Below are 57671 nucleotides of genomic sequence, written 5' to 3' on the forward strand. Positions count from 1 at the left end.
GTAAGACGATAAAATATGTATAGACACTCGCCTTACTTCTATATATTTTATCTCCACAATGGATTTACTTTATATAAGAAAGAACATCTTCAGTATGTCCTTTCACTTTCACTTTACGCCACTCTTTTACAAGCTCACCGTCTTTATTAATAAGGAATGTAGAACGCTCGATTCCCATATACTCTTTTCCAAAGTTCTTTTTCAATTTCCAAACGTCGTATAATTCCGCTACCTTATGATCTTCATCTACTAAAAGTACAAATGGAAGATCATGCTTCTCAATGAATTTCAGATGTCTGTTCGCTGAATCCGGACTTACACCTAGAATAACTGTATCTTTCTCTTGAAATAATCCATACGCATCGCGAAAATCACATGCTTCAGTTGTACACCCTGGAGTCATATCTTTCGGATAAAAATATAGCACTACGTTTTTACCACGAAAATCAGTTAAGCGAACTTGTTCCCCGTTACTTCCCTCTAATGTAAATTCTGGAGCCATTTCTCCTACTGTGATCATTGTTATCACTCCTACTCTTTTCTTTTACTATATCAAATGCTATCTTATTTTTCATTGTCTATTACAGACCTCATTACAAAAGCAAACGGTAATGTATATCCAATTAGCGCTTCTGCAATCGCAATCCATCTCCCTATTCCAATCGGAGCTATATCACCGTACCCAACGGACAATAAAGTAACCGCGCTAAAATATAAGCAAATTTCTACAAGTTGAAAAGATTGGGCATGCAAGCTTTCTCCATCTTCTTTCAAAACTGCAAAGCCCATTTCTTCTAATACAACATAACTTAACCCAAACGCAATCAATACCGTTGTATAAATTAAAAATAAGGAGGCTAAATTATAAAGCGAAAAGAAACGCCTAGAATCTGAATATGAACTCCATAACAATTGGACACTTCTCAAAATAGCAATTGCTGCAATTAATAGAATAAATCCCCATAACATGTCCTCCACCTCATTTTATATGTATGAGACAGCCATTGGATTTATCCCTTAGAAACAAACAAGCTTCTATAATTAATTCCCAGCACCACGGTACCTTTTTACCCCTTGATTCCAAAGAGTAATTGCAATCGTAAAACAGATAACACCAACGAATGGTGTTGCAAATGCATAGCTATTCCACTCTGTTTTTCTTAAAAAGTATGCTGCTGGATACACTCCGACAAACGCAAATGGTAAAACAAACGTTAAAATGAAGCGAATCACACGGTTATAAATGTTAACAGGATAGCGACCATAGTTACCTATGTTATACATTAGCGGCATAATTGAACTTTTCGCATCCGACCAAAAACCAAGACTCGCAAGCGTAACAAATATCCCTCCGTATACAAGTGCTCCTCCTCCTACCATCAGTAAGAATAAGAAGAAATCGTACCAGTAAAAAGATAATTGCAGCTCCACTGCTGCATATCCCATTACAATTATTCCTGTAATCGCTCCAATTAAAGATTCAAGTTCCATTCTTTCTAATATAATTTGAAATAAACTATGAATCGGTCTCGTTAATATACGATCCATTTCTCCTTTAATAATGTAACGATCATTAAAGTCCCATATGTTAAAGAAAGCTGAGAATATGGCAAACGGTACTAAAAAGAAACCATAAATAAAGATTACTTCTTCTCTACTCCAGCCCTTTAATGCTTGTGTATGTCCAAACACAACGAGAATAAAGATTAAATTAACAGCCTGTAGTGCTAAATCAGAAAGTAATCCAACGATAAAATCGCCCCGATACTCCAATTTTGTTTTTATATATTGGCTTGCATATTGCAAAAATAGGTTTATATATATCATCTCATCATCCCCCTTGTACAATTAGACGTTTTCTCGCCGTTCTCCACATGAGTACAATTGGAATAATAAGTACAATTGCCCAAATTACTTGGAATAATAATGCCTCATACAATTTACTTCCTTGTATGCCTTCTGAAAAAATCATACTCGGAATATAACTAATAGCCTGAAACGGTAAAAATACCATTGCTTTTTGGGCCCATAACGGATAAAAACTAATTGGTAATAATAGACCTGAAAATAAATCAATAACAACACGTTTTGCATACATAATTCCACTATTATTAAATAGGAAGAACGTGAGCATTCCAGTCATTAAATTAATTTGTGTATTAATAATAAAACTAAATATTAAAGATAAGAAGAAATATAACCACGTTTGAAAATTCGTTGTAATTTGCAATGAAAATAATAAGGTAACGATAACCATACCTGGAATTGAAAAGAAAGCAAAACGAAATATTCCTTCACCAAGACCTTGCATCACTTTCATGCCTAAATAGTTATATGGACGAATGAGTTCTACTGCTACACGTCCTTCTTGAATCTCCATCGCAATTTCCCTGTCTATATTATTAAAATAAAAGGCACGTGCCATCCACGCAATTGCGATATAAGTAGTCATTTGCGAAATAGATAAACTTTCAATATTCTCTTTTCCACTATAAATTGCTTGCCATAAAAAATAATACGCACCGATATTAATTGTATAAATTAAAATCCCGCTATAATAGTTTGTACGATACGCAAGCATCATTAAAAAGCGAATCCGAATCATTTCAATGTACTTACCCATGTTTAATACCTTCCTCATAAATGTTACGAATAATTTCCTCTGTAGACACTTCGTTAATTTTTAAATCTTTAATTTGAAAGGCTTGTACTACTTTAGAGATAAGCATTGAAATGATAACTTCTTCATTCGGTATTTTTGCAACCCACGCGTTTTCCTCTTTCGCTTTCGACCAAACGACATGACTATCTGGCATAACCATTGATAAAGCCTGATAGGAAACTGGTGCAATAAATTGAAAATGTATTTCCTTCTCTGCTCCCCACTGCGTACGAAGATTATTTAAAGAACCGTCATACATAATATTTCCTTCATCCAGCATGATAACGCGCTCACATAAAGCTTCAATATCAGTAATATCATGGGTTGTTAATAAAATTGTTGTTTTGTAACGTTCATTCATTTCTTTTAAAAATTCACGTATTTTTAATTTCACAAGAACATCCAATCCAATTGTTGGTTCATCTAAAAATAATAACGGTGGATTATGAATTAATGCTGCCGCTAATTCACAACGCATCCTTTGACCTAGAGATAACTTTCGAACTGGCTTATCTAATAAAGGACCAATATCTAACGTTTCAATCACGTGTTCCATATGCTCTTTATACTGAGCATCTGATACACCGTACACTTTTTTTAATAAACGAAAAGATTCTTGTACAGCAATATCCCACCAAAGTTGTGAGCGTTGACCGAAAACAACACCAATTGTTCTTACGAATTCTTCTCTCTGCTTATGGGGGTTCATCCCATTTACTAAAATTTCTCCTGATGTCGGAGTCAAAATCCCCGTAAGCATTTTAATAGTTGTTGATTTACCAGCACCGTTCTCACCGATATATCCAACCATTTCACCTTGTTTCACATTAAAAGATACATCATTTACTGCTGGTACTATTTTATAATTACGATTTAATAAATCGCGAAAAGCACCCTTTAATCCCGGACGACTTGAATAGGCTGTAAACTCTTTACGTAACCCTTGTACCTCAATTACCGATTTCATAATCGGACCCCCCTCCTAAATGTCACAACGAATAGTTTACCCAACTGCCTTCTCTATCACAAACAATACGTCTTTTCGAAAAACATGTTAGAATAATACATAGATTTTTGTAAGGAGATGAATTGTAGTGAAATTCACAAAATCAGAAGCATTACATAAAGAAGCTTTAGAACATATCGTTGGCGGCGTTAATAGTCCTTCTCGTTCTTTTAAAGCAGTTGGCGGCGGCGCTCCTGTTGCTATGGAACGTGGAAAAGGTGCTTATTTCTGGGATGTAGACGGAAATAAATATATCGATTATTTAGCAGCATACGGTCCTATTATTACTGGACATGCTCACCCGCACATTACAAAAGCAATTACAACAGCTGCTGAAAATGGTGTACTTTACGGAACACCAACAGCACTAGAAGTAAAATTTGCAAAAATGTTAAAAGAAGCAATGCCTGCATTAGATAAAGTCCGCTTCGTAAACTCTGGTACTGAATCAGTAATGACAACAATTCGTGTCGCTCGTGCTTACACAGGCCGCACAAAAATTATGAAATTTGCTGGTTGTTACCACGGTCATTCTGATTTAGTACTTGTAGCAGCTGGATCTGGCCCTTCTACGCTAGGAACTCCTGACTCAGCCGGTGTACCACAAAGTATCGCTCAAGAAGTTATTACCGTTCCATTTAATAATGTAGAAACCTTAAAAGAAGCTTTAGATAAATGGGGACACGAAGTAGCAGCTATCCTTGTAGAACCGATTGTTGGAAACTTCGGTATTGTAGAGCCAAAACCTGGCTTCCTTGAGAAAGTGAATGAACTTGTTCACGAAGCTGGTGCACTAGTAATTTATGATGAAGTTATTACTGCTTTCCGCTTCATGTACGGTGGTGCTCAAGACTTACTTGGCGTAACACCAGACTTAACAGCGCTTGGTAAAGTTATTGGCGGCGGACTTCCGATCGGTGCTTATGGTGGTAAGAAAGAAATTATGGAACAAGTTGCCCCGCTCGGACCTGCATATCAAGCTGGTACAATGGCAGGAAATCCTGCTTCTATGGCATCCGGTATCGCTTGTCTAGAAGTTCTTCAACAAGAAGGTCTTTATGAGAAATTAGATGAACTTGGTGCAATGCTTGAAAAAGGAATTTTAGAGCAAGCTACGAAACATAATATTGATATTACATTAAACCGACTAAAAGGTGCTTTAACTGTATACTTCACAACAAATACAATTGAAGATTACGATGCAGCACAAGATACAGACGGTGAAATGTTCGGTAAATTCTTCAAGCTTATGCTTCAAGAAGGAGTTAACTTAGCACCTTCTAAATACGAGGCATGGTTCTTAACGACAGAACATACAAAAGAAGATATTGAATATACAATTGAAGCTGTAGGCAGAGCATTCGCTGCTTTAGCGGATAATAAATAATCCCGCCATTAAAAGGAAAAAAGAAAGCACATCTTTCTTTTTTCCTTTTTTCTATTTCATAAATCCCTCATTAATAGTATAATTATTCATAATTATCTGTTTAATTTTCTTTTATATCCTTACTACCTTTGTATACAAGGCTGCTCACGCCTTAAATAGTAAGATTATTCAAACTTCAATAAGAGGGGGGATTGACGGATGCTCAATAAAACAAATACATGGACACCGTCTTTATTTCGAGATTATAAAAATGCAGAACATGATGCGTGTGGAATCGTTTCCGTTATGGAGAAACGAAAAGTTGCCACGAAAGAAAACATTGATCTTTGCATACAATCACTTGTCAAAATGAATCATCGAGCTGGTTTCATTAATGGTGAAGGAGATGGTATCGGAATTCACATTGATGTCCCAAAAGCACTTTGGAATGAAAAGCTGAAAAATAACGGATACAATCCAACGATTGTGGATCATCCCCACTTTATCGTTGGACATTTTTTTCTAAACAAAAACGCAAATATCGTTAATTTAAAAAATCATATTCGTACGCAATTAAATAACGAAAGTTTTACTATTATTTTTGAAAGTGATGATGTAATAAATTCCGATGCACTCGGTCCACTTGGTAAACAGGAAGAACCTTTATTTTGGCAAGTTGCTCTTATCGCAGAAAATAAAGTTGAAAATGTTGAGCAAACATTATTTTCAGTAACGATAAAAATAGAGGAAAACGAAGCGATTCATGTTGCTTCATTAAGTCGTGACCATGTTGTATATAAAGTTCTAGGCGCTGGGGATACACTTGTTGCCTATTACAATGATTTACAACATCCACTTATCGCTTCAACTATGACTCTAGGACATAACCGCTATTCTACTAATACATTATCTAATTTTTTTCGTGTACAACCATTTAGCATTCTCGGACATAATGGTGAAATTAACACAATTGCAAAATTACGTGATCAAGCTGACATGATTCATGTTCCACTTACTGCTGGGGGCAGTGACTCCCAAGATTTAAACCGCACCTTAGAAACTCTACTTGTTCAATACGACTACAGTTTATTTGAAGCAATGGATATACTATTCCCACCAATTATTAATGAAATGAAACTTTATGAACCGCATTTACAAGATTTATATACGTATATACGTGAAGCTTGGGGCCATTTTGCGCAAGGTCCAGCTGGTATTATTTCACGTTATAAAGATGAGGCTGTTTTCAGCGTTGATTCCCTTGGACTACGACCAGTATGGAAAGTAGAGACAGCGAGTTCTTATGTTTTCTCTTCTGAACCTGGAGTTGTATCACCAACTGAATATGTAGCAGAACCAAAACCACTCGCTCCTGGAGAAAAAGTCGGTCTAAAGTGGAATGAACAAGATGAACTTGTACTCTACGAATACGATGACTACCAAACTCAAGTATATAACCGTTTTAAAAAGCGAGTTGATACTAAAGATTATCATTTAAACTTATCTATCCCTGAAACGAAAGAAATCCCAGGATTATGTGATTCTATACAAGTCGAAACGAAACAATACGTTGCTTTTGGATGGGACCGAGAACATATTCAGCTTCTTGAACAGATGGCAACAAAAGGCGTTGAGCCAATTCGCTCACTGGGGCATGACTCACCACTTGCAGCACTCGATACTGATAGACGAAATATCGCTGATTTCATTAAGGAAAGTGTAGCCGTTGTTACAAATCCAGCAATCGATCGTGATCGAGAGGTCGAGCACTTCTCCACACGAACAATACTTGGAGAGCGCCCAAGTTTATTAAGCGGAGCTAAACGGCCATTTGTAGTTGAGATGCTTTCCCCCATTATTTTAGAAGGAAGTGTAGCACAATCTATTACAGAGAAATTACACACAATTACGTACGAACAACTTATACAGCTATTCAATACTCATAGCTCTATCGCTACAATCTCTGCTACATTCAGTCCGCCAGAAACTTTACAATGCGCCTTAAATCGAATTAGTTCTGAAGCGATAAAGGCCGTGAACGATGGAGCTTCCCTACTATTAATAGACGATGCCAACGCTCATCTAAATGAACAGTTATGGATTGATCCGCATTTAGTTACCGCTAAAGTACATCAAGTATTAAGCGAAAATAAATTACGCCGAAACTGCTCTCTCGTTATACGTTCTGGTGCTCTTCGCTCTTTACATGATATCGTCACACTGTATGGATTAGGAGCAGATGGTATGAATCCATATTTATTATTTGCAACCGTAAATGATGGAACAAAAACGCCAATTACGAATTTGTATAATGCTCTTAATAAAGGACTAGAAAAAGTCATTTCAACAATTGGAATTCATGAATTACGTGGTTACGGTCGCCTCTATTCTTCTATCGGATTACATGAGGAAATCGCAAATATATTACAAATTACGAATTTCTTCGGTTCAAATGATTTAGCTTTTTCGCTTAAATCACTTGCTGAAGATGCACAATTGCGAGCGGATGATTATAACAATCCTAAAGTTAGAATGCGAAAATCTTTTCATATATTCCCGCGAATTTGGAAAGCAATCGGCGATGTCGCAAAAGGAAATTCTTATGATGATTACCGTGACAAATTAAGTGAGTTAGAAGAAAATAATCCAATCGCGATTAGACATCTTGTTCAAACGAAAGAAACAAAACATGTCGTTCCGGCCGAAGAAGTATCCATCAGCATTCAAAATCATGATTTACCATTTATTATCAGTTCCATGTCATTCGGTTCTCAAAATGAAATTGCCTTTCGTGCATATGCAGAAGCGGCCGATCAGCTAAATATGATTAGCTTGAACGGTGAAGGCGGCGAAATTAAAGATATGATTGGAAAATATCCACATACACGTGGACAACAAGTTGCATCTGGGCGATTTGGTGTAAACGCCGAACTACTAAACTCATCAAACTTAATTGAAATAAAAATTGGGCAAGGCGCAAAGCCTGGTGAAGGCGGACATTTGCCTGGTTCAAAAGTAACAGCAAAAATCGCTGAAGCGCGTAATGCTACAATTGGCTCTGATTTAATTTCACCTTCTAACAACCATGATATTTATTCCATTGAAGATTTAGCTCAAATGATTACAGAAATTAAAACGGCTAATCAACTTGCGAAAGTAGCTGTAAAGGTCCCTGTCGTCCCTAACATTGGAACAATTGCTGTCGGTATCGCAAAGGCTGGTGCTGACTTTATTAACATTAGCGGATTTGATGGTGGTACAGGTGCCGCACGTATTCACGCATTGCAACATGTAGGCCTTCCTGCAGAAATTGGTGTGAAAGCCGCTCACAATGCTTTATTAGAAGCAAATATGAGACAAAAGGTAGAAATTTGGGCTGACGGTGGTATTCGAAGTGTTAATGATGCCTTGAAAATCATGCTCCTTGGGGCAAACCGTATTGGATTTGGTACATTATCCATGATTGCAATCGGCTGTACAACTTGCCGCGGATGTCATCTAGATACTTGTCACGTTGGAATTGCAACACAAATTGATTCTGAAGCTCAGGCGAAAGAACACGGATTACGCCGCTTCGTCCCGCGCGAATTAGAAAGCGCCGTTGCTGGATTATTACATTTATTCACCGCTTTTGGCGTAGAACTAAAACGATTAACAGGAAATCTTGGTTATACAAATTTACAAGAAATTGTCGGACATTCCGATTTATTAGAACAAGTTCGAGGCGAAAATTTATTAGACTTATGTAATTTACTACAAACGATAGAAAACCCATCTGTTACAAAAATAGAATACGTACCGGAAAAACAATTTGAAACAGTTCATTCCCCTCATTCAAAAGAATTAATAGGCGTTGGCGTAGAGCAACGCGTTATGGGGGGTCTAGAATCTTGCTATCGCGTTCGTAGTAAATTATATGAAGACACCAAGCTTGAACCACTTACATTAAAGTATACGAATGGCTCTATTCCTGGAAATGGATTAGGTGCTTACAATAGTGAGAACTTATTTATACACGTAAATGGCGGTGCACAAGATGGTATTGGTAAAACCTCCTTTGGTGGTGGTATTTATATAACGAAAGCAAAAGGAAAAGACGGCATATATTATAACGGTTCTGTCGGAAAAGGTTTTGGGTACGGTGCACAAAAAGGATCGCTATACGTTCAAGGTAACGCTGATGCTCGCGCTGGCATTCGCCTCTCTGGAGCAGACATGATAATTGGAGGGCGAATGACAAAGCCACTCCGTGAAAAAGAGCAAGGGAATATAGGTGTATACTCTAATATTAAAGGTTTCGCTTTTGAATATATGACAAATGGGCGAGCGCTTGTTTTAGGGGATCCTGGTCCATGGATTTGTGCTGGTATGACTGGTGGTGTTGTTTATTTACGTCATGATTCAAGCTCGGGTTTAACAGAACACGCCTTAAAAAGAAGAATCGCAAAAGGGGCAAATGTTACATTACAACCAATTAGTAAAAACGGCGTGCAAGATGTGACTGAGTTATTGGTAGATTACATTCGTGTATTAAATGAACATGAGCAATACGAGGAAGTTGCTTTATTAACACCGTTACTCGATGATATGCAGCAACAGTTTTTTGAAATTATCCCGAAAAAAGAGCAGGCTGATCCATCTATCTCAACAGAGTGATCTACCAACTTTTCATTTTCAAGAAAAAATTGACGAAGTACACTTCTCATAGTAATCTATAGTAACAATTTGAAACCTGCTGAAATTCAGCAGGTTTTTTCACTAAAAATTGATGTTTAAAAAGAATTAGGAAAAAGTATAAAATGAATCTTATTTTCTTATTAACGTCACTAAAATATCACTTGCTAACATATTGTAATGAATGTATAGTATCATGTTGTACATTCATTATGACAAGAGAAAGGATCTTATTAAGGGTATGAAACTTGGTGCTCGCATTTTAAAAACGGGTATTGCCATCACATTAGCTTTATTTGCTTGTATTTTACTTCAATTACCGAGTCCAGTATTCGCGGGAATCTCAGCTATATTCGCTGTTCAACCGTCTGTATACCGCTCGTATTTAACAGCTCTTGAGCAAATTCAAGCAAACGTCATTGGTGCGGTATTCGCTATCGTATTTGCTACTGCTTTTGGACATAATCCTTTTATTATTGGATTAACATGTATATTAGTAATTGCGCTTACGTTACAATTACGATTAGAAAACACAATATCAATTGCTTTAGTAACAGTTATCGCCATTATGGAGTATCAGGGCGACGATTTCTTTAGTTTTGCCTTACTTCGCTTTGCGACGATTATGATTGGAATTATTGCGGCTTCACTTGTAAATTTAGTGTTTATGCCGCCAAAATACGAAACAAAACTATATCATCGTATCGTTGATAATACAGAAGAAATTGTAAAATGGATTCGAATGAATAGCAGGCAAGCTTCTGATTTTACAACGCTAAAAACTGATATTGATCGTATGAAAGAAAAGATGATCAAACTAAACCATTACTATTTGCTGTATAAAGAAGAAAGAAGCTACACGAAAAAAGTAAAGTTCGCAAAAATTCGTAAGCTCGTTTTATTCAGACAAATGTTAGCGACGACAAGCCGTGCTTTAAGTACGTTAAAATCATTACATCGTACTGAAAATGAACTGCGCTATATGCCAGAAGAATTTCAGGAATCTATCCAAAACGAACTTGACTCATTAACCCATTACCATGAACAAGTTTTATTAAAATTTATTGGTAAAGCAAAAAAACAACAATCCGTTGAAATGCTTGATGAAGTTGAAACAGGTAAACAAGAATTAATTGATATCTTTATGGATTATCAAAACAAGGACGATGAGGAAGCGTATAAAACATGGCTACACCTTTTCCCTCTTATTTCTGCCATTATTAACTATAGTGAAGAAGTAGAGCATTTAGATTTACTTGTGGATAGCTTCTACACATACCATAAACCAGAAGCAGAACTCCAAATCGAAGATAAAAAAGAAGACGAATAAAGAAAACAGCTCCTTTTACGCTAAAGGAGCTGTTTCTGTTATATGTTGAAGTTGATATAAATTGTAATAAAACCCTCTTTTTTTCATTAACTCTTCATGAGAACCTGTTTCTTTAATTTCACCATCTTCAATGTAAATAATCGTATCCACATGTGTAATCGTCGCCAATCGATGTGCGATTACGATCGTCGTCCGATCAGCAGCTAACGTCTGAAGCGCCTGCTGAATATACCGTTCATTTTCTAAATCTAAAGCGGAAGTCGCCTCATCTAATATAAGCAACGATGGATTCTTTAGAAACACTCTTGCAATCGCTACACGTTGCCTTTGCCCACCAGATAACTTCACACCGCGTTCCCCAACGACAGTATCATAGCCATCAGGTAACTCTATAATAAAATCATGGATTTGCGCAGCTTTAGCAGCTGCAATCACTTCTTCCTCTGTAGCTTTCGGGTTTCCATATAAAATATTTGCCCCGATTGTATCACTAAATAACAAATTATCTTGCAGTACAATTCCAATATGACTACGTAAATTTCTCATATCATACTTTCTAACATCTATCCCATCTACATAAACTGCACCTGAAGAAACATCATAGAAACGTGGGATTAAGCTAGCAAGAGATGACTTCCCTCCCCCACTTGCTCCTACAAGTGCTACCTTCTCTCCTGGCAACATAGTTAACGAAAGGTTATGTAATATCTCTTTTTCATCCGAATTGTAACGAAAAGATACATTATCAAATATCACTTCACCATTTAATTTTGTCGTTTGTACCGCACTTGGCACATTGACAATATCGTATTTTTCATCTAACAATTCAAACACTCGATCCATCGATGCGAAAGACTGTGTTAATGTTGTAGAGGAATTGACAAGGCGGCGAAGCGGACTATACAAACTATCCATATATCCAACAAAGGCAACCATAGTCCCTAATGTTAACTGTCCCTGAATTACTTCATATGCTGCAAAACCGATCACCAGTAACGGGCCTAAATCGGTTAACGTATTCACTACCGAAAATGTCCTTGCAGTCCAACTCGTATGCGTTAATGCTTTCGTCAAAAATTCATTATTTCTTTTTTCAAATTGCTTACCCTCATACTCTTCTAATGCAAAGCTACGTGTCACTTGCATCCCTTGAATACGTTCATGTAAATACCCTTGCATCGTTGCTAAAGCTTGCGAACGCTCTTTCGTTAATTTTCGAAGACGCCCGAAAAAATATTTCACTGCCACTACATAAATAGGTAAAATTAATAACGCAACAAATGTTAATTTTATATTCATAGAAAACATAACAATAATAGCAATAGCAATCGTTGCCGTATCTAGCCAAACATTCATCAAACCAGTAATTACAAAATCCTTTGTTTGTTCTACATCATGGATTACACGTGAAATAAGCTCCCCTGTTTTTGTATTCGAATAATAGCGTAAACTCAACTTTTGTAAATGACCAAAAATATTTTTTCGTAAATCATATAGTATTGTATTTGCGATACGCTGCGCGAAATATTGACGATAATATTCAATTGGCGGTCTTACTACTGCAAAAATAAAAAAAGCAATCCCAACGGCTGTTACTAATTGGGATGTTTTATCTTGAAGTGACCCTCCGCCTTGAATTACATCATCGATAATATATTTTAATAACCACGGCATAATAAGCGGGATGCCGAATTTAACTAGACCAATCATAATTGTAATAGCAATAAGCCATCGATACGGTTTAACAAATTGCAAATATCTTTTTATACCTTGCACATAATCCCCCCTCTAATAGGACAAACCTGCCGGGAAATCCCCTGCAGGTTTGTTTTAATTTCTGTACATTAAATATCTTTCATACCACATATCTACGAAATCTGGCGCGAATGGCCCTTTTCTTTGATGAATCCATTGTGTTAATTGTGCTACATTTCGTTTTAAAATAGTATCAATAACAGGTGGATACTGCATAATTTGACTATGCTTTTCATACTCATCTTCATCTAAAAGCGTATATGTCATATCTGGATATACTTTAATATCTAAATCATAATCAATGTACTTTAATGCTTCAGAATCATATGCAAAAGGTGAGCCTAAATTACAATAATAATATACTCCCTCTTCCCTTAGCATCCCAATCACATTAAACCAATAGTTTGCATGAAAATAACAAATTGCTGGTTCACGAGTAATCCATGTTCGACCATCTGATTCTGTCACTACTGTACGATCATTTGCTCCGATCACAAGGCTCTGTGTCCCTTTTAAAATTGTTGTCTCTTCCCACATTCTATGAATGGAGCCATTATGTTTATAACTATGTATTTGTACTTTTTCTCCTTCTTTGGGAAATCCCATATATGCTCCCTTCTTTCAACTGCAAATGCCCTTTGAGCTGCATTCACTTTTTTTCTATTATAACTTTTTTGTCGAAATTTTAAAACTAAAGCGACAAGACTCTATTTTTCACACTGAATACCATATCCCTAATCTTCTTAGGAGACGGGGCCTTCGCTAAATGATTTACAAACGAGGAAATGGAAATAGAAAAAGCCCTTCCTTATTTCTATCTAAAGAAGGACCTTTCACCGGAAGGTAACAATATGCCTTATCCTAAACTCGAAATCATTTTTTCAGTTTCAAAAGATTGAATCACACTATTTGTTTGCTCTTCAAATTTCTCATGTAACAGTTTTAATGCTAATTCTGTTCTATATATTTCTTGGCGGATAAAATGTAATTCCTTTTTATCGCACGTATCCTTTTCGCTCATTTCAATTTGCTGATACTTCTCTAGATGAGCTTGTAACTTTAACAACTCATCCATCGTTTCCAATTGCTCTCCTACCAACTTATCAAAATCGTTCATTACTTACCCCCTTTTGGACTTATTTATCAGTTATTATTCCTCATTACATATTTCTCATCTTTACCTTCCTTCTCCTTTGACTACATTTGTTGACTTATTAGAAGTTATGTCGTTCACTTTATTTTCATTACATGACCCAGGCACAAAGAAAACACTTCTCCCGAATTAGAGAAGTGTTTTTCTTTCATTACTGATTTGAACTAGAAGATTGTGATTGTTTTGCAGCTGATTGTGCATTTTGTTTTTTCACAGCGTGCACATCTGTTTCAGTTGCGAATTCTGTACCATAACTAGCGTTTGCACTTTGTGCACCGGAAGCTTGTGCTTTCTTTGCTTCTGATTGTGCGTTTGCTTGTTTTACTGCTTGTGCATTTGTTTCAGTTGCGAACTCTGTACCATAACTAGCATTTGTACTTTGAATGCTAGCACCAGAAGTTGCCTTGTTATAACCTTGTTGTTTTTTACTCATCTTTCTCACCTCCACAACCAATAATGTAACCAATTTACTTAGAAGCTATCCGTAATTTTCTTTTTAAAAAATTTCGCATATATCTCTTATTACTCATTCAAACTATAGGAAATGGAGGTGGGAGTATGTATATAGGACGCGATATGACTGAACTAACGATGATTTCAAAAAATGAATGGAAAGAAGATGAATTAGCTTATTTTCATCACTCATTACAACAGATTTTGCCGTATTTAAATGCAGAAGGTCAAAGTATCTATAAAGAAATTGTAGTAGAAATTGAATCAAGAGGTGGCTTACAACAAGGTGAAGCTAATTGGACTCATGGGACAAAAATTTCTTACGATTAAAAAAGTGTTCCCAATCTAGGGAACACTTTTTTAATTTATCCCGCTTTAATGGGCAGTAAGACCCCCACCTCAAAATGCAGCGAAAGCAAAGAATTTAGGTGGGGGATCAACTGCCCATAAAAGTCCGATTAGTTCAACTAATAATCAGTGGGGGATGAAGAAAACCCCCAATGATTAAAGTTTCACTTTATTGCATTGTAATTTTCTCAACGCAATTCTCATAAATCGTACGATGCGATTTCGAGAATGGTAACTGCTCAAATGCTTCTTTCGATACAAATTTCAATGTATCTGTTTCAACAATATCACCAGTTACTTTTCCGTAAAATACGAATATATCCCAAGTGCGATGTGTAAATGTATGTTGTACATTCACTGCGTATTCTTCAATAGAAATCGAGAGCTCAAATTTTTCTTTCATATAATCTGTAAGCTGCTCTTTCTGATTCCTAATCCCTTCCCCAAGTTCAGCATTTGGAAACTCCCACATGTTAGCTAATAACCCGGTACTTGGACGTTTATTAATGACGTAACGACCATCTTCTGTTTGAAGTACCCCTGCAACAATCGGTACCATTGTAGGAGCCTTCGCTTTACTTTTTACTGGTAACTCCTTTTGAACACCTTCAGCATATCCTCGACAATGTTCACGTACAGGACAAAGTAAGCAAGATGGATTTTTTGGAATACAAATTAGTGCACCTAATTCCATCAAACCTTGATTAAAATAAGATGGATTTTCAGCCGAAATAATTTCACGTACAATCTCTTCAAACACTTTTCTAGTTTTCGGTTTTGCAATGTCATCCCATACTGATAAAATGCGAGATAATACACGCATAACATTTCCGTCAACTGCCGGCTCTGGTATACCATATGCGATACTTAAAATAGCACCTTTTGTATAGGGGCCAACTCCTTTTAATTTTTCAATTTTCTTTACATCACTTGGTACTATCCCGCCGTATACTTCTTTCACTTCTTTTACAGCCGCATGTAAATTTCGTGCTCTAGAATAATATCCTAAACCTTCCCATGCTTTTAACACTTCTTCATCACCAGCATTTGCCAAAGCTTCTAGAGTAGGAAACTTCCCCATAAAATTCGCGTAATATGGTTTTACAGCTTCTACCCTCGTTTGCTGCAACATAATTTCCGAAACCCAGACGCGGTATGGATCTTTATTTTTACGCCACGGTAAGTCGCGTTGCTCTTTTTCAAACCAACCAATTAAATCATTTTGAAACTGCTCTATGTTAAAATTATTTAATATTTCAAGTGTCAAACTTGATCCCCCTCATTTTTTTGCATATAAGTACTATTATAAAGATTTTAGGAAAAAATTTAAGTAAGATGACATAGGAAATAGAAGGCAAAGGACTTGAGGTATCGAATAAAAAGAGTTACATTAATAAAAAACGGAGGTGGATTTCTATGGACACAGCCACTCACCTTGTTATGGGCGTTACTCTAGGCAGTTTGGCAACGTTAGATCCAGCCATAGCACAAAGTGATATTGGGCCACAAGCAGTTATGCTTGCTACAATTGCCGGTTCCAATATTCCTGACATCGATACAGTTTTAAAATTGCGTAATAACGCTAAATATATAAGAAATCATCGCGGGATTACTCATTCCATTCCTGCTGTGATTCTTTGGTCATTCCTTATAAGTGGCATCTCTTTCGCCTTCTTTTCAGACGCTCCATATTTGCATCTACTACTTTGGTCATTTATTGCCGTCTTTCTTCATGTCTTTGTAGATATTTTCAACGCCTACGGTACCCAGGCATTACGGCCCTTCACAAAAAAATGGGTAGCGCTCGGCATCATTAATACATTTGATACCGTCATTTTCTTTATCAACCTACTCGCGATTGCTTGTATGCTTGTAGGTTCCCATAAAGGGTATACTGCCTTAGCAGCGTATATATTGATGATTATTTACTATATCGGACGGATTATGATGCATAGAAACATACGTAGCATCGTATATAAACGTTTCAATCATGTGGAGAAAATAATCATTTCCCCTTCTTACAGATTTTATCATTATCATTTAGCAATCGTTACAACTGATTATTACTACGTTGCTAGATGGCATCGTGGTAACATCATGATATATGATAAGTTCGACCGGGTACCGTTCCCAGATAATGCTATTATGCGCGCAGCTAAACAAGATGAAAACATCTCAGCATTTCTATCTTTCTCCCCTGTGTATCGCTGGGACATTTTCGATTATGATCATTATTACGAAGTTCGCTTCATTGATTTGCGCTATCGCAGTAAAGATTATTATCCATTCGTTGCAATCGTTCAACTCGACCACAATTTAAATATTATTAGTTCCTATACAGGATGGATTTTTAGTGAAGAAAAACTTCGAAAAAAACTGGAATTACTTCCACATTAAAAAAAGCGACTTAAGTCGCTTTTTTTAATGTTTCAAATGATCTTCTTGATTGATTAAATGGCTATATTTCGGATTATTTGTACGCATTTCATGAAGGCGACCTCCATGATTATTAATCCATGTTCGTACCACTTGTTCAGTCATTTCATCACCTTGATAACGACCTGATTTAGCATAAGTTGTTTGAAAGTCTTCCCACAATAATTCAACCCACGCACGAGCTTGTGCGTAAGAAAGTTTGTCATTTTTGTCTAATAATTCTTTTGTTAATGTTTCGTGAATATCATTCATGTTCTATTCTCCTTTTACCTATTTATTCCCTTAATTTCTAAAGGATAGTTTCCTCTATTTTGCACATTCTATAAGTGATACTTCTTAAAGAGGTATCAACTGATGATGAGGAGGGCGTTCGCAATGGGTAAACAAGCCGAATTTTGGTCTGAGTCAAAAAACAACAGCAAAATCGATGGTCAGCCGAAAGCGAAATCACGCTTCGCTTCGAAACGACCTAACGGCACAATTAACACGCACCCACAAGAACGTATGCGTGCTGCAAATCAGCAGGAAGAATAGTTCAGGTACAACCTAAAAAATTAACTTCCTACACGAGGTGATAAAGATGAGCTACCGTGATCGCTTAGATAGTCGTTCTGAATTATTTAACCATACGTGGACTCGTCCGAAACATGCAAAAGCGCAAGTTAACGGACAGACGCAACAAACCCAGTCTCTCATTATACTGGCGAATGAATGTAAAAAACGCCAATTTTAGAATCTCCTATCTCCTGTAACGCCTACCAAAGATGAAAACCAGAGAGATATTCGCTCTCTGGTTTTCATTTTTCTTGCAATAAAGAAATCGGTATTCCAATCTCTTCATTATCATTTTGCTTATGTCCCCAAGCAAATACCCCGTTGAAATACGTAATTTCAAATAATATACCAGGTTCTTCTACTAATTCATATGTCTCACCAATATGAAATTTGTTTATATCAGTCATATAAGCACGAGCCATTGCCATCTTTCGCATTAATACATCAAACTCATTTACAATACCAAGTTGCTCTGCCTTTATTGCTTGCTCTTTCAAAACCCCAATTTCTTCCCTTAGCTCATGTGGTGTCATTTCACTGTAGCGCTTTGGCATATTCATCTTATTCCCCTCATCCCTCTTCACGTTTCATCTGCAAAAATATCTCTATCTCATCAATAGAGAATCCTTTGCGATATAACGCTTGTTTCATCTTATTTTCGAATGTCCATCCATCATACTTCTTATATTTCTCATAATATTTATTCCCATGATAGTGTAACGCTTCTTGTTGCTGTTCGTCATCTTTTTCGTCTTTCAATTCTTCCAAACAAATTTGAATCACATCTCTAGAATATCCTTTACGAACAAGCATTTCGTCTAACTTAAGCTTCATTTGTAAAAAGGAATGCTTTTGATAAGACCTTTTCTTCTTTTCTATAAGAAGTAAAGCATTCTCAATTTGCTTTTCCTTCGGATATTCTTGTAAACTATGTGTAATAATTAGATCCTGAACACCTTTATTTAATAATTCTCTTTTAATAACAGTTGGACCCTTTCGATTCACATTACTTTGCGTTCGTGTATATAAAACAGCGTACTCTTTATCATTAATATATCGATCATGTAATAATTTCGAAACGACTTCAGAGATGACGGCCTGTCCCACTTCTTTTTTTCGTAAATAGTCTTCTACTTCTTTTTTTGTTCTCATTTGATAGGATAGATAGGAAATTGCTTGTAAATATGCTTTTTGTACCTCTTCATTGTATAAAATATTCCCTAACGCTATTTCATCAATTTCTAATCCTTTTTGTAATCCATGTTTCATTAAGATTACTTGATCCACACTAAATCCGTATTCTTCACCTTGACCTTTATCAATATAAATATTAAATCGTTCTTTCGATCGTTTTTGCACTTCTATTTTTGTAATGACAGCCATACTCTCACCTCTCTATTATTTTAACATAGTCAAGGAACGTTTTTGCTTTTCAAGAATATATATAATGAGGAGGAAATAATTGTGAGAATCGCAATTTCTGGTGGTACCGGCTTTATCGGTAAATACCTTTCTACTTTTTTTATTCAAAAAGGATATAATGTTTACATTCTTACTCGAAACAAAACTACTGAAACTTCCCACCCTAACCTTCAGTATGTACAATGGACACCAGATTTACAAACCTTCCCCCTCGCTTCTATCGATGTAGTTATTAATCTAGCTGGAGAGTCTATTAATAGTAGATGGACAAAGAAACAAAAGGAATCCATTTTAAACAGTCGAATTCAAACAACAAAAGGACTCATTAAACAATTGCAAACACTTGGTACAAAGCCAAATACATTTATTAACGCAAGTGCTATTGGATACTACGGAACGTCTGAAACTGAGTCTTTTACAGAACAGCATGAGATTCCTGGAAATGACTTTTTAGCAAATACAGTATATTCATGGGAACAAGAAGCATCTAAAGCACGTTCTCTTGGAATGCGAACAATCTACGCAAGACTTGGAGTTGTATTAGGCGCAGACGGAGGAGCTCTTCCCAAAATGCTACTCCCCTATCAATTCTATATTGGAGGTACAATTGGATCTGGAAACCAATGGTTATCATGGATTCATATAGACGATGTCGTTCGCCTAATTGATTTCATCATACACAAAGAAGAAATTGATGGCCCTTTTAACATCACAGCTCCCCTACCTATAAGAATGAAGGAATTTGGAGAAACCATTGCAACTATAATGAAAAAACCTCATTGGTTACCTGTCCCTTCATTTATGCTTCACACTTTATTAGGTGAGATGAGTATACTTGTACTCGAAGGACAACATGTATTACCTAGTAAAGCAATTGAACATGGGTATCAATACACATTTCCGGCAATAGACCATGCATTACAAAATATACTTTCGCATACAATGTAGTACTTCTAAAACACAGTTTTACAAGGTCCCTTTCAAAACTTTCATTTTCTAGAATCCGGAGCATTATTACACAAATAACCTTTCAGTTACTTTCCCTTAAATTCCATTAATATTGTAAAGTAACAGAAATGAGGTACCTATGAAAATATTGCTCAAACAAGCCATTGTCTATCCTATTACATCCCAAAAATTTCAAGGGGATGTACTCGTTATAGGAGAAAGAATTGCCGAGGTCAAGCCTTCCATTCAGCCTACTCAAGATATGACAGTTATAGACGCTCGTGCTCTTCATCTTTTACCTGGATTTATTGATGTCCATACTCATCTTGGTCTCTATGATGAAGGTACTGGTTGGGCTGGCAATGATGCAAATGAAACATCTGAAGTTTCAACACCACATATCCGTTCTTTGGACGGAATCCACCCTTTTGATATTGCATTTCAAGATGCTGTACAAAACGGAATCACAACTGTTCACGTTATGCCAGGAAGTCAAAACATTATCGGTGGTACGACTTGTGTAATAAAAACAGCTGGAACTTGTATTGATCATATGATTATTCAAGAACCTGCCGGCTTAAAGATTGCCTTTGGAGAAAATCCTAAAAAGGTCCATAGTAATGGAACAAAAGAATCCATAACACGTATGGGAATTATGGGATTACTTCGGGAATCATTCTATGAAGCACAGCACTACGGGCATGAAGCTGATTTTCGAATGCTTCCTATCTTAAAAGCATTACGCCGCGAAATACCCGTACGTATCCACGCTCACCGAGCAGATGATATTAGTTCTGCTCTACGCTTTGCAACAGAGTTCAATCTCGATTTACGTATTGAACATTGTACAGAAGGACACTTTATTGTTGAAGAACTTTCGAAACACAATTTGAAGGTTTCAGTTGGCCCCACTCTTACACGCCGTTCTAAAATCGAACTTAAAAACAAAACATGGGATACTTACCATATATTATCGAAAAATGGTGTAGAAGTTTCTATAACAACAGATCACCCTTATACACCAATTCAATATTTAAATATTTGTGCTGCTGTCGCAGTAAGAGAAGGATTAGACGAAAAAACTGCACTAGAAGGAATCACCATATTTCCAGCACGAAATTTACGTTTAGAGGATAGAATTGGAAGCATTGAGGTTGGAAAAGACGCTGATCTTGTGTTATGGACTCATCATCCTTTCCATTATTTAGCCAAGCCTGTACTAACCATGATTGATGGAAAAATAATTTACAAAAAAAATAAAAAAAACTAGTTTATTTTTTTGACTAGATAAAGTATTATACGATTATAAACTGAATGAAACCATAATCAATTTGTGTCGTGATTATCATTTTCAAATTGATGAATGGGGAAGGCAAATGGTGCGCCACCAGCGTTAGAAACTGGTTCTAGTGGGTTCGATTCCCACCCCGAAATTTTTTAAAGATTGATATAAAAATTTCGAGGGTGGGGTGTTTTTTCGTCATGCTACCCTCGTGTGAGGAGGAGTTAGTATGTTGAAAAAACGCGACTTACACGACAGCCACGTTCTATACGAGTTAATGGTGGACCCAGCTGTCTTCCCTTTTGTGCGTCAAAAGGCTTATTCTTATGAAGAGTATTTATTTTTAACGAAACAAACGATTGAAGCTGAAGAGCGTGGGGAATTAATTTCACGCACAATTTTAGATGAATGGGGTAACCCTATCGGAACAATTACTTTATTTGATGTGCAAGAAAAAGCCGGATTTCTCGGAACATGGCTTGGCAAACCCTATCATGGAAAAGGCTATAATAAATTGGCGAAAGATTCATTTTTTAGTGAACTTTTCTATGAATTAGATATTGAAACAATCTTTATGCGTATTCGTAAAATAAATATTCGTTCTATTAAAGCTGCCGAAAAACTACAATATGTAAATCTAGCAAACGAAACAAGAAAAGCCGTTTATGATGAAATTAACGCAAATGAAGAAGTATATAACTTATATGAAATCCCAAAAGATCAATATACACTTGCTACAATGCGAGATACAACGTTCCAAGATGCTCACCAATTAAAAGAAGCATAATCTAAATTTTTAGAAAAATTAATTAATCATTAACATTTTGCCATATACGTATATCACCCTATGTCTTTGGGAACGATAGATAGTGACTTTAGGACACGAGGTGATTTGTAATGGATAAAAAGAAACGTGACAAAACAAAAAACACATTATCTAGTACACAAGAAGTTCTTTACCAACGAGAATTTCGCAAAGCAGATCGCGCAGCGGGTTATCGCTCGAAAAGTATTTAAAGTGAGAATGAATAATTAGAAGTTTTCCCCCCTAATTATTCATTCTCATTACATATTTTTTCTACGTGATAGAATAGACAAAAAGGTTCCTTATAAATAAGGAACCTTTTTTTGTGTGGATAACGTTATCCACACAATTTATAGAATTGTGAATAAATTCAACAAATCCTTCACAATTTTATATGTTGTAACGCATAGTAAATGTTAGAATTGTGGATAATTTTCTAAAAATTGTGGACAATGTGGATATAGTTGTTAATATTTCGACTTTACTGTTTAATGAAAGCGTAAGCTTCATGTGGATAAGTTACTACTTTATCTTATAAAACAATAAAGAACCCTCTTTAAACATATAAAAGAGGGTTTCATATTAAGTAAATAATTGTGCAAGAGCAGGTGATTTAATAGGTATATGATTCGGTTCTACATGATTTTCTGTCAAAATTGTATCCACAATATGACCAGCTGGCTCCGGACGATAAATGCTTTTCATCGCTTCTTTCATTTGAAGAAGCTTCATATCATCTTGTAATAACGCCTCTGTCTTTGCAAAAACCTCACTATCATCACGAATGACAACTGCAGCTCCTTTTCTTTCAAAGTACATCGCATTTTCATTTTCTTGCCCTGGAACAGGTTTATATAAAATGACAGGTACTTGCAATGCTGCCGCTTCACTTAACGTAATACCGCCTGGCTTCGTAATCATACAAGAAGTAACACGGAATAATTCATCAATATTTTCAACATAACCAAATACTTTTAATGCATCAGGATTTTTTTCCTGTACTCCTAATAAATCCTGTTTTAACGCTTCATTCTTTCCACAAACGACAACTACTTGTAAATCAGGTAATGACATAAATGATTGGCATAGTTCTTTTACACTTCCTAATACCCCATGAGCACCTGCTACAATTAGTAAAATCTTTTTATTCTTACATAACTGATATTTATTATATATAATGTCTGGATTGATCTTCAGCTCAAAACTACTACGAATCGGAATTCCAGTTTCAACAATTTGCTCCGAGGGCACACCAATATCAACCATAATTTTTTTCACGTGATCCGTTGCTACAAAATAACGATCTACTTCCCGATGAATCCATATTTTGTGCACACAAAAATCCGTTAATACGTTATAAACAGGAATTGAAATACCTGTTTGCTTTTTTAACTCTGGTACAGCTATGATCGGAAAAGTATTAATAACAATATCCGGTTTCTCTGCTTGTAAAAGTAATTTCAAACGTTTTCTTCCAAAGTTCGCATACCAAGATGCTATTTTTTTATCATAAATTTTTTCTACGCCATAATAAAACAAACGGTATAATTCTTTTCCTATTGTATAACTTTTTAAATATAAATATTTTGTAATATCGGTTATAACTGGATGTGATTCTCCGAACAAATCGCATACAATTACATCTTTAATTCCTTTTTGGCGAAATGTTTGTTCTAATGTTTTCGCTACTTGCACATGACCATTACCGTAATGTGCAGTTAATATTAAAACCTTGGGGTTTTTTATCAAACAAATCCACTCCTAGCTTATTGTTTCTCCATATTGCATATACGACAATAGGAAAAACATTTTCCTTAAAAATTACATAAACAGATTCTAATACTTCTCTTTCAGCTATGTACCTGTCGTGGATATGCAAAGCATATAAGATTGACCCCTTAATCCTATCTGTGCTCATATCTTTACATTATACTTTCCTATAAGAGCTTTCGCAATAACTTACAAATGTTCTCTATTCCATGATACTCACTCTTTTACTTCTTAATTCTTTTTACTATTTTGATTTCCCTTTACAATTATGTAAATTTCTCCACTTAATCCTTACAAAAATATGGATATTCTATTTTTAGTATACTCTTTTCTATATACATACTCTAGGTTTTATTGTAAAGAAAGCAAAAAGCCTAATCCAATATTTGGATTAGACTACTTGTAAAATATGTCTTGCTTGCTCTACATTTTTTTCAGTAGGTGGTTCTACATTCGCGAGTGGATACTTATGCCCAAGTGCCTCCCATTTATATACACCAAGCTTATGATATGGTAGCACTTCAACCTTCTGAACATTAGACAGGCTTTGAATAAAGCTAGATAATTTTTGTAGATCCTCTTCATTATCCGTAACACCAGGAACTAATACGTGTCTTACCCAAATTGGTTTATTTTTATCCGATAAATAACGAGCAAATTGTAAAATATGTTCATTTGGTTTCCCTGTTAATTTACGGTGTTTCTTTGAATCAATATGTTTCAAATCCAATAAAACTAAATCTGTGTAATCCATTAAAATATCTAGCTTATTTTGGAATTCTGGTTCTTCAGAATAACAACCACCCGAAGAATCAATTGTTGTATGAATTCCAACTTCCTTACATTTCTTAAATAATTCAATTAAGAAATCTAGCTGTAATAATGGTTCACCACCACTAACTGTTATACCGCCTCCAGAAGCTTCAATAAAAGGAAGGTAACATGTCACATCCTGCATTACTTCTTCAACTGTTATTTCTTTTCCTTTACCGATCTCCCACGTATCAGCATTATGACAGTATTGACAACGCAATAAACACCCTTGTGTAAATATGACATAACGAATTCCTGGGCCATCAACAGTACCACAAGACTCTACAGAATGAATTCTTCCTTTTATCATGTTACTTCCTCCTTTATTGAAGCAGCCCCCCTCTGCTATTTATAAAAAGCAGAGGGACACTTTTTCACTTACATACTTTCATGCATTGTACGATTAATTACATCGATTTGTTGTTCACGAGTTAATTTAATAAAGTTTACAGCGTAACCAGATACGCGAATTGTTAATTGTGGATATTTCTCAGGATGTTCCATCGCATCCATTAATGTTTCACGATTAAATACGTTAATATTTAAGTGATGGCCTTCTTTTACTGCATAACCATCAAGCATTGATACTAAGTTACGTACTTGTACATCATCTTCTTTACCAAGTGCTTTTGGAATAATAGAGAATGTATTAGAAATACCATCTTGTGCATCTTCATATGGTAATTTAGCTACAGATAATAATGAAGCTAATGCACCTTTTGTATCACGACCATGCATTGGGTTCGCACCTGGTGCAAATGGTTCTCCAGTACGGCGACCATCTGGAGTGTTACCAGTTTTCTTACCGTATACAACGTTAGATGTGATTGTTAAGATCGACATTGTATGAACAGAATTTCTGTATGTTTTATGTTTACGAAGTTTATTCATAAATGTTTTTACAAGATTTACAGCAATTTCATCTACACGGTCATCATTGTTACCGTATTTAGGGAAATCTCCTTCGATTTCAAAGTCAACTGCAATTCCGTTTTCATCACGAATTGGTTTTACTTTTGCGTGTTTAATTGCACTTAAAGAGTCTGCTACTACAGATAGACCCGCGATACCTGTTGCCATTGTACGAAGAACATTTGTATCATGAAGTGCCATTTCAATACGTTCGTAGCTATATTTATCATGCATGTAATGAATAACATTTAATGTGTTTAAATATAGACCTGCTAACCATTCCATTGTCATATCAAACTTACGCATAACTTCTTCATAATCTAATACTTCAGAAGTAATCGGTGCGTACTCAGGACCAACTTGTGCTTTAGATTTTTCATCTTTACCACCGTTAATCGCATATAGTAATGCTTTTGCTAAGTTTGCACGTGCGCCGAAGAACTGCATTTGTTTACCAATTCTCATTGCAGATACACAACAAGCAATTCCGTAGTCATCGCCGTAGTCAGCACGCATAATGTCATCATTTTCATATTGAATTGCTGATGTTTTAATAGACATTTTCGCACAGTAGTTTTTAAAGTTCTGCGGTAATTGTTTAGACCAAAGAACTGTTAAGTTTGGTTCTGGAGCTGGTCCTAAATTATCTAATGTATGCAAGAAACGGAATGAGTTCTTTGTTACTAATGGACGACCATCTAATGCTATACCACCGATAGACTCAGTTACCCAAGTTGGGTCACCAGAGAATAATTCATTATAATCAGGTGTTCTTGCAAATTTCACAAGACGTAATTTCATAATGAAGTGATCCACAATTTCTTGTACTTCTTCTTCTGTTAAAGTACCATTTGCTAAATCTCTTTCAATATAAATATCTAAGAATGTAGAAGTACGTCCAAGACTCATTGCAGCTCCATTTTGCTCTTTAATCGCTGCTAGATATGCGAAGTATAACCATTGGAATGCTTCTTGTGTATTTGTTGCAGGCTTAGAAATATCAAAGCCATGAGAAGCAGCCATTTGTTTTAACTCTTGAAGTGCACGCATTTGCTCAGATAACTCTTCGCGTAAACGCATTGTATCTTCACTCATTACACCGCCAGTTAAATTCAAATCAGCTTTTTTCACTTCAATTAAATGATCAATACCATATAATGCTACGCGTCGGTAGTCACCGATAATACGTCCACGTCCGTATGCATCTGGAAGGCCAGTAATTACACCTGATTTACGAGCCGCTTTCATTTCTGGTGTGTATGCATCAAATACACCTTGATTATGCGTTTTTCTCCAGTCTCTGAAAATACGACTAAGTTCTTTATCCATTTCGTATCCATAAGATTCACAAGCTTGTTCCGCCATACGAATACCACCATATGGTTGTAAAGAACGTTTAAATGGTTTTTCGGTTTGGAAACCGACTACTTTTTCAATATCTTTATTTAAATATCCTGGTTCATGTGATGTAATAGAAGAAACAATTTTTGTATCCATATCAAGAACGCCACCGTTTTCACGTTCTTTCGTTGTTAAATCCATTACTTGATCCCAAAGTTGTTTCGTTGCTTCAGTTGCTCCCGCTAAGAAAGATTCGTCTCCTTCGAAAACGTTTACATTATTTAAAATGAAATCGCGAACATCAATCTCTGCTTTCCATTTTTCACCTTTAAAGTTTTCCCATGCGTTTTTAACATTTTCTAATACTTGAGTCATCCTAATCTCCTCCATTTTTGATTAGTACAGGACTAAGATTTTTTATATAACAGCTTACACACTTAGAATACTACTTTTTTGCTAAAGTGAACGAAATAGTTGTGACATGTTTGTGAAATGTTGAGCAAACTACTATATACATAGTGTTAACTTCACTTAAAACTCTTTATAATTAACCCTTTCCTTAATTGTATTTTTTTGGTACCCTTATATACGAGTCCTATTTTGTAATATAAGAACAATACCCATTGTAGAGCTGTAATACTCTTATCTCCTAATCTGTTATAGTTTTTATAACAGAACAAAAAAAGTGTACATATGTTGTACACTTTTTTTGTTACTACTCTAAAACATCTCTTTTTCTATTCCCATCATAGAATCCACCACGGCTACCTTCTAATACAATTAATTGCTCTAATCCTTCTATATGATCACCTATAATTCGCAAGACAGCTGGAGGATGACCTATTTTTGCAAAATGTTCACTGGGACGAATGCGGTTCATCTTATCGACCTCTACACGACTTACACACGCAATTTCGAATCCTGAAAGAATAGCTTTCACTTGCGCTACGCAAGGTGACAATAAAGACCTATACCCAATTGATTTCAAACACTTTTGGCTAAACGCATTAGGTACAGCGATAAGAGATCCTACTCCTAAATCTTTTCTATCACAAGCTAAATTTAATGCATATTTAAATGCAGTTACAAGATGAAGTGGTACTCTTAAATCTAAATAATGATTTAGATCATTTAATGCGACATCCATTCCATCTGCAATAGCTTTTGCAAATGGATATAGCTCACTAGCTGGAATAACAAAATCACCGTCTATAAATAATACAATTTCTCCTTTGGCGAAATAAGTTCCAAGTGAACGCCCCACATCGTTGCCAAGTGCTTCTTTATATACAATTGTTGTTGCTCCCTTGTCTTTTGCAATCGTTGCTGTTTTATCAGACGAACCATTTACAACAACGATAATTTCAAAAGGTTCAATTTTGCGAAGCTCTTCTATAACATTTCCAATTGTTTTCTCTTCATCTTGTACAGGAATAATGACCGATAATTGTTTTCCTTTATACAACTTAGATGTAACGCCCCATCCTTGATAAAAATCTTCGAAACTTAAAGTATGATAGACACACTCTCTTTTCCTATTTCCATCATAATACCCTCCGCGCTCATCACTGCCTACTATTCGCTCTGCTACAGCTTCTATATGATCACCTATCATCCGTTTTTCAGATTGAGAAAGACCCGTGCCATACGCAGCATGCTCGGCCGGCCGAAATTTATTCGGTGTAATAACGTCAATTGCACAATGACGACTAATTCTCCATTTGCTTTGTACTAGGCGTAAATGAGCGACAATAGGATTAACGAAACATTCATATCCAATGCTTTGAACAACTTCTTTCGTCAATGCATGCGGTACAGCTAATAAAGAATCAATCTTTAATTCTTCGCGCTCTAATATTGCATTTAATATTTGGCGCCATACTGTCACGGCGTGCGGTTTTTGTTTCTTTAAAAATAATGCGTCCAAATTATTTAAAACGATGTCGGCCTGATCATGTAAAATCGGATTAAGGAATAATTGTAATTTTGAAGTTTGAATAGCAAAATCTCCATCTATAAATAGTAATACGTCACCTATCGCGTGTTTTGCGCCAATCGCGCGGCCAACATCGTTCCCTAGTAGCTCTGTATGCTTGATTACTTTACACCCTAAACGATCAGCAACCTCTTCTGTACCATCGTTACAACCGTTTGCTACTACAATAATCTCTATTGGATTTAATCCTTTTGCCGATTGGATAACATCTAAAATCGTTTCAGCTTCATTACATACAGGTATAATGACCGATAGTGACTTAGCCATTATTTTCTTCACGGAACCACTTAATAGTTTCTTTCAATCCTTCTTCCCATGTTACTTCTGCTTGAAACTGAACAAGTTCTCTTAATTTCGCAACATCTGGTCTTCTATTTGGAATTTCTTCAAAACCATGTGGGTACACCTCTTCAAAAGGAACTTGGACAATCTTTGAAGAAGATTTCGTTAGCTTTTTAATTACTTCTGCTACTTCTTTTATACTCTTTTCATTGTCAGAACCTATATTAATAATTTCACCATTTACCTTCTCATCCATTGCTCGAATCGTTGCCTCTACCGCATCACTTACATACGTGAAGCAACGCGTCTGCTTTCCATCTCCATATACGAGAATGTCTTCTCCTTGCAAAGCTGCACGGATAAATCGTGGGATTACCCCTGCATACGGACCATCTTTCGCTCTTGGACCATAAATATTAAAATAACGAACAATCGTGACAGGTAAACCTTCTAATGCGTAGCCTAAACATAATGTTTCTTCTAATGTTTTACAAATTGCATAACTCCAACGTATTTTTGAAGTTGCCCCGTATAATCGATCCCCCTCTTCAGAGAAGGGTGGCTTTGCCTTACCATATACTTCTGAAGTAGAAGCAAAGACTACTTTCTTCTTTTCTTTTAGCGCTGCTTGTAAAATGTTTCTCGTTCCATCAAAATTCGTTTCAATAAGCTCTATACTCTTTTCCATTGTCGTTTTCACACCTAAAATTGCCGCTAAATGAAAAACTACATCATGTTGATTTACTAATTCATAAATAGAATTTTTATCTAAAACACTTATTGGAATAACCCGAATTTCTTTCATTAACTCATCATGATATTTATTTTTCCCTTTATAGAAGTTATCAACAATCGTAACCCCATAGCCTCTTTTCACCAGCTCTTCAGCTAAATGTGATCCAATAAATCCTGCTCCACCTGTAATTAAACATTTCTTACTCATACACTCACCTTCTTTATAATTCCACGCGTATCTATTACTCGCTTCATTCCTTTAAAAAGCTTCCAATCGATATTAGAGTGATCAGTTAAAATTAAAATACAACCCGCTTGTTTAACGACTTGTTCATCCAAAGAAACAGATTGGTACACCTTATCTCCAAATTTTGCAGAAGAAATATATGGATCGTGATATTCTATCTCATATCCTTCTTTTATTAACAATTCGATAATTGGCAACGCTGGTGATTCTCTTAAGTCATTTACATCTTTCTTATACGCAATTCCTACAATTAAAACTGATGCAGGCGATTGCACCATGCCTTTTACTTTCTTAACTATTTTCTCTGGCATTTCTTCATTAATCACATGTGCTGCTTCAATTAATTGACTAATTGTCCCATTCTTTTTTATCCTCCATTGGAAATATAAAGGATCTACTGGAATACAATGTCCTCCTATTCCTGGTCCTGGCCAATATGGGGTAAATCCAAACGGTTTTGTAGATGCAGCTTCAAGCGCCTCATAAAAATCAATTCCTAAACTTTCACATAGTGTGTTTAACTCATTTACTAAGGAAATATTGACTAGGCGCTGAATATTTTCAAATAACTTACACATTTCCGCTACTTTCGGAGAACTAACTGGAACAACTACATCAAATGTAGTGCTATACAACTCCTGAACTTTTTGTTTACACTTTTCTGTTTGTCCACTAATAACTTTTGGAATTGTTTGAACAGAATAGTGACTATTAGCCGGATCAATTCTCTCAGGGGAATATCCGATATAGAAATCTTCTCCTACCTTTTTACCTGTTTGAGAAATAATAGGAATGATAACTTCCTCGAGTGTACCTGGATATGTGGAGCTTTCAAAAATGAAGGTTTGTCCTTTTTGAAGATTTTGTTGTATATAATGTGAGGCTGAAATGAGGGCACTTAAGTCTGGTTCTCTTTGTTCATTAATCGGAGTCGGGACAGTAACAATAACATAATCACTATTTTGAAAATCAGCAATGCCTTGATCCGGTGTGTTCACTATTAATTTTTTTTTCACCAATAAACTTTGTAACTCTTTAGAAGAAACATCCGGAATATAGCTTTCTCCTTTTATAATTGATTCTATTTTTCTAATATCTTTATCTAACCCAAGTACTGTATGCCCTCTCTCTGCAAAATGGACTGCTAAAGGAAGGCCAACATACCCTAAGCCAATAATAGCTACTTTACTACTATTCATTTGTATTCTCTTCTTCCCTTCTCAATTGTTGAATGATATCTCTATCTCTATCTCCATCCGTAAAGCCACCGCGTTCGTCTGTACATTGTAATAAATACGCAATCGCCTCAATTTGATCACCGAAAATACGATCAAATGCTGAAATACGCCCATTTACAAATTCGTGTTGCTCTGGACGTACTCGATTTGTTTTTATAACATCTTCTAACTCTACTGCTGTAATAGAGAATCCTTCTAAAATAGCTTTCACCTGAGCTAATGGAGGAATCACAAGAGAATCATAACCAATTTTCTCTATTACCTTCTTATGAATGGCATGTGGTACTGCTGTTAGTGAGTTATTCCATAAATCTGGTCGTTTCGCTACCAAATTCAAAAAGTATTTTCCCATACTAATTGGATCTGCTGGATGAAATATATCTAATAAACACTGCAAATCATTTAATGCCACATCACTTCCACCTTCAATAGCACACAAAAATTGAACTAGTTTTTTTGCCGGAATAACAAAATCTCCATCAACGAATAAACAAATATCTGCTGTAGCATGCATGGCACCTATCGCTCGTGCTACATTGTGTCCAAGCGCCTTCGTAAATTCAACAACAATAACATTCTCTAGCTTTACTTGTTTAACAGTCTCAATATCTGCTCCATTCACAACAACAATAATTTCGTCTACCCCTGCTTTTTTTACTTCTTGTATAACAGATCTTATAGTCATTTTTTCTTCTGACACTGGTATAATCGCACTACATTTCGCTTTTTCCTTCTTTAATACAACTGGTTTATATTTCCCTATAAGCTCTCTATCTCTGTTCCCCTCCGAAAAACTACCGCGTTTACCATATGTTTCGATTACGTATTGTAAAGCACGTAAATGATCGCCCATAATACGGCTAGTCGCTTTCGGATAAGGTGAACCCGGTGATGTGCCCGTATGAACAGGACGAACTTTATTTGTGTAAATGACATCAACTGAAGCCATATCAGAAATATTTACTCCTCTAGACATCGCCATTGCTTGAAATAATGCTGGATCTGCTAAATTCCACCACCCCAGTTTTTCAATCACTTCACGACTTATCGCATGTGGTATTGCAATTAAAGATCCTACAACAAACTCTTTCTTGTTCAAATAACGATTTAACATATATTTTCCAACCGTCGTATAATGCGGTCTCATCTTCAAATAAACGGACCATGTTAAATTATTTAAAACAATCTCATGTCCTTGCTGTATTCCTTTAATAAAATTGTATAATTCTTCACTTTTCATAACGATATCACCATCTAAAAATAAAACAATTTCACCTTTTGCTTCTCTAGCACCAATTGCCCGTCCCACATCATTACCAAGGGAATATCTATAATAAATCACACGGCAATTATGCTGTAATGCTATTTCTTTCGTACCATCTGTCGATCCATTATCTACTATGATAATTTCATATGGTTCCAACTTTCTCACTTCTACTAAAACTTTTGATAAAGTACTTGCTTCATTATGCACTGGAATAACAACTGACACTCTCATACTTGTATCACTCTTACCCTTCCAAGCGAACATAAGCAATAATAGGAATACGTACAACTACATCTTCTGGTGGTCCATAAGAAGGAGAAGTACGTACAATTACTGCCCCATCTGTCACAGATAAAAGAACTCCTGCAATGATTTCTACAGCTGTCACAACTTGCACTAGTTCACCAACATGGTTACGTAATTCATCAGTAAATAACATATATAACTCTCCTTTCTTACACTTCTTTAATTGATATAATACTTGTAAATGGTAATAAAACTTCTGTTCCTATTCCTTCTTGCAATGTTAAGAAATCATCACCAACTGCTACAATCACACCAGTTAACTGTCCAACTGTCACAGTAATTTCTACGTTTTTACCCAAATATTGCTCTGCAATTTCTTTAAAAGGTGATGTATTACATTCTTTTAAAATGTTACAAATAATAGATTGGAATCTACTTGATTCAATAACTTCTTCCGTAGCTTGCTTAGAGTTTCTTTGAATAAATCTCGCGAAGTTTTGTGAAAATAAAAGTCTCTCCACAGCAGGCAATAACTTATTATCTAAAAAATAATCTAATTGTCTATTAAACAATCTCGATAGCTTTTTCCAATATTTACCGAACAAACACATACACTTCTCCTCCTAGTATTTTTAAAGTATAAAAATACATCTATACATCTTAATGTATACAAAGCAGACTTTTTTGTGATAGGTAAGACATACATTTTTCAAAGAAACAATCTTTTTTAATCACATAAAAAAGATAGATGGTATCCCATCTATCTTTATATATATTTTAATTTTTAATTGTAACAATGGCAGCTGCACTATAATAAACCGCTCGTGGTAATTCAGCCTGTTCACTTATAGAAGCTGTAACAAGTGAACCACCACTTGCCGAGAAATACTTAACAGCTTCTAAAGGAATACCATCTTCTTTTACATCAATATGCGTTCCATCTCGCCAATCTATTTTCTGCATTGTTGCTGAAAGGTCCCCAGTCACTTTACCAAATTCTTTACCATCCACCCCTAAAAAGATCCATTCCCACTTTGTTAAACTTAGTACTTGTTTCAACTCTCCAATTTTCTTTCCATCTATATTAGAAAAAGTATAGAAATTGCGTACTCCCTTCTCCTTTTGAACACGCAACAACCTTTCTCCCGAGTGATTATATAAATAAAATTGTTGCTTATGTAGTCCCTTAAAAAGAAAAGAAAGTACAGCTTGCCATACACGTTGAATAACCAAATCATACTCTTCTTTTAAAAATCCTACTGCACTGCCATCTAATCCAAAGTACGTTATTACTTGAAATACCCCTACCTCTTTGCGAACAACAAATTTTTTTTGCTCAAATAATTCAGAAGTCTCTATATGATTATTTTCCTGTTTAAGCATTTTTGACCTTCGTTTTTCCATAAAACTATATATTAATAATCCAAATGCTGGTAGTACAACACTTATTAATTTCAAATTTTCTTTCTCCGAAGTGAATAGCATCCCTTTTTTATATTCCATCACTAATACAATTGCGACGATAATCCATACAATGACAGATGCAAAAAATATGCGTTTTGCATTACGTGCGTGATGCTTATGTATACTCATATCCCTCCCCCTTTTCCATTTATCCCGCTATTCGCCGGGCAGTAAGATCCCCACTGATTAAAGTTTCACTTTATTTCATTATCCCATTGCCCCTACACTTCCTCAATAAAAAAAGACTATCCAATAGGATAGCCTCTTATACTTCAATATTTCGCAACATCGTATAAATGTCGTTATTCACTTTACCAAACGATTTAATATTATTTTGAATGTTAGATAATAAAACGACATACACACTTCCGTTTTTGCTAAATCCATTTAAACAATTCCATCCTGGCATTACACCGTGATTCGAATAACTTCCCGGGTCTACATACCAACCAAATCCGTAATCCTTTTTCACAGCCGTAAACATTTGATCATAACTCTCTTTTGAAATCAGCTTTCCAGAGAAGAGTGCTTCATTAAATAAATATAAATCATGTGCACTTGTATATATATCACCACAACCATATAGTTGTGACATACTTGGAATATTAGGTGTTGTCATATTGTTATTTACTATTTTATAACCTGTCGATGGAAACCTTGTTTGCTCTAGCCCTTTGCCGAAACCAGACTGCTTCATACCCGCAGTAGCAAAAATATGTTGTTTAATATATTCTTCTAACGGTTGTCCACTTACCTTCTCAGCGATGTAGGCGAGTATCGAATAGTTCGAATCGGAATATTTCCATTTCTCTCCTGGACCCCCAACACGCTTTTGCTTTCCTATTCTTTTTATCAATTCTTCATGAGAAATATCCTCTGTTCCCTGCTCATACTCTGGAATTCCTGAAGTATGTGTTAGTAAATGTTTTAACTGAATACCATTACCTTGAGGGAAATCAGGAATATACTTTGCAACCGTATCCTCTACGTTTAATTTATTTTGATCCTTTAATTGCATAATAGCAGTCGCTACAAATGCCTTTGAAATAGAACCAATATAAAAAGTTGTCTCTGAATTATTCGGTACTTGTTTCTCTTTGTTCGCCATACCGTATCCTTTATTCAAAAGAACTTTTCCGTTCTTCACAATAACAGCTGTCCCGCTAAATCCTGCGTTTTGTAAATATTGATCTAATTGAGCGTTTTCATTAATTTCTTGAGGTGGTCCCTCAGCAGGCTTTTCCACAGCTTGTACTTGCTTTACTTGTTCTTCCTGCTCTTTTTGTTTTTGTGCTTCTTGCTTCTTTTTTTCTTCTTCTTTCTTTTTTAGCTCTTCTTGTTTTTTCATTTCTGCTGCCGCTTTTAAAGTTTCCTCTTTCTTATTATGCGTAACAATTTTTGTATACATGAAATATACAAGCGAAAATAGTAGAACAAGAATGATTGTTCTTTTTATGTATACAATCGGCCGACGTGATTTCCCATTAACATTATTTTTTTCTTGATCCATGATTGCCCTTTTCCCCTTATTTACCGATAATTTACTTTAAATCTTTTCCCTATATTATGGATAATCTATTCTATAACATCACTACTTTATCACGCACTGCACATATTACCAACCTATATGTATAAAAAAGAAAAAGAAAATTTACAAAAGTAAGATTCCCGTTAAATTGTTAACATAAAAAGAGGATATCCTCTAAAAAAATTGATGTTATCAATCTTTTGGGATATCCTCTTATCTCATTATTTATACGTGTTTTTTCATATCATCGGCAACAGATTCAACATTTGTACCTACGATAACTTGGACACTCGTGTTACTTAATTTCATAACACCTTTTGCACCAGCACGTTTTAATGCTGCTTCGTTTACTTGACCAGCATCTTTCACTTGTAAGCGTAGACGTGTTGCACAGTTATCAATAACTGTTAAGTTTTCTTTTCCACCTAAAGCTGCTACGTAAGTTTCACCAATTGAACCTGCCACTGGAGCTTCTTCACCTTCAGCTAGTTCCTCTTCGTCTTCACGACCAGGAGTTTTTAGGTCGAACTTCTTAATTAAGAAGTAGAATACTACAAAGTAAATTGCTGCGTAAATTAAACCGATTCCTGCTAGTAACAATGGTTTTGTTGCAATACCGAAGTTTAAGAAGTAATCGATTGCTCCGGCACTAAATGAGAAACCATCGTGAATGCCGAGTGTTGTTGTAATGAATAGAGACAGACCTGTTAATACAGCATGAATTCCATATAATACTGGTGATAAGAACATGAATGAGAATTCAATTGGTTCTGTAATACCAGTTAAGAATGAAGTTAATGCTAGACCACCTAACATACCTGTAACCATTTTACGTTTTTCTGGTTTAGCAGCTGCAATCATTGCGAAACATGCTGCTGGTAAACCGAACATCATGATTGGGAAGAAACCAGTCATAAACATACCTGCTGATGGATCTTTTGCAAAGAAGCGTGCAATATCACCATGAACGATATCGCCAGCTGCATTTGTAAAGTCACCAAGTACGAACCAGAAGTATGTGTTCATTACGTGGTGTAAACCGATTGGAATTAATAAACGGTTTAATAATCCGAATAAACCAGCACCAATTGAACCTAAGTTCACGATGCCATGTGCTACTGAATCAATACCACTTTGAATCGTTGGCCAAATTTGACCGAATACTAATCCTAAAAGAAGCATTACGATTGAAGTAATGATTGGTACGAAACGTTTTCCTGCAAAGAATCCTAACCATTCTGGTAGTTTAATCTTATGGAATTTGTTGTATAGTAATCCCGCAACAACCCCTGCAATAATACCACCGAGTATGGCCATATTAATTTTCGGCGTTAACGCCGCTGCTTTTGAAACCTTTGTCATTGTATCTGCTAATTTAGTTGGATCTACTGAACCTACTAAATCTTGAACACTTTTTAATTTATCATTTAACTCTGCTGCTGAATATGTCTTACTTAGAGCATTCGTTGTATTTTGTAAAACAAGATATCCGATTGCTCCGGCAAGTCCAGCTGCTCCACTACCATCAATAGACAAACCGATTGCAACACCAATTGCAAAAATAAGTGCTAAATTATCAAAAATTGCTGCACCGGCCTGTGCCATAACAGGAATGTTAAATACGTCTTCTTGTCCTAAACGAAGCAATAATCCTGCTGCTGGTAGTACGGCGATTGGAAGCATTAATGCTTTACCAATACGTTGTAGAAACTGCAACATTTTAATTCCCCCTATCAAATTTATGAAATCGTTATCATTATAAGTACGCCTTAGAAAACGCTTTCTATTTACATAACCATAATAACATATAGTTGTATAGATGTGTAGTTTTTATTTTTTAATTTTTTATGGATAAACCTCCTATTTCCAAACTGTTATATAAAAGGAAAATTCTCCTTTTTCAATATAGAATTATCAAAATGAAAGACCCACTATAGAACATGTAACTTTCGTTTTATCATTCCACCTTTTCATGTTATTATTTATTTCCGAGCATATCGGGAAAAGTAAACGTAGTTAATTCGAAATAGGAGCGTTGGTACTATGCAGTGCATTGAAACAAACAACTTACAACAGTTGTTAGAACAAGTAAAACCATATACGAAAAAAGGAAAGCTTGCTACTTATATCCCCGAACTAGGAAATGCAAATCCAGACGATTTAGGGATTGCCATTTTCCATAAAGAAACAGAATATATCCATGCTGGCAACTCACAAACACTATTTACTCTTCAAAGTATTTCAAAAGTAATTACACTTGCACTTGCCCTTTTAGATCGTGGTGAAGAATATGTATTTTCTAAAGTTGGAATGGAACCAACTGGTGATCCATTCAACTCTATTATTAAGTTAGAAACAACAAGCCCATCCAAACCACTTAATCCAATGATTAATGCGGGGGCACTAGCTATTACAAGCATGTTAACAGGAAAAGATAATGAAAAAAAAATGGAGCGCATCCTTCATTTTGTACGTGAAATAACAGATAATCCTACCATTAATTATTCTTCTAAAGTTGCCAATTCAGAATTAGAGACAGCTTACTTAAACCGTTCACTTTGTTACTACATGAAACAAAACGGAATTATCGATTGTGACATCGAAGAACTTATGGATTTATACACTCGTCAATGTGCAGTTGAAGTAAACTGTATCGATTTAGCACGTATTGGCTTAATTTTTGCGATGGATGGCTATGATCCATATAAGAAAAAGCAAATTATCCCTAAACATATTACAAAAATCTGTAAAACATTCATGGTTACATGCGGTATGTATAACGAGTCTGGTGAATTTGCGATTCGTGTTGGTATTCCAGCCAAAAGTGGTGTAGCTGGTGGTATTTTCGGCTGCGTAAAAGGAGAAATGGGAATTGGCATTTTCGGACCGGCTTTAGATGCAAACGGAAATAGTATCGCTGGTTTTAAAATTCTTGAACTTCTTTCTGCTCAAGAAGGTTGGAGCATTTTTTAATTCAGAGTTATCCTGCTATACTAGCAGGATTTTTTCATTTCATAAAAACCTCAACTTTATCCGCTATCCATCCCCTTACAAAACAGTACTAAAAGTTTCTCTATATCATGCATATTTGCTCCCCCCTCCTGAATAATATAGTACAACCTAGCGCTATATGTGGAGGTGTGAAAGATGAAACTAATATTTCAAATGGAAAAACAGCCTGTTCTTGAAAAAACGATTCTTCTTTTTATATTGAGTATTGTAGAAAGCTTGAAGTTAAAAGTGGTTTCACTCGATGAAGCTCACCGATACATATTCAATTTAGAAGTACTTGAACTACTAATGGATCGGAACATCGATGATCAAGTACTTGAACTTATTCATTTCGGAATGGGACTTGAAGACATTCATCATGTGCTTCCTGAAGAACTTGAACATACTATCGAAGAATTAAAGTGGCTTTGCATTCAAGTGTTAAGTGAATACAGTATGCATGAAGAATCGGAACAACTAATTGAAGATATACGTTGAAAAAGCACCTATGTAGGTGCTTTTAATGTTTTTTCAAACTATTTTTATACGTTTCAATATTTACTGGTAGTTCTTCCTCTTCTAAAGTATGTTCATTTACATCTTTATGAATGAACGCACCTTTAGGCGGTTGATGGTCATGCCCTTTTTTCTTATGATCAAATGCTTTTCCGCGTCCCATACGGATCCCCCTTTCTTTAAAAGAAATCCGTATTAGTATGGGGAAAAGTACGTCGACATATGCAATCCTTTGCCGTATTTCCAAGGAAATACTCGAACATTGTTTTCTGTTCTCCTTACAACAACTGATCGATCCCAATAAGAATTAATAGCACGCCCGCAATAACAGTAGCCCATTTCCCTAAGTATTCTGCTAAAAATCGTTTTCCTACATAAGCAAAACCACTAATACAAATAAAACTAAACACCCCAGAAATAGTTGCTGTAAGCCACAGATTCAAGTTTGTTACCCCCGCGTCAAATCCACCTGCAATATTATTAATAGACAACGCAACCCCTAAAACAATTGCTTCTGAAAAACTAATTGTTTTAGAACCATCAAAATCTGCTTTTTCTGGATCACGTAAAATTCCCATAAGTACATTACCATCTTTAGAACCTACAGTATTTCTTTGCCCCAAGAAAGGCTGGCACAAAATAAACACACCGATTATACCTAAAACGATTGCTCCAATTAGGTTTGCAGTAAACTCTGAAATAAATAACGCTATCCAGTTCCCAAAAAAGCCAGCTAATAAAGTAAATAAAAAACCAAAAAATGCGATGATAAAATTGTTAAGCCACGAAATTCGAATTTTACGAATGCCATATGCAATCCCAACACCTGCATTATCTAAATTAGAAGCAATACCGATTAAAAAAATTGAAAATAGACCTGCCGTACTCATAAATAGCCACCCCTTTTTCTCACTTTTCAATGCATATTATGAAAATGTTGAGCAACTGTGCCTGTCTGTTTCATATACATGTAAGAAATGCTCAACATTTTTTCAACAATAAAAAAGGAGTGCCTTCACTATGCCTAAAGAAAACCCAAATGAGCGGCTTAGTACATTAATAAAAAAACTTTTAAAAGAACGTGCCTTATCCATGCGTCAATTAGGAATGCATACAAATATTGATCCCGCAACAATCTCAAGAATTATGAATGGTAAACAACCGCCAAAACAAAAACATCTACAAAAATTTGCAGAGTGTTTGCAAGTTCCACCCCAATTGTTATTTGATGAAATGTATCCTGATTCTCCTCACATTAATAAAGAAAAGACGGATATGTACACATCTCTTGATACAATTCAGCAAACGCTACAATCCTCTAACTTATTCGATTTCGACTATACAACAACTCGCGTAAAACAAGAACTTGAAAACTATGAACGCTATGCTCAGACAACAGAAGGTGAAAAACGTATTCATGAAAGTTTCGCGAGTAAATTAGAACAAATTGATAGCGCTGGTCCTTTTATTGAACAATTAACCGATATGTATCAACAATTTTGCAATGAAACTATCTCAAAAGAAGAGCGTGCAGTTCTTGGAGGCGCATTACTGTATTTCATTTTATCGACAGATATTATTCCCGACTATCTCTTTCCAATTGGCTATTTAGATGATGCAATTGCTGTTGAATTAGCGAAAGAAAAATTAATCGAACTAAAACGAAAAACATAGAAAAATAAAGAACTATTTCAGTTGTTTCTGTTCAACTCTGAAATAGTTCACTAAAAAGTCGTACAAGTATACATACCTGTACGATTTCAACACACTAATCTATTTTTTCGTGTGACACCATTCATATATAAATGCTGTTATTACTTTTGTAAATTCAATTAACTGTTCTACTTCAACTTTCTCATTTATTGAATGAGCTTCTTCTAATGTACCTGGTCCGTAAATAACAGCTGGAATATGAAATTCACTAAACCAACCACCATCCGTTACCGTTGCAGACATATCTAAAATTGCATTTTTAGATAGAATTGATTCGTGTACTGAGCTAAGAGTTTTTACTGCTGCATGTTCACTATCTACTTCTAAAGAAGGGAAAATTTCGCCACGATCCACAATCATTGATTCTCCGCCCCACTTAAATTGTGGTGGATTTTCACTTAACCATGGATCAGCAGCCGCTACTTTCTCAATATACTCTTCAATTTCTTTTATTATTTGTTCATGTGTTTCATTCGGATAGAAGTGCACCGTTATCCATAACCGGCACTCATCCGCAATAAACGCTGCATGCCGTCCGCCTTCAATAACAGCTGGGTTAATTGTTGTTGTTCCAGATGGATAACCTTCATATGTTTTCATAACTGCCCAATGACGCTCTAATTCTTGTAAACTTTGCACAATTTTCATCATTTTTTCAATCGCACTCGCTCCGAATAAACGTCCTCCAGCATGAATCATTTGCCTGCGTGTTGCATCATGAAACGTCTGGGGGCTTTTCACAGTAATCCATCCAGTAATTACGCCGCCCTGTCCTTGCATATGTAAATCACTTGTATCCACTACGACTGCAAAATCAGCATCATAACCTCTTTTGCAGCATTGAAGTGTACCTGCTTCTCCAACTTCTTCCCCAATTACTGATTGAAAGATTAAATCTCCAGGTAATTCAATGCCAGCTTCTTGTAAAAGTTGAATAGCAAATAGTGCTCCAGCCAGTCCTCCTTTCATATCCGCCGCACCACGTCCAACTAACCAACCATCTTTTATAAATGGCTCAAACGGATTGGTTTCCCACGCTTCATCTGCTGATACTTCAGCTACATCCACATGTCCATTAATAATAAGACTTTTATGTGTGTCACTTTCTAGCCCTTTTCTTACCCCAACAACGTTCGGGTCATTCGGATATACATCCCATTTATCAACACTAAAATTTCGTTTTCTTAGAAAACCTGCAACAAATTCTTGCGCCTCATTTGTGTTTCTCGCCGGCGGTGCTGGTGTTTCAAAACGAATTAAAGTCTTTGTAAGCTCTAGTAACTCATCTTTTCGTAAATCAATCTGTTCTAATAGCTGTGAAACTTCTTGATTCATCGCTAATTCCCCTTTGCATACATAGTATGTTTCCAGCTTTATTGTCACAAAAAAAGAGACTGTTTACAATTTTACAGTCTTTTTTTTTTAGCATAAGTTTCTAACATATTTACAAACTTTCTGCCTCTGTTGTATTCGTTTTTTCAATATGTTCTACCTTACGTGCCTTATTTCTTGTCGCACGGTAAAACAGTAAACAAACAATCATAAATGGAATACCACAATATAATGCCATTCTTTGTTCTGGAATAAAAGCCATACCAACAATTACTGTTACATTTAATACTAACGCAAGCAGTGGTACGAATGGATACAGCGGTGTTTTAAATTTCAAGTCCTTTACATCCCCGCCCTGCTTAATGTATGACCTTCTAGCCAATAAGTTAGATAGAGCGATAGATGCCCAAACTAATATTGCCCCGAACCCGGCAATAGAAAGCAGCCATAAATAAACTGTATCTTCCGCATAAATACCTGATAGTAATGAAAGGCAACCTACAATTGTACTTACAATCAATGCATAAATAGGAACACCATTTTTAGATAACTTACCGAAAATTGGACTAATCATTCCTTGATTAGACATAGACCATAGCATACGAGAAGTTGCATATAATCCTGAATTCGCAACGGATAGAACCGCTGTAATAATAACGAAATTTATAATATCGGCTGCATAAGGAATACCAATTTTATCAAATACAACTACGAATGGACTTTCTATCACTCCTGCTTGCTGCCAAGGGAATAAGCCTGCAAGAATGAAAATAGATAATACAAAGAACACAAGTATACGCCAAACTGTATTATTAATTGCCTTCGGAATCGTTTTCTCTGGATTTTCACTCTCTCCAGCTGCAATACCAACTAGTTCCGTTCCTTGGAAGGAAAAATTAACTGCAATCATCGTAATTAAAATGGCTGATAATCCATTTGGAAACAACCCACCATAATCAGTAAAGCTAGAGAACATCGGTGCTGGTTCATTTCCTTTCATATCTAGAAAACCAAACATTGCTGCCCCGCCTAAAATAATAAATGCAATGATTGTAATTACTTTAATACTTGCAAACCAAAATTCAACTTCTGCAAAACTTCTTGAAGATAACGCATTGATAGCAAAGAGAAGCACCGCAAACGCTACACACCAAATCCATGACGGTACATCAGGAAACCATCGTTTCATTAAAATACTAACTGCAATCAGTTCAATACCTATCGTAGCAGACCAGTTTAGCCATGACATCCAGCCGACTACATAACCCGCTGCAGGGGAAATGTGCTTTGTAGCATAAGTTTGATAAGATCCTGCGTCAGGCATCGCAACAGCTAACTCTCCAAGACAGAGCATCGTTAAATACATAACAAATCCTCCAACAAGATACGCTACAATCGCTCCTCCAGGCCCAGCCTCATGGATTGTATACCCAGATCCTAAAAAAAGACCGGTACCAATAACTCCTCCAAGTGCAATCATAAATATGTGCCTGCTTTTCAATTCCCTTTTTAACCCTTGGTTTTGGTCCATCATATAATTCCCCCCTCTTCCCTTTGGAAACCCATTTCATGTAAGCGTTTTTAAAATTGTCCATAATAAGAATAATTATTGAAAAGAGCAAAATACATAGTATTAATCACTACCTGTTATTAAAAGATCATCCCTCACTGTTATTAATAACTTTTGATCAGCGATGGCTTGTCCTTCTACTACTTCTAATGATTCGATATACCCACTGATCCCTACCTTAATTTCTACTTTCTGTTTATCTATCGTTTCAATTAATGCTAATTTCTCCCACTCGTATACGTAAGAACTTTCCGCAACAAATAACTTCTCTACTTTCCCGTAACAAGGACTATACACGCCTTCTATAACCGTCTTCACTTTATAAACTCCTCCTTCTTATTAATTGGTACCGAAACGTTGCATATCCCTCCTTTAAAGATTTCAATTATTATTTATGCAAAAAGCATACCAATCTCCAATTCCTATTTAAAATGAGGATTCCTCACGAAAAAATCTTCATAACCGCAAAATTTTTCTATCATTCAAGAAGTTTTAAAGGGAAAATAGCAAAAAAATTTTGCGATTTTATAAGAATTTTAATAAAATTATAAAAAGTCAGTCTTCATAGGGTGAAATGAGGAGAAGATAATCTATGCGTACAGAAGACATTAATTTTAAACAGATCATTGAAATGAATATGCTATATGAAACTTTACTCAATGAACTCGATATCGGGATTCATATTATTAACGAGGAAAGTAAAACGATTATCTATAACCGCAAAATGATGGAAATTGAATCAATGGAGCGCTCAGATGTGCTATATAAAAGTCCTTTAGAAGTATTCGCATTTGAAGAAAATAAAAATAGTACTCTTATAGAAGCATTAAAATTAGGAAAAACAAACAAAAATATAAAACAAACGTATTTTAACAATAAAGGGCAAGAAATTACGACGATTAACGATACTTTCCCTATAATAGAAAATGGAAAAATTAAAGGCGCTATTGAAATTTCAAAAGAGATGAATCACTTAAAGCAAACAATAAAAATGGACTCTTCTCGAAAACAAAACACTAAATTTACCTTTGATCACATAATTGGTGATTCTGAAGCCATTCAATCAACCATTGGGGAAGGAAAAAGGGTAATTCGTACATCCTCCTCCATACTTCTCGTAGGAGAAACAGGAACTGGAAAAGAACTATTTGCACAAAGTATCCATAATGAAAGTCAACGTTCAACAAAACCGTTCATTTCACAAAACTGTGCTGCTATACCTGATACGCTAATGGAAAGCTTATTATTTGGTACGAACCGAGGTGCATTTACAGGCGCTATCGATAAAGCTGGTTTATTTGAAGAAGCAAACGGAGGAACTTTGTTATTAGATGAGATCAACTCATTAAGTCCAGCACTTCAAGCGAAGTTACTGCGAGCTATACAAGAAAAAACAATACGAAGAATCGGGGGCACACAAGAAAAAGAAATTGATGTTCGTATTATAGCAACTATTAATGAAGATCCTCTTGAAGCTATTACACATAATCGATTACGGGAAGACTTATATTACCGATTAAGCGTCGTTACTTTATGTCTCCCGCCTTTACGTGAACGAAAAGAAGATATTCCTGATCTTGTGCAGCACTTTATCGAAAAGTACAACATTCAATTTGGACTTGGCGTAACGGATCTAGATGTACATGTAAGAGAATTCTTGTATGCATATGATTGGCCTGGAAACGTACGAGAATTGGAACATATCATTGAAGGTTCAATGAATTTAGTTGAAGATGAAAATATCATTACAGCGTTTCATCTTCCCACTCGCTTTCGTGAACAAATAAAAAAAGAATTCAATATGCAACCTTCCCTAACTAATAACGAGGATGATGCACCTAAAACGTTAAAGCACACAATAGAGACAATGGAGAAGAACTACATCAATCAAATTCTGACAGAGTATCACGGTAATATCTCACAGGCTGCAAAGTTTTTAGGATTAAGTAGGCAAAACTTACAATATCGAATTAAAAAATTGCATTTACACATATGAAATGAAACTTTAATCAAATGTAGGATGAATCCGCTTCCAAGTGTAAATAAAAATTGGGAAAATATGCTACAATAAACATATAACATACTAGAAAGGAACGATATATATGAGTAATGATAACAAATTAAAGTTATTACAATACTTAGCCTTCTTCCCTACCCTTGTATGTATGATGTTACTAGTTGATATGAATGCTTATCCTTATGCAAAACTATTAGCAACAATTAGCGGCTCCTTTGCAGCTATTATGCTTGCTGCTTTTTGGAATTTGAAGATACGTATGAAGAAAGAAAAATCTTCTTAATGCCAAAACAATAAAAAATCGAGCTTACACAGCTCGATTTTTTTATTGTTTATTAAAACTCAACATTCTCCAAATACAAACCACTCGCCTCAGCAAGACAATTAATTTGATTACGTTGTTTTTCCTCTAAAATATTTGGGATTGCGTCCGCATCTAATTGTCCTAATCCAACTTCAATTAATGCTCCAACAATTTTTCGTACCATGTTATGAAGGAATCCGTTACCACTTACTCTAATTTGTACAAATCCTGCTGCTTCCATCACTTCAAGTGTATATACTTCTCGAACCATAGACTTTTTCTTTGATTTCGCATTTGAAAAAGCAGTAAAGTCATGTGAACCAACTAAATGTTTCGCAGCTTCTTTCATGCTTTTCACATTTAATTTTTTATTCACATGCATGCTGTATTTACGCATAAATGGATTTGTATGCTCTTCATTCCAAATTTTATAAAGATATGTTTTTGCTTTAGAATTGTAACGAGCATGGAAGCGTTCTTGTACTTCTTCTACATTCGTAATGCTAATATCGTTGGGTAAATATTGATTTAAATATTTTTTCACTTTATGTTCCACTAACTTCTCATCACTTTGAAAGTTAGCAACTTGATTCAAAGCATGTACACCCGCATCTGTTCTACTACAACCGATAATTTCAATTTCTTTTCCGATCATTTCAGATATGACACTCTCGATTTTTCCTTGAATTGTATTATCGTTATTACCGAGACGTTGCCATCCTTTAAAACGTGCACCATCGTACTGAATCGTTAATTTATAATTATTCATTTTACTCTCCTTCATAGAAAATATTCCCTCATATCGTGAGGGAATATGAATAAACTTTACTTTCTAACAAGCTTCACTACATTTTCTACATGGGCTGTATGTGGGAACATATCAACTGGTTGTACATATTCCACTTCATAACTCTTCATTAATGCTTGTACATCACGTGCTAATGAAGAAGGATTACAAGATACGTAAACAACTTGTTTTGGTTTCACTTTTAAAATTGTTTCCAGTAATTTATCATCGCAACCTGTACGAGGTGGATCGACAACAATTACATCTGGACGCCATCCTTCTTTTACCCATTTCGGTAACCATTGTTCAGCTTTACCTGCTTCATATTTCGTATTTGTAAATCCGTGACGCTTCGCATTTTTTCTTGCATCTTCAATCGCTTCTGGAATTACATCCATACCACGTACTTCCGCTGCATCATTTGCAAGCCAAAGACCGATTGTACCAACACCACAATAAGCATCTACAATTTTCTCATCGCCTGTTAAAGCAGCTGCTTTTTTCGCTTCATCGTATAAAACAACTGTTTGTTCTGGATTTAACTGGAAGAATGCACGTGCTGATAATTCAAATGATAAATCACCTAGTGTTTCTTGAATTACTTCTTTTCCAGCTAATTTAAATGTTTTATCACCGAAAATAACAGATGTTTTACGCCAGTTTACGTTTTGCATAATTGATTTAACAGCTGGCATCTGTTTTTGTACTTCTGCGATAAATTGATCTTTATTTGGTAATTCTTCTTTTGTTGTAATAAGTGTAACTTGTACTTCCCCTGTTTGAACTGCAGTACGTGTCACAATTGTGCGTACTAAACCTTTTTGTTTTTTCTCATTGTAAATAGAAACATTTAATTTTTCTAATATACGTCTTACAACTTTTGTCGCTTCATTCGTTGCTTTATGTTGAATCATACAGTGAGCAATATCAATTAACTGATGTGAATTTTGCTTATACAGCCCTGTAATAACCTTTTCGTCTTTACGTCCCACTTGTAATTGACTCTTATTACGATAATGCCATGGGTTTTCCATACCAAGCGTTGGACGAATTTTTTCTTCCAAACTGTTGTTCATATACTTCTCGAATGCTTGTACGACGATATCACGCTTTTGATTTAATTGTTCTTTATAATCTAAATGTTGCAGCTGACAACCGCCACACTCTTCATATACCGGACATGGTGCTTTCACACGATGTGGTGAAGCTTTACGAACTTTTTTCACTTTCGCTTCAGCGAAGCCACGCTGAATTTTCGTTGTTTCAGCAACAACTTCTTCTCCTGGTAATGCCCCTGGAATGAAAACAACTTGTCTCTTAAAATAACCAACGCCTTCTCCGTTAATCCCAAGACGTTTAATTGTCACAGGAAACGTTTGACCAACTTCCAACTTACTCTCATGTTGCTTTTGTATCATTATTACACCTCTACTCTATACTTTTCCATAAATATAACGCTGCATAACTGCAGTATGGTTCACACTCTTGTTTCACTTTTTCTAAAAATGCATCATCAGGTTTATCATCTAATTGAAATACACCTTGCACTGCACGCTGAATCCCAATGTCCGCTTTCGGAAACATATTTTTCCGTCCAAGCCCGAACATTAAAAAATTTTGCACTGTCCATGTACCAATCCCCCTAATTGGTAACAATTGTGCGGAAACCTCTTCATCCGCCCTGGTTTCTATACTCGCTAAATTTAATGTACCGCTGACAATACTTCGACCTAACCCTACTATATATTCAGCCTTTCGCTGACTAAACTTCTGCTCCCTCAATTCTTCTATTGAAATATTTGCTACTATTTCTGGAGTGGGGAAAAAGAATACACCGTTCTTCTCTGTTCCATATCGTTTCACAAACTGTTCTGTTAACACAGTAGCAAATTTCAAATTTATTTGTTGATGAATGATACAGCGAAGAAGACAAGCAAAATAATCAAACTCTAAAATAATTGGAGTATAAGCATATGTTTCAAATAGTGGACGTAATGATGTGTTTAAAAAATGATTTTGTATATCTTGAAACGGTTCATTCCAATGAAAAATGGCCCTCATTCGTTTCATGACTTTCTCTTGATCTCCTGCCTGACTAGAGATCCAAAACTGTGGAGTTTGAACAGTACCAATCCCTTGTAAGCGAACAACAATCTGTTCCTCGTCTATACAAAGCGGGACATAAATGACTTTCTCATCTAATTGAATGACGTTAAGAGGATCAAAAGATAAACGTTTCAATACCTCTTCAAAATGATACGGATACTCTAACGTAACATGTTCGCTCCACATACGTTTCCCCATCCTTTTTACACATCATTATAGCATGAGAAAACCGCAAGCATACATGCTTACGGTTGATTGCTTTTTACTAAGTCATCTAGACTTTTAAAATGATACCCTTTCTCGCGCAAATCATCAATGATTTTCGCAAGTGCTTCTGCATTATCTTTTGATATTGCATGAAGTAATAAAACAGATCCTGGATGAATCATCGTCATTACATTATTATGTGCATATTGCCATCCTCTTTGCTCGTCCACTTTCCAATCCAAAAATGCAAGTGACCAAAATACATTATAATAGCCCATTTCTTTCGTAAGAGCCAACGTTCTTTCACTAAATACGCCGCGCGGCGGACGTACATATTTTACTTCTTTTTGCCCAGTTACTTTTTTAATCTCTTCCGTTACACTCGTTAATTCTTCACGAAGTTTCGCATCATTTACCGTTGTAAAATCAGGATGACTCCACGAATGATTTCCAATAATATGTCCTTCATTCTTCATTCTTAATAACAAATCTTTTTGTGTTTTAATATAATGACCCGTTACAAAGAAAGTTGCCGGTACTTTTTTCTCTTTTAATACATCTAAGATTTTCCCTGTGTATCCATTCTCGTACCCATTATCGAATGTTAAATAAATATCTTTTTTCTTTGTATCCCCTAAATAAAACCCACCATTTTTTTGTAGTAAATCTGTGTATAACTTTCCTGCATCTGGTACTGTTTCATTTTTAGGACGCGGGATTCCCCAGTTATGTGGAGTATTTGTATAAGCTAATGCTGAAACTGGAACAAGTGCCATCATAATTGAAAAAATGAGACCGATATATAACCATTTATATTTCATAAATAGTCTCCTTTCCATATATAATCATACTTGTAGTTTCTGTTGCCGTGCATTCTTTCATGCTGAACATGTTTTTCTATATATACCAAAAAAATGCATCTCGAATCATTCGAGATGCATTTTTGTTTACTTAAATACTGGCTCTTTAAAGCTAGCTAATTTTTCAAGTGATGTTTTATCAACATCTGCATGTAAGCTATTACCATGAGAATCCATCGTTACAACTGCTTTAAATCCTTCGATACGTAAATGCCACATTGCCTCTGGAATACCAAATTGTAAGAAATCAACATCTTTTACTTCTTTAATACATTCGGCATAATATTGCGCTGCACCGCCAATTGCATTTAAATATACACCACCATGCTCTTCTAAAGCCGCTAATGTTTTTGCACCCATACCACCTTTTCCAATGACAGCGCGAATACCGAATTTCTTCATAATATCGCCTTGGTACGGTTCTTCACGAATACTTGTCGTTGGACCTGCCGCTTTAATTTGCCAGTTTTCATTTTCATCTTTCACGACAACTGGACCACAGTGATAAATAACTTGTCCTTTTAAATCTACTGGACAATCGTTATCCATTAAATGCTTATGGATTGCGTCACGACCTGTATACATCATGCCATTAATTGTTACAACATCACCAACGCGAAGTTCACGAATTTGCTCTTCTGTAATTGGTGCTTGTAATACAATCTCACGTTGCTCTGTTTTTTCTTGCGCTTCTTGCTGAAGTGTATCCTCACCTTCTTGATATAGCCAATCCATAATTTCACCTGTTACAGGATGGATTGTTACGCCAAGGCGGCGATATGCCCAGCAATTATACGCAACAGATACGTAGAAACTAGCTGGCAGACGATTATACACGCCAATTTTACAACCAAGTAAAGTTGTTTCTCCGCCAAATCCCATCGTACCAATGCCAAGCTTATTCGCATTTTCTAATACGTACTCTTCAAGTTTTTGTAACTCTGGTACTGGATTGACATCATCTAATGTACGGAATAATTGATTTTTTGCTAATTCGTAACCTGATGTGCGGTCTCCCCCGATACCAACACCAATTACACCTGCACTACAGCCTTGACCTTGCGCTTGGTATACAGCATGAAGAAGGCATTTACGAATCCCTTCTAAATCACGGCCAGCGCGTCCAAGTCCTTCTAATTCACACGGTAAGCTATACTGAATATTTTTATTCTCACAGCCACCACCCTTTAGGATTAAGCGTGCATCAATATAATCTTTTTCCCATTGTTCGAACTTAATAACCGGTGTACCTGGTCCTAAATTATTTCCACTATTATCTCCAAAAAGAGAATCAACAGAATTGGGACGAAGTTTACCATCTTTTGTCGCCCGCTCAAGCGCATTATAGATAGCTTCCTTCAAATGTAATTGATTCACACCAACTGGTGTATAAATTTTAAACGTTGGCATCCCTGTATCTTGGCAAATTGGCGAGATGTTATCATCAGCCATTTTAATATTATTCGTAATTGTGCCAAGTGCCATCGCAGAACGAGTCCCTGCATTTTCTCGTTCTTTCGCTTGTTGAATCGCACGACGAACATCTTTCGGTAAGTTCGTTGACGTTTCAACAATTAGTTGATACATGCTTTCTTGAAGCTTTTCCATTGTTACTTCCCCCTCAATTGTGAACGCTACCAAAACGTTATGAGCTGAAAATTCCATCGTTATGCTCTTCAGCTTTTTATTTGTTTCACGCTATTAAAGCATAAATGAAATTTTTCACAACTTGATTATACCTTTTTTTCTACCGTCCTTCTATTATCCATACAGAAAAAGGCTGCCAATTTTGCATTGGCAGCCTTTTTAATATATTATTCGTCTTTTTTAAATTGCTCACATTTTAATTCTAATTCATCTAACATCGCAAGAAGACGATCTACATCTTCTAACTCTACTTCTTCAGGTTCAATTGTATCAATTACTTCAATGAACATATTTAAACGTTCTTTTAAATATACTAGTTGTGAATCTTTATCTTCAATTGCTTTTCCCATGAAGGCACTCTCCTTTTAATTCGAGATGCTTTTATTATACCGCAAAAATGATTGCTATGGGCATGAAATTTCATCAATTTTGTCGCAGCCATTCATTCAAATGTAAGCCCTCTCTCTTTTTTCACAAAAAAGTTTCACTTTATAAAAAGTACATATTCTTCTATTATAGAGAATGGACAAATTGTTATTTCAATAGTCAAAGGAGTATTTCATATGACGATATCACAAAAAATGAAGCCGATTACTCCTTCTTACGATCCATGGGAAGCGTATATGGACCTTGAAGAGTACGGCAAACTACTATTAACAAACGTTGAGTTTACAACGACAACGTTATGCAATATGCGTTGCGAGCATTGTGCTGTTGGTTACACATTACAGCCGAAAGATCCAAATCCGCTTCCTATGGAACTTTTATTAAAACGATTAGATGAGATTCCTCATTTACGTTCTTTAAGTATTACTGGCGGAGAACCAATGCTTTCAAAGAAATCCGTCGACAACTATGTAACACCACTCTTAAAATACGCTCATGAACGAGGCGTTCGCACTCAAATCAACTCAAACTTAACTATAGATTTAGCACGTTACGAACAAATTATTCCTTATTTAGACGTATTGCATATATCTCATAACTGGGGAACAATTGATGACTTCGTTGAAGGTGGATTTGCAATGATGGAACGTAAACCTACTTATGAACAACGTGCAAAATTATTTGAACGAATGATTACAAATAGTAAAGCTCTATCAGATGCAGGTGTACTCGTATCAGCCGAAACGATGTTAAACAAAAGGACTCTACCGCATATTGAACATATTCATCGTCAAATTGTCGAAGAGATGGGCTGTAAACGTCATGAAGTTCATCCAATGTATCCAAGTGACTTCGCGAGTAATCTAGAGATCTTAACAAAAGCTGAAATTCGAGATGCAATTGAGCATTTACTAGAAATTCGCGATGAAAATGTATGGATGTTATTTGGAACTTTACCTTTCTACGCTTGTAGCGATGACGAGCGAGACATCGCCACATTTAAGAAATTACAAGAAAGCAAAAATGTAACAGTTCGTAACGATCCAGATGGTCGTTCTCGTTTAAACGTCAACATTTTCGATGGAAATATTATTGTAACTGATTTCGGTGACGTTCCTCTTCTAGGTAACGTACAAACAAACACACTACAAGAAGCGTATGACAAATGGAGCGCTTCAAAAACAGCACAATCATTAAGCTGTCACTGTCCTGCAGTAAAATGCCTTGGACCAAATGTTCTTGTAAAAAATAGCTACTATCCGACAGCAGACTTCTTATCAAAAACAGCAAACATAACATTTTAAAGTTCAACTTTAATCAGTGGGGTTTTGTTCATTCCCCACTGATTATTAGTTGAACCAATTGCCCACAAATAGCAGGATAAATAAAAACGTCAGCTTATAAGCTGACGTTTTTTCATATTATTGCGAGTGAGAAGAAGAAATGAATTTAAAATACAAATGATCGTGAATTGGAATAGCAGCTCCGATTCCTTGTGAGGTAATATTTTTTACTACAAGCCTCTTTTGATTTCCTTTTAACACAAGGTACACTTCTCCAAATGTTACTTTTCCTTTTTCATTTACTGCTGGTGTATAAGCGTATAAATATCCAAGTTGACTCGGACTAATATTATACACACGCTCATGTCCAGTACCATAACCAATGGTCGTTTTAAATGAAAGTGGCAATTGTACTTTTTCAAGTGCTTTGAGAAGCATCATTTTTTTCACATCCGCAGTATTTTTCATATCTGCTGTTAAATCACCTTCAACCGTCTTTTGCGTTTCTTGCTTATAGCGTAGCGGATATAAGCGATCTCCTCCGCGATTATCGTACACATTGCGATTTACTTGTTTATATCCCCAATTAATCGATGTATCAACCGATTCATAATTTAAAGCCCATTGACCTAAATAAATCTTCGCTCGGTACCCTACCGCAAGCGGCGCATTCGAAATTGTCGTTTCATTAAACATTCGAATTAAGTCCGGATTTTCAATTTTAATATTTGCTGTTTTCAATAGTTCTTGAGCAAACTTACTCGGTTGTAAGCGCGGCAAATCTTGCGCATCATTTGGAAACGTATTGTCTTTAGAAATATTTAAAACAGATGAAGGCATTTTTGTTTCTACCGTTGTCTTTGCAAAACTCATGTTAGGAAATAATAGAATAAACGAGACCATAGTTGAAAGACATATGCTGTATACTCGTTTCACCTGTCTGGCTCCTTCCTACGTAAAGGTATATATACTACTTTGTTTATTGTTTTCTCTCAATACAATTGTTATGCCTATTTTTCATAATAAATAAAAACCAATTCCCATAATGACATACGCCGCTAATAAAGTACCGCCTTCAAACCAATTTGTATCTCCATCATTTGAAATCGCAATCGTTAAGAAAACAGCTGTAATCATAGAAACAAGTTCTGGTATTGTAAATACTAAAGGCATCCTTTGTGCAAAGAACATAGAAAGCAGTACTAATACAGGAGCAACAAACATGGCAATTTGCAACGTAGAACCGACTGCAATTTCAACTGCAATATTTACTTTATTTTTATACGCCATAATAATTGCAGATGCATGTTCCGCTGCATTCCCAACAATTGCAACGATAATAACCCCTATAAATAACTCTGACCAACCAAATGACTTTGCAACTGTCTCAAATGTATGCACAAGCGCCTCTGACACATAAGCTACCGCAATTGTCGCTATTGCTAAAATGAGTAGCGCTTTACCTTTCGACCACTCTGGTTCTTCCTCATGAGCTACTTCATCCGTTTTATGTTGATATACACCACGATGCGTAACGAGCTTAAATAGCAGTGCAGCAAGGTACATAATAATCATAATGATAGAAACACCGATACTTAATTGATACGTCTTTCCAGCATCCATCTTCATTGAAAAAATCTCTGGAATAACAAAAGCTACTACTACCGCAAAGATTAATAAAGCTGAATTATGCCTTGCATCATATACATTAAAACTTTGTCTTTTGTATTTAAGCCCTCCTATAAAGAAGGATAGCCCTCCTACTAATAATAAATTCCCAAGTACAGAACCCGTTAAAGAGGCTAATACAACCTCAATTAATCCCGCCTGAAGTGCAAAAATCGAAATAATTAGTTCAACAGCATTACCAAAAGTAGCATTTAATAATCCGCCTATTCTAGGTCCAGAGACAATTGCCAAACTTTCTGTCGCTCTCCCCATAAAACCCGCTAAGGCGATAATAGTAATGCAATACACAGCGAACATAATTGTTTGAGGCCAATGAAGCATTTTTCCAAGTACAGAAAGTGGTACCCCGATTAGCGCTACTATAAGAAATATTTTATTAAACATGCTTTTCATCCTTCCATCGTATGTATTTCTCCTCGATATTATTATTATTCTTCTCCTAACTTGTCCGATTTCATCACAATTACGTTTAAAAAATCGGATTGAAGAAAACAGTATAAAAGATATTTAAATTATCTTGTTTAAACGGAGAAAACAATAAATTATGAACAGGGGTTAAAAGCATGCATTTAAAAGAAAAAATTGAAACTATTATTTGCGGTCAACGAACTGGTGTATTATCTACTGTACGTGAAAATAAACCTCATAGTACCTTTATGATGTTTTTCCACGAAGATTTTGTGTTATATGTTGCAACAGATCGGAAATCAAAAAAGATAACAGATATCGAAAACAATCCAAATGTACATGTACTACTTGGACGTGAAGGAAAAAAATTAGATGAAGATTATATTGAAGTTGAAGGCTTAGCCTCCATCGAGGAAGACTCCACATTAAAAAACAAGTTTTGGAATAATAGCTTAAAACGCTGGTTACTTGGTCCTGAAGACCCTAATTACGTATTAATAAAAATCAATCCCGACACAATTTATTACATCGATGGTGCTGGTACGACGGAGCCCGAGTTTTTACGACTATAAAATAAAACAAGCCCCCTTTAGGTGGGCTTGTTTTGTCGAAAAGTTCTTCTGAAAAAAACAATAAAATAGGTGGAACTTTCTAAAGATTCTGTTATATAATAGCAGTAACTTAAATAAACTGTATTAAAACAGATTGAGAGGAGAAATAAAATTGATGAAAAGAGAAGAACGCAAAAACATGATTGAGTTTATTGAAAAGAAAAAAGGGATTGAGCGTGATGAATTATTGTTTATGACAGACGATGAAGTAGAACATATTTATAATGTAACGTACTTTTTGTATGAGGAAATTGCAGAGTAGTATAATAATCCCCACCTTATTAGCAATATAAGGTGGGGATTATTTCGTTATTTATTTCGCTATTTGCGGGGCGGTAAAATCCCACTGATTAAAGTTTCACTTTATACATGAGAATGGTTTTCATGTATAATGATGTAAGATTGGAGGAATTTTACTATGAGTTCATGGCTCTTATTCGCACTATTATCAGCAATCGCTGCTGCCCTTGTATCTATTTTCGGAAAGATTGGTTTAGATGGAATCGATGCCAATGTTGCAACAACGGTTCGTTCTATTATTATGGCATTATTTATGGTGGGCGTTATTATTATCCAAGGTAAATTTCAAAATATCGGCGACGTACTGCTAAATAAAAAAGCACTGCTCTTTATCACATTAAGTGGGGTTGCAGGTGCTTCGTCATGGCTATTTTATTTTCTTGCCCTCAAAACAGGGAAAGTCTCACAAGTGGCTCCTGTCGATAAATTAAGCGTCGTATTTTCTATCATCCTCGCGATGATTATACTCGGTGAAAAGTTAAACTTTATGACTGGCGTTGGTGTAGTCTTTATTACAGCTGGTGTATTATTTATTGCTTTCAGCTAAAAAAACCGCTATTAGCGGTTTTTCTTTTTCTTTATATAAAACCATACAATACATGTAACAACTACTGAAATGAATAAAATCCATACTCCGTAATGATGTAGGCTATACTCAACGAAACGCCACTTCTCTCCTAACTTCCAGCCAAGTCCAATAAAAACACTTATCCAAATAAGCGCACCACCGTAAGCGTACAAACAAAAACGCCAAAGTGTTAAATTCGACATCCCAGCAAAATATGCTGTTAAATGACGTACTCCCGGGATAAAGTAACCAATTATTAAAAGAAATGGTCCATATTTTTCAAATAAAATATGTGTTTTTTCAATGTGATGTTCTTTAATTCTAATCTTCGGCCCATATTT

The 57671-nt window shown here is 35.7% G+C and carries 59 protein-coding genes (1 of these 59 running past the window's edge); 20 read left to right on the forward strand and 39 right to left on the reverse strand.

Annotated elements, in window-relative coordinates; genetic code table 11:
• Positions 1-64 precede the first annotated feature (64 nt).
• The 5 genes from bcp to QEP67_RS25305 form a co-directional block, all read right to left on the reverse strand.
• Positions 65-520 carry a thioredoxin-dependent thiol peroxidase gene (bcp, locus tag QEP67_RS25285; RefSeq protein WP_000633726.1) on the reverse strand — a complete coding sequence of 152 codons (456 nt, stop codon included), beginning with the start codon at positions 518-520 and terminating at the stop codon, positions 65-67.
• Positions 521-564: 44 nt separating this feature from the next.
• Entirely contained in the window at positions 565-969 is a 405-nt protein-coding gene (locus QEP67_RS25290) for a potassium channel family protein (protein WP_000964347.1), read from the reverse strand.
• 72 nt (positions 970-1041) lie between these two features.
• The gene (locus tag QEP67_RS25295) at positions 1042-1827 is read right to left on the reverse strand and encodes an ABC-2 family transporter protein (RefSeq protein WP_000639385.1); all 786 of its coding nucleotides are present in this window, start codon (positions 1825-1827) and stop codon (positions 1042-1044) included.
• 4 nt (positions 1828-1831) lie between these two features.
• Entirely contained in the window at positions 1832-2623 is a 792-nt protein-coding gene (locus QEP67_RS25300) for an ABC-2 family transporter protein (RefSeq protein ID WP_000521523.1), read from the reverse strand.
• Positions 2616-3629: an ATP-binding cassette domain-containing protein gene (locus QEP67_RS25305; protein ID WP_000843640.1), complete on the reverse strand. Its 1014-nt coding sequence runs from the start codon at positions 3627-3629 to the stop codon at positions 2616-2618. Before QEP67_RS25305 ends, QEP67_RS25300 begins: the two co-directional genes overlap by 8 nt.
• 127 nt (positions 3630-3756) lie before the next feature.
• On the opposite strand from QEP67_RS25305, the gene hemL reads away from it, so the two are divergent.
• From hemL to QEP67_RS25320, 3 genes are all read left to right on the forward strand, one after another.
• Positions 3757-5055 carry a glutamate-1-semialdehyde-2,1-aminomutase gene (gene hemL, locus QEP67_RS25310; RefSeq protein ID WP_000673251.1) on the forward strand — a complete coding sequence of 433 codons (1299 nt, stop codon included), beginning with the start codon at positions 3757-3759 and terminating at the stop codon, positions 5053-5055.
• A gap of 198 nt (positions 5056-5253) precedes the next feature.
• Entirely contained in the window at positions 5254-9690 is a 4437-nt protein-coding gene (locus tag QEP67_RS25315) for a glutamate synthase-related protein (protein ID WP_353706463.1), read from the forward strand.
• Between the two features lie 259 nt (positions 9691-9949).
• Positions 9950-11038, forward strand: coding sequence for an aromatic acid exporter family protein (locus QEP67_RS25320; protein ID WP_000765792.1), 1089 nt, complete (start codon positions 9950-9952; stop codon positions 11036-11038).
• 15 nt (positions 11039-11053) lie between these two features.
• Here QEP67_RS25320 and QEP67_RS25325 read toward each other — a convergent pair whose 3' ends face one another.
• From QEP67_RS25325 to QEP67_RS25340, 4 genes are all read right to left on the reverse strand, one after another.
• Positions 11054-12814 (reverse strand): ABC transporter ATP-binding protein, encoded by a 1761-nt coding sequence (locus QEP67_RS25325; RefSeq protein WP_001161632.1) that lies wholly within the window; start codon positions 12812-12814, stop codon positions 11054-11056.
• 54 nt (positions 12815-12868) lie between these two features.
• Positions 12869-13399: a DUF402 domain-containing protein gene (locus tag QEP67_RS25330; RefSeq protein WP_000506626.1), complete on the reverse strand. Its 531-nt coding sequence runs from the start codon at positions 13397-13399 to the stop codon at positions 12869-12871.
• A gap of 250 nt (positions 13400-13649) precedes the next feature.
• Entirely contained in the window at positions 13650-13910 is a 261-nt protein-coding gene (locus tag QEP67_RS25335; RefSeq protein ID WP_000997583.1) for a YgaB family protein, read from the reverse strand.
• Positions 13911-14097: 187 nt separating this feature from the next.
• Positions 14098-14379, reverse strand: coding sequence for a gamma-type small acid-soluble spore protein (locus QEP67_RS25340; protein WP_000039033.1), 282 nt, complete (start codon positions 14377-14379; stop codon positions 14098-14100).
• Positions 14380-14504: 125 nt separating this feature from the next.
• Here QEP67_RS25340 and QEP67_RS25345 point away from each other — a divergent pair, with 125 nt between their 5' ends.
• Positions 14505-14729, forward strand: a complete 225-nt coding sequence (locus tag QEP67_RS25345; RefSeq protein WP_000275434.1) for a hypothetical protein — start codon at positions 14505-14507, stop codon at positions 14727-14729.
• 187 nt (positions 14730-14916) lie between these two features.
• Here QEP67_RS25345 and mutY read toward each other — a convergent pair whose 3' ends face one another.
• Positions 14917-16014, reverse strand: coding sequence for an A/G-specific adenine glycosylase (mutY, locus tag QEP67_RS25350; RefSeq protein WP_000171415.1), 1098 nt, complete (start codon positions 16012-16014; stop codon positions 14917-14919).
• A 149-nt stretch (positions 16015-16163) separates the two neighbouring features.
• On the opposite strand from mutY, the gene QEP67_RS25355 reads away from it, so the two are divergent.
• Positions 16164-17144: a metal-dependent hydrolase gene (locus tag QEP67_RS25355; protein WP_000379134.1), complete on the forward strand. Its 981-nt coding sequence runs from the start codon at positions 16164-16166 to the stop codon at positions 17142-17144.
• A gap of 24 nt (positions 17145-17168) precedes the next feature.
• Here the strand turns inward: QEP67_RS25355 and QEP67_RS25360 are convergent, their stop codons facing one another.
• Entirely contained in the window at positions 17169-17435 is a 267-nt protein-coding gene (locus tag QEP67_RS25360; protein WP_000997857.1) for a YfhJ family protein, read from the reverse strand.
• A 123-nt stretch (positions 17436-17558) separates the two neighbouring features.
• Here QEP67_RS25360 and QEP67_RS25365 point away from each other — a divergent pair, with 123 nt between their 5' ends.
• Positions 17559-17717 carry a small, acid-soluble spore protein K gene (locus QEP67_RS25365; protein ID WP_000517891.1) on the forward strand — a complete coding sequence of 53 codons (159 nt, stop codon included), beginning with the start codon at positions 17559-17561 and terminating at the stop codon, positions 17715-17717.
• Between the two features lie 46 nt (positions 17718-17763).
• The gene (locus tag QEP67_RS25370; protein ID WP_000122093.1) at positions 17764-17916 is read left to right on the forward strand and encodes a YpzG family protein; all 153 of its coding nucleotides are present in this window, start codon (positions 17764-17766) and stop codon (positions 17914-17916) included.
• A 64-nt stretch (positions 17917-17980) separates the two neighbouring features.
• Here QEP67_RS25370 and QEP67_RS25375 read toward each other — a convergent pair whose 3' ends face one another.
• Together QEP67_RS25375 and recX are read right to left on the reverse strand one after the other, a co-directional pair.
• Entirely contained in the window at positions 17981-18298 is a 318-nt protein-coding gene (locus QEP67_RS25375) for a YfhH family protein (protein ID WP_001057030.1), read from the reverse strand.
• 10 nt (positions 18299-18308) lie between these two features.
• Positions 18309-19121 (reverse strand): recombination regulator RecX, encoded by an 813-nt coding sequence (gene recX / locus QEP67_RS25380; protein WP_000268506.1) that lies wholly within the window; start codon positions 19119-19121, stop codon positions 18309-18311.
• An 81-nt stretch (positions 19122-19202) separates the two neighbouring features.
• Between recX and QEP67_RS25385 the strand changes: the two genes are divergently transcribed.
• The 4 genes from QEP67_RS25385 to QEP67_RS25400 all read left to right on the forward strand — a co-directional run bounded on the left by QEP67_RS25385 (position 19203) and on the right by QEP67_RS25400 (position 22407).
• Positions 19203-20108 (forward strand): TIGR01777 family oxidoreductase, encoded by a 906-nt coding sequence (locus tag QEP67_RS25385; RefSeq protein WP_001216942.1) that lies wholly within the window; start codon positions 19203-19205, stop codon positions 20106-20108.
• 139 nt (positions 20109-20247) lie between these two features.
• On the forward strand, positions 20248-21378 hold the full coding sequence (locus QEP67_RS25390) for an amidohydrolase family protein (RefSeq protein ID WP_000698306.1): 1131 nt from the start codon (positions 20248-20250) through the stop codon (positions 21376-21378).
• Positions 21379-21619: 241 nt separating this feature from the next.
• Positions 21620-22177, forward strand: a complete 558-nt coding sequence (locus QEP67_RS25395; protein WP_000914737.1) for a GNAT family N-acetyltransferase — start codon at positions 21620-21622, stop codon at positions 22175-22177.
• A gap of 110 nt (positions 22178-22287) precedes the next feature.
• Entirely contained in the window at positions 22288-22407 is a 120-nt protein-coding gene (locus QEP67_RS25400; RefSeq protein WP_000358487.1) for a YfhE family protein, read from the forward strand.
• Between the two features lie 370 nt (positions 22408-22777).
• Here the strand turns inward: QEP67_RS25400 and QEP67_RS25405 are convergent, their stop codons facing one another.
• The 12 genes from QEP67_RS25405 to nagE all read right to left on the reverse strand — a co-directional run bounded on the left by QEP67_RS25405 (position 22778) and on the right by nagE (position 37753).
• Complete coding sequence (locus QEP67_RS25405; RefSeq protein WP_000594705.1) at positions 22778-23944, reverse strand: diglucosyl diacylglycerol synthase; 1167 nt, start codon at positions 23942-23944, stop codon at positions 22778-22780.
• Between the two features lie 412 nt (positions 23945-24356).
• Complete coding sequence (gene pflA / locus QEP67_RS25410) at positions 24357-25088, reverse strand: pyruvate formate-lyase-activating protein (RefSeq protein WP_000589743.1); 732 nt, start codon at positions 25086-25088, stop codon at positions 24357-24359.
• Between the two features lie 68 nt (positions 25089-25156).
• Positions 25157-27406 (reverse strand): formate C-acetyltransferase, encoded by a 2250-nt coding sequence (gene pflB, locus QEP67_RS25415; RefSeq protein ID WP_000195475.1) that lies wholly within the window; start codon positions 27404-27406, stop codon positions 25157-25159.
• A gap of 340 nt (positions 27407-27746) precedes the next feature.
• Positions 27747-29294 (reverse strand): glycosyltransferase family 2 protein, encoded by a 1548-nt coding sequence (locus QEP67_RS25420; RefSeq protein ID WP_002108832.1) that lies wholly within the window; start codon positions 29292-29294, stop codon positions 27747-27749.
• Positions 29287-30252, reverse strand: coding sequence for an NAD-dependent epimerase/dehydratase family protein (locus tag QEP67_RS25425; RefSeq protein ID WP_000037043.1), 966 nt, complete (start codon positions 30250-30252; stop codon positions 29287-29289). Before QEP67_RS25425 ends, QEP67_RS25420 begins: the two co-directional genes overlap by 8 nt.
• Positions 30249-31490 (reverse strand): nucleotide sugar dehydrogenase, encoded by a 1242-nt coding sequence (locus tag QEP67_RS25430; protein WP_048567305.1) that lies wholly within the window; start codon positions 31488-31490, stop codon positions 30249-30251. Before QEP67_RS25430 ends, QEP67_RS25425 begins: the two co-directional genes overlap by 4 nt.
• Positions 31483-33027, reverse strand: coding sequence for a glycosyltransferase family 2 protein (locus QEP67_RS25435; RefSeq protein ID WP_001266457.1), 1545 nt, complete (start codon positions 33025-33027; stop codon positions 31483-31485). Before QEP67_RS25435 ends, QEP67_RS25430 begins: the two co-directional genes overlap by 8 nt.
• A gap of 13 nt (positions 33028-33040) precedes the next feature.
• A complete protein-coding gene (locus QEP67_RS25440) occupies positions 33041-33235 on the reverse strand; it encodes a hypothetical protein (protein WP_000899469.1) in 195 nt (64 codons plus the stop codon).
• Between the two features lie 16 nt (positions 33236-33251).
• On the reverse strand, positions 33252-33653 hold the full coding sequence (locus QEP67_RS25445) for a hypothetical protein (protein WP_000335522.1): 402 nt from the start codon (positions 33651-33653) through the stop codon (positions 33252-33254).
• Between the two features lie 166 nt (positions 33654-33819).
• Positions 33820-34635, reverse strand: a complete 816-nt coding sequence (locus tag QEP67_RS25450; RefSeq protein WP_048567303.1) for a hypothetical protein — start codon at positions 34633-34635, stop codon at positions 33820-33822.
• Positions 34636-34771: 136 nt separating this feature from the next.
• Positions 34772-36016 (reverse strand): serine hydrolase domain-containing protein, encoded by a 1245-nt coding sequence (locus QEP67_RS25455; RefSeq protein WP_000371848.1) that lies wholly within the window; start codon positions 36014-36016, stop codon positions 34772-34774.
• 243 nt (positions 36017-36259) lie between these two features.
• Positions 36260-37753, reverse strand: a complete 1494-nt coding sequence (gene nagE, locus QEP67_RS25460; protein ID WP_000938876.1) for an N-acetylglucosamine-specific PTS transporter subunit IIBC — start codon at positions 37751-37753, stop codon at positions 36260-36262.
• 324 nt (positions 37754-38077) lie between these two features.
• Here nagE and glsA point away from each other — a divergent pair, with 324 nt between their 5' ends.
• A complete protein-coding gene (gene glsA / locus QEP67_RS25465) occupies positions 38078-39007 on the forward strand; it encodes a glutaminase A (protein ID WP_001149862.1) in 930 nt (309 codons plus the stop codon).
• Positions 39008-39181: 174 nt separating this feature from the next.
• Positions 39182-39523 carry a DUF3969 family protein gene (locus QEP67_RS25470; protein ID WP_000766602.1) on the forward strand — a complete coding sequence of 114 codons (342 nt, stop codon included), beginning with the start codon at positions 39182-39184 and terminating at the stop codon, positions 39521-39523.
• A 22-nt stretch (positions 39524-39545) separates the two neighbouring features.
• Here QEP67_RS25470 and QEP67_RS25475 read toward each other — a convergent pair whose 3' ends face one another.
• Entirely contained in the window at positions 39546-39704 is a 159-nt protein-coding gene (locus QEP67_RS25475) for a hypothetical protein (protein WP_000532411.1), read from the reverse strand.
• 115 nt (positions 39705-39819) lie between these two features.
• Positions 39820-40431 (reverse strand): manganese efflux pump, encoded by a 612-nt coding sequence (locus tag QEP67_RS25480; protein ID WP_000100745.1) that lies wholly within the window; start codon positions 40429-40431, stop codon positions 39820-39822.
• A 130-nt stretch (positions 40432-40561) separates the two neighbouring features.
• Here QEP67_RS25480 and QEP67_RS25485 point away from each other — a divergent pair, with 130 nt between their 5' ends.
• A complete protein-coding gene (locus QEP67_RS25485; protein ID WP_001123723.1) occupies positions 40562-41215 on the forward strand; it encodes a DUF1232 domain-containing protein in 654 nt (217 codons plus the stop codon).
• A gap of 99 nt (positions 41216-41314) precedes the next feature.
• On the opposite strand, the gene QEP67_RS25490 is transcribed toward QEP67_RS25485, so the two are convergent.
• From QEP67_RS25490 to QEP67_RS25500, 3 genes are all read right to left on the reverse strand, one after another.
• Complete coding sequence (locus QEP67_RS25490; RefSeq protein ID WP_001071204.1) at positions 41315-42589, reverse strand: acetylornithine deacetylase; 1275 nt, start codon at positions 42587-42589, stop codon at positions 41315-41317.
• Between the two features lie 109 nt (positions 42590-42698).
• Positions 42699-44120 (reverse strand): amino acid permease, encoded by a 1422-nt coding sequence (locus tag QEP67_RS25495; protein ID WP_000969239.1) that lies wholly within the window; start codon positions 44118-44120, stop codon positions 42699-42701.
• A gap of 99 nt (positions 44121-44219) precedes the next feature.
• Positions 44220-44474, reverse strand: a complete 255-nt coding sequence (locus QEP67_RS25500; protein ID WP_000859484.1) for a biotin/lipoyl-containing protein — start codon at positions 44472-44474, stop codon at positions 44220-44222.
• Between the two features lie 274 nt (positions 44475-44748).
• On the opposite strand from QEP67_RS25500, the gene QEP67_RS25505 reads away from it, so the two are divergent.
• Together QEP67_RS25505 and QEP67_RS25510 are read left to right on the forward strand one after the other, a co-directional pair.
• Positions 44749-46152 carry a sigma 54-interacting transcriptional regulator gene (locus tag QEP67_RS25505; protein WP_061672579.1) on the forward strand — a complete coding sequence of 468 codons (1404 nt, stop codon included), beginning with the start codon at positions 44749-44751 and terminating at the stop codon, positions 46150-46152.
• 106 nt (positions 46153-46258) lie between these two features.
• Entirely contained in the window at positions 46259-46456 is a 198-nt protein-coding gene (locus QEP67_RS25510) for a hypothetical protein (RefSeq protein ID WP_000063921.1), read from the forward strand.
• A 52-nt stretch (positions 46457-46508) separates the two neighbouring features.
• Here the strand turns inward: QEP67_RS25510 and truA are convergent, their stop codons facing one another.
• From truA to QEP67_RS25540, 6 genes are all read right to left on the reverse strand, one after another.
• Positions 46509-47246 carry a tRNA pseudouridine(38-40) synthase TruA gene (gene truA / locus QEP67_RS25515; RefSeq protein WP_001067304.1) on the reverse strand — a complete coding sequence of 246 codons (738 nt, stop codon included), beginning with the start codon at positions 47244-47246 and terminating at the stop codon, positions 46509-46511.
• A gap of 56 nt (positions 47247-47302) precedes the next feature.
• Entirely contained in the window at positions 47303-48682 is a 1380-nt protein-coding gene (gene rlmD, locus QEP67_RS25520; RefSeq protein WP_000615214.1) for a 23S rRNA (uracil(1939)-C(5))-methyltransferase RlmD, read from the reverse strand.
• A 10-nt stretch (positions 48683-48692) separates the two neighbouring features.
• Entirely contained in the window at positions 48693-49556 is an 864-nt protein-coding gene (locus QEP67_RS25525) for a DNA-3-methyladenine glycosylase (RefSeq protein ID WP_353706464.1), read from the reverse strand.
• A 59-nt stretch (positions 49557-49615) separates the two neighbouring features.
• Positions 49616-50398, reverse strand: coding sequence for a delta-lactam-biosynthetic de-N-acetylase (gene pdaA / locus QEP67_RS25530; protein ID WP_000875960.1), 783 nt, complete (start codon positions 50396-50398; stop codon positions 49616-49618).
• Between the two features lie 126 nt (positions 50399-50524).
• Positions 50525-52045, reverse strand: a complete 1521-nt coding sequence (gene fumA, locus QEP67_RS25535) for a class I fumarate hydratase (protein ID WP_000413500.1) — start codon at positions 52043-52045, stop codon at positions 50525-50527.
• Between the two features lie 206 nt (positions 52046-52251).
• Positions 52252-52434 (reverse strand): SE1561 family protein, encoded by a 183-nt coding sequence (locus tag QEP67_RS25540; RefSeq protein ID WP_000513547.1) that lies wholly within the window; start codon positions 52432-52434, stop codon positions 52252-52254.
• A gap of 213 nt (positions 52435-52647) precedes the next feature.
• On the opposite strand from QEP67_RS25540, the gene yfkAB reads away from it, so the two are divergent.
• Positions 52648-53775, forward strand: a complete 1128-nt coding sequence (gene yfkAB, locus QEP67_RS25545) for a radical SAM/CxCxxxxC motif protein YfkAB (RefSeq protein ID WP_353706465.1) — start codon at positions 52648-52650, stop codon at positions 53773-53775.
• 117 nt (positions 53776-53892) lie between these two features.
• Here the strand turns inward: yfkAB and QEP67_RS25550 are convergent, their stop codons facing one another.
• A complete protein-coding gene (locus tag QEP67_RS25550; protein WP_002108840.1) occupies positions 53893-54690 on the reverse strand; it encodes a YfkD famly protein in 798 nt (265 codons plus the stop codon).
• 81 nt (positions 54691-54771) lie between these two features.
• Positions 54772-55827: a calcium/proton exchanger gene (gene cax / locus QEP67_RS25555; RefSeq protein ID WP_000482128.1), complete on the reverse strand. Its 1056-nt coding sequence runs from the start codon at positions 55825-55827 to the stop codon at positions 54772-54774.
• Positions 55828-56006: 179 nt separating this feature from the next.
• Here cax and QEP67_RS25560 point away from each other — a divergent pair, with 179 nt between their 5' ends.
• The 3 genes from QEP67_RS25560 to QEP67_RS25570 all read left to right on the forward strand — a co-directional run bounded on the left by QEP67_RS25560 (position 56007) and on the right by QEP67_RS25570 (position 57309).
• Positions 56007-56423 carry a pyridoxamine 5'-phosphate oxidase family protein gene (locus QEP67_RS25560; protein WP_000550224.1) on the forward strand — a complete coding sequence of 139 codons (417 nt, stop codon included), beginning with the start codon at positions 56007-56009 and terminating at the stop codon, positions 56421-56423.
• A gap of 154 nt (positions 56424-56577) precedes the next feature.
• Positions 56578-56724, forward strand: a complete 147-nt coding sequence (locus QEP67_RS25565; protein WP_000817786.1) for a BH0509 family protein — start codon at positions 56578-56580, stop codon at positions 56722-56724.
• A gap of 156 nt (positions 56725-56880) precedes the next feature.
• A complete protein-coding gene (locus tag QEP67_RS25570; protein WP_000100307.1) occupies positions 56881-57309 on the forward strand; it encodes an EamA family transporter in 429 nt (142 codons plus the stop codon).
• A gap of 11 nt (positions 57310-57320) precedes the next feature.
• Here the strand turns inward: QEP67_RS25570 and QEP67_RS25575 are convergent, their stop codons facing one another.
• Positions 57321-57671: the 3' portion of a DedA family protein gene (locus QEP67_RS25575; protein ID WP_000434853.1), read on the reverse strand. The gene runs 243 nt beyond the window's last position; only the last 351 of its 594 coding nucleotides appear in the window; its start codon lies off the right edge, out of view; the stop codon is at positions 57321-57323.

It is taken from the genome of Bacillus cereus group sp. MS39 (assembly GCF_040448665.1).
Classification (GTDB): Bacteria; Bacillota; Bacilli; order Bacillales; family Bacillaceae_G; genus Bacillus_A; species Bacillus_A wiedmannii.

Bases quoted from the DNA above. Each gene is read 5' to 3' on its own strand.
- QEP67_RS25485 (WP_001123723.1), top strand. From the start codon at position 40,562: ATGCCTAAAGAAAACCCAAATGAGCGGCTTAGTACATTAATAAAAAAA.
- QEP67_RS25320 (WP_000765792.1), top strand. From the start codon at position 9,950: ATGAAACTTGGTGCTCGCATTTTAAAAACGGGTATTGCCATCACATTA.
- cax (WP_000482128.1), bottom strand. From the start codon at position 55,827: ATGTTTAATAAAATATTTCTTATAGTAGCGCTAATCGGGGTACCACTT.
- QEP67_RS25390 (WP_000698306.1), top strand. From the start codon at position 20,248: ATGAAAATATTGCTCAAACAAGCCATTGTCTATCCTATTACATCCCAA.
- QEP67_RS25345 (WP_000275434.1), top strand. From the start codon at position 14,505: ATGTATATAGGACGCGATATGACTGAACTAACGATGATTTCAAAAAAT.
- QEP67_RS25395 (WP_000914737.1), top strand. From the start codon at position 21,620: ATGTTGAAAAAACGCGACTTACACGACAGCCACGTTCTATACGAGTTA.
- QEP67_RS25305 (WP_000843640.1), bottom strand. From the start codon at position 3,629: ATGAAATCGGTAATTGAGGTACAAGGGTTACGTAAAGAGTTTACAGCC.
- QEP67_RS25420 (WP_002108832.1), bottom strand. From the start codon at position 29,294: ATGGCTAAGTCACTATCGGTCATTATACCTGTATGTAATGAAGCTGAA.
- QEP67_RS25455 (WP_000371848.1), bottom strand. From the start codon at position 36,016: ATGGATCAAGAAAAAAATAATGTTAATGGGAAATCACGTCGGCCGATT.
- QEP67_RS25475 (WP_000532411.1), bottom strand. From the start codon at position 39,704: ATGGGACGCGGAAAAGCATTTGATCATAAGAAAAAAGGGCATGACCAT.
- QEP67_RS25340 (WP_000039033.1), bottom strand. From the start codon at position 14,379: ATGAGTAAAAAACAACAAGGTTATAACAAGGCAACTTCTGGTGCTAGC.
- QEP67_RS25435 (WP_001266457.1), bottom strand. From the start codon at position 33,027: ATGAGAGTGTCAGTTGTTATTCCAGTGCATAATGAAGCAAGTACTTTA.
- QEP67_RS25290 (WP_000964347.1), bottom strand. From the start codon at position 969: ATGTTATGGGGATTTATTCTATTAATTGCAGCAATTGCTATTTTGAGA.
- rlmD (WP_000615214.1), bottom strand. From the start codon at position 48,682: ATGATACAAAAGCAACATGAGAGTAAGTTGGAAGTTGGTCAAACGTTT.
- bcp (WP_000633726.1), bottom strand. From the start codon at position 520: ATGATCACAGTAGGAGAAATGGCTCCAGAATTTACATTAGAGGGAAGT.
- QEP67_RS25525 (WP_353706464.1), bottom strand. From the start codon at position 49,556: ATGTGGAGCGAACATGTTACGTTAGAGTATCCGTATCATTTTGAAGAG.
- QEP67_RS25425 (WP_000037043.1), bottom strand. From the start codon at position 30,252: ATGAGTAAGAAATGTTTAATTACAGGTGGAGCAGGATTTATTGGATCA.
- QEP67_RS25450 (WP_048567303.1), bottom strand. From the start codon at position 34,635: ATGAGTATACATAAGCATCACGCACGTAATGCAAAACGCATATTTTTT.
- recX (WP_000268506.1), bottom strand. From the start codon at position 19,121: ATGGCTGTCATTACAAAAATAGAAGTGCAAAAACGATCGAAAGAACGA.
- QEP67_RS25330 (WP_000506626.1), bottom strand. From the start codon at position 13,399: ATGGGATTTCCCAAAGAAGGAGAAAAAGTACAAATACATAGTTATAAA.
- QEP67_RS25560 (WP_000550224.1), top strand. From the start codon at position 56,007: ATGCATTTAAAAGAAAAAATTGAAACTATTATTTGCGGTCAACGAACT.
- nagE (WP_000938876.1), bottom strand. From the start codon at position 37,753: ATGTTGCAGTTTCTACAACGTATTGGTAAAGCATTAATGCTTCCAATC.
- QEP67_RS25295 (WP_000639385.1), bottom strand. From the start codon at position 1,827: ATGATATATATAAACCTATTTTTGCAATATGCAAGCCAATATATAAAA.
- QEP67_RS25480 (WP_000100745.1), bottom strand. From the start codon at position 40,431: ATGAGTACGGCAGGTCTATTTTCAATTTTTTTAATCGGTATTGCTTCT.
- pflB (WP_000195475.1), bottom strand. From the start codon at position 27,406: ATGACTCAAGTATTAGAAAATGTTAAAAACGCATGGGAAAACTTTAAA.
- QEP67_RS25445 (WP_000335522.1), bottom strand. From the start codon at position 33,653: ATGTGTTTGTTCGGTAAATATTGGAAAAAGCTATCGAGATTGTTTAAT.
- QEP67_RS25510 (WP_000063921.1), top strand. From the start codon at position 46,259: ATGAGTAATGATAACAAATTAAAGTTATTACAATACTTAGCCTTCTTC.
- QEP67_RS25370 (WP_000122093.1), top strand. From the start codon at position 17,764: ATGAGCTACCGTGATCGCTTAGATAGTCGTTCTGAATTATTTAACCAT.
- yfkAB (WP_353706465.1), top strand. From the start codon at position 52,648: ATGACGATATCACAAAAAATGAAGCCGATTACTCCTTCTTACGATCCA.
- QEP67_RS25540 (WP_000513547.1), bottom strand. From the start codon at position 52,434: ATGGGAAAAGCAATTGAAGATAAAGATTCACAACTAGTATATTTAAAA.
- QEP67_RS25400 (WP_000358487.1), top strand. From the start codon at position 22,288: ATGGATAAAAAGAAACGTGACAAAACAAAAAACACATTATCTAGTACA.
- QEP67_RS25470 (WP_000766602.1), top strand. From the start codon at position 39,182: ATGAAACTAATATTTCAAATGGAAAAACAGCCTGTTCTTGAAAAAACG.
- QEP67_RS25360 (WP_000997857.1), bottom strand. From the start codon at position 17,435: ATGAATGATATTCACGAAACATTAACAAAAGAATTATTAGACAAAAAT.
- QEP67_RS25495 (WP_000969239.1), bottom strand. From the start codon at position 44,120: ATGATGGACCAAAACCAAGGGTTAAAAAGGGAATTGAAAAGCAGGCAC.
- QEP67_RS25440 (WP_000899469.1), bottom strand. From the start codon at position 33,235: ATGTTATTTACTGATGAATTACGTAACCATGTTGGTGAACTAGTGCAA.
- QEP67_RS25365 (WP_000517891.1), top strand. From the start codon at position 17,559: ATGGGTAAACAAGCCGAATTTTGGTCTGAGTCAAAAAACAACAGCAAA.
- QEP67_RS25335 (WP_000997583.1), bottom strand. From the start codon at position 13,910: ATGAACGATTTTGATAAGTTGGTAGGAGAGCAATTGGAAACGATGGAT.
- QEP67_RS25490 (WP_001071204.1), bottom strand. From the start codon at position 42,589: ATGAATCAAGAAGTTTCACAGCTATTAGAACAGATTGATTTACGAAAA.
- glsA (WP_001149862.1), top strand. From the start codon at position 38,078: ATGCAGTGCATTGAAACAAACAACTTACAACAGTTGTTAGAACAAGTA.
- pdaA (WP_000875960.1), bottom strand. From the start codon at position 50,398: ATGAAATATAAATGGTTATATATCGGTCTCATTTTTTCAATTATGATG.
- pflA (WP_000589743.1), bottom strand. From the start codon at position 25,088: ATGATAAAAGGAAGAATTCATTCTGTAGAGTCTTGTGGTACTGTTGAT.
- truA (WP_001067304.1), bottom strand. From the start codon at position 47,246: ATGAATAATTATAAATTAACGATTCAGTACGATGGTGCACGTTTTAAA.
- QEP67_RS25570 (WP_000100307.1), top strand. From the start codon at position 56,881: ATGAGTTCATGGCTCTTATTCGCACTATTATCAGCAATCGCTGCTGCC.
- QEP67_RS25375 (WP_001057030.1), bottom strand. From the start codon at position 18,298: ATGAATATGCCAAAGCGCTACAGTGAAATGACACCACATGAGCTAAGG.
- QEP67_RS25505 (WP_061672579.1), top strand. From the start codon at position 44,749: ATGCGTACAGAAGACATTAATTTTAAACAGATCATTGAAATGAATATG.
- QEP67_RS25430 (WP_048567305.1), bottom strand. From the start codon at position 31,490: ATGAATAGTAGTAAAGTAGCTATTATTGGCTTAGGGTATGTTGGCCTT.
- QEP67_RS25300 (WP_000521523.1), bottom strand. From the start codon at position 2,623: ATGGGTAAGTACATTGAAATGATTCGGATTCGCTTTTTAATGATGCTT.
- fumA (WP_000413500.1), bottom strand. From the start codon at position 52,045: ATGGAAAAGCTTCAAGAAAGCATGTATCAACTAATTGTTGAAACGTCA.
- QEP67_RS25315 (WP_353706463.1), top strand. From the start codon at position 5,254: ATGCTCAATAAAACAAATACATGGACACCGTCTTTATTTCGAGATTAT.
- QEP67_RS25565 (WP_000817786.1), top strand. From the start codon at position 56,578: ATGAAAAGAGAAGAACGCAAAAACATGATTGAGTTTATTGAAAAGAAA.
- QEP67_RS25355 (WP_000379134.1), top strand. From the start codon at position 16,164: ATGGACACAGCCACTCACCTTGTTATGGGCGTTACTCTAGGCAGTTTG.